This window comes from Streptacidiphilus fuscans (assembly GCF_015690355.1).
In the GTDB taxonomy this organism is placed as follows: Bacteria; Actinomycetota; Actinomycetes; order Streptomycetales; family Streptomycetaceae; genus Streptacidiphilus; species Streptacidiphilus fuscans.
Genome location: NZ_JADPRT010000011.1, coordinates 153,961 through 210,661 on the forward strand (window position 1 = coordinate 153,961; position 56,701 = coordinate 210,661).

The window sequence follows — 56,701 nt, forward strand, 5'->3', positions numbered from 1 at the left end:
TGCGGACAGGCCAAGGACTTCCGTGCCCGGCTCTGGACCCCACGCAAGCGCGAACCAACGGCGAAAACGCCACGCCGCGGACGGGCCTGTGCCACGCTCGCCCCTCGCGCAGTTCCCCGCGCCCCTGTTGTGGCTGGCCGCCTGCCTTGGCTCCCCGCGCCCCTGTTCCGTTTGCAACGTCCCTCTTCTCAAAGTTCTCCGTCTCCGGCGAAATAATCCCTGACTGCTCAGATGTTTCCATGGACGGAAGCGCGGAACCCCGCGCCCCGGACAGGGAAGAGGCATCATGGCCAAGATCGCCGTCATCGGAGCCAAGGGCACCATCGGTACCCGCATCGTCACCGAGGCGCTGCGCCGCGGGCACCAGGTGACCGCCGTCGTGCGGGACCCCGCGAGCTACTCCGCGCCCGCAGGCGTGGAGGTCGTCGCCGGGGATGTGCTGGACCCCGCGTCGGTGGCGAAGGTTGCCGCCGGGCAGGACGTGCTCGTCAGCGCCGTCGGGGGTGGGGACGGGCCGGGGCATCTGGCCACCATCGAGCCCGCCGCGCGCTCCCTCGTCGAGGGCCTGCGCAGCCTCGGCGCGGCAGCCCCGCGCCTGCTCGCGGTCGGCGGCGCCGGCAGCCTGGAGACCGCGCCCGGCGTGAAGGTCTGGGACGCCCCGGGCCTGCCGGACTGGCTGCTGCAGATCATGCACGCCCACGGCGACGCGCAGGCGTACTACAACGGCGTCGACGACGTCGTGTGGACCGTGCTGAGCCCCGCCGGGACGATCGAGCCGGGCGAGCGCAGCGGCGCGTACCGGACGGGTCTGGAGCAGCTCGTGGTGGACGGCGACGGCACGTCCTACATCACCTGCGAGGACTACGCCGTCGCGCTGCTCGACGAGATCGAGAAGCCGGCCCACCTCGGTCGCCGCTTCACGGTCGCCCGCTGACGGTAACGTGTGGAAGATCCCCTGGGGAAGGAGCCGCGCGATGACCGCGATCAGCATAGGAACCGCCGCCGAGGCCGTCGCCGACGAGCGCGTGCAGGCGTTCGGTGTGCTGCTGACGGCGACCGCGCGGCTGGAGCGCCTGCTGGGCGCGGCGATGGAGCGGGAGAGCGGCATCTCGCACCCGATGTTCGAGGTGCTGCTCCGGCTCGCCGCCGCGCCCGACGGCGCGACGATGGGGGATCTCTCCCGCGACGCCGTGCTGACTAGCGGCGGGGCCACCCGGCTTGTCGACCGGATGGTCGAGGCCGGCCTGGTCCGCCGTGAGCGCTCCCGCGCGGACCGCCGGATCCAGGTGGTCACCATCACCGAGCTCGGCGCGGAGAAGCTCGCCGACGCCGCCCAGCGGCACGCGGAGGCGATAGACGAGCACGTCTTCCAGGTGCTCAGCCCCGCCCAACTCGCCGCCACCGTCTCCGGCTTGGACGAACTCGGCCGCCACGCGCTCGACGCGCTGCCGCCGCTCGGCTAGCCACCGTGCTGCCTCACGCCTCACGCCGCAGGCCTCACGCGTCACGCGGCAGGCCGCGGCGGAGGCGGGCCCAGCATGGTCGAGAGCAGGCGGTCCAGGGAGTTGGCGAACATCGCGTCCGGCTCCAGGGGCGCGGTGCCCGCGCTGTCGGCCAGGGTCGCGGCGAGGTGGGGGTACTGGCCGGTGGCCACCTGGGCGGTGAGGTAGGCGACCAACTCGGCCTGCCACTGGGCGGACTGACCGCCGGTCACATTGTGCTCCCACTCGGCGAACTGGCAGACGTGGCCGTTGAGCAGCGCGAAGAACTCCATCCTGGTCCCGCCGGGGAGCGCCGAGGCCACGGGTGACGTCGCGAGTGCCGCGAGGAAGAAGTCGGTGCAGCGCAGCGCGTTGGGGCCCATCGAGGGGCGGGTCAGGCAGAGCCCGGCCAGCCACGGATGCCGTCGCATCGCGGCCAACTCCTCGTGGGCCAGCAGGCGCAGGTCCGCCCACGGGTCGCCGCCGGGCGCGTCCGGGAGGGCGAACTCCCCGGTGGCCGCGTCGAGCATCAGGTCGAAGAGGTGTTCCTTCTTCGGCACGTAGTTGTAGAGCGACATCGTGCCTGCACCCAGTGCCGCCGCCACCTTGCGCATGGAGACCGCGTCCAGCCCTTCCGCGTCGGCGAGTTCGATCGCCGCCGCGGCGATCGCGGCGCGGCTGTGCGCGGGCTCCGGGCCGCGTCCGGTGCGCTCCGGGCGCAGCCAGATCATCCCGGGCACGGCCTTGGCATCCGGCTTGGCATCGGCCTTGGGTTCTGCCGCAGGTGGCATCAGTGGATCACCTTTCCTCCGTCCGCAGTTTAGCGATCCCGATTTCTCTCTACGTACATCGTACGTAGTTGTAGTACGGTGAGCGCAGCGCGCTTCTACGTACGGTGTACTTAGAGAGGGGTTCGCATGAGCCTGCCCGCCGTCGAAGTGACGGACCTGCACAAGCGTTTCGGCACGACCCAGGCCCTGGACGGCCTGGAGCTGAGCGTTCCGCCCGGAACCGTCTGCGGCCTGCTCGGGCCGAACGGGGCCGGCAAGACCACCGCGGTCCGGGTGCTGGCCACCCTCGCCGCGCCCGACTCGGGACACGCGCGCGTCGTCGGCTACGACGTGGTCCGCCAGGCGGACGAGGTGCGGAGCCGGATCGGCTTCGCCGGTCAGCACGCGGCCGTCGAGGAGGGGCTGACCGGCCGCGACAACCTGCACCTGGTCGGCCGCCTGCACCACCTCGGCGCACGCGGCGCCCGGCAGCGCGCCGAGGAACTGCTGGACCGGTTCGACCTCGCCGAGGCGGCCGACCGCCTCGTCCGCACCTACTCCGGCGGCATGCGGCGACGGCTCGACCTGATCGCGTCGCTGGTGATCCGCCCGTCCGTGCTCTTCCTCGACGAGCCGACCACCGGGCTCGACCCGCGCAGTCGCAACGACATCTGGGCCATCGTCAGGGAGCTGGTCGACGACGGCACCACCGTGCTGCTGACCACGCAGTACCTGGACGAGGCCGACCAGCTCGCCGACGACGTCGTGGTCGTCGACCGCGGCCGGGTCATCGCCTCGGGCACCCCTGAGCAGCTCAAGTCCTCCATCGGCACCCGCGTCGAGGTCACCCTGGCCGACCCCGGCCAACTGACCGACGCGGCCCGGGTGGTGGCGGCCCTGGCGGGCGGGGAGCCCGCGCTGGACCTCGACACCCGCAGCGTCAGCGCGGTCAGCGAGCCCGGCCGCCGGATCCTGCTGCCGCAGCTGGTCCGCGAGTTGGACGCGGCGGGTGTCGCCGCTCAGGACGTCGCGCTCGGCCACCCCTCGCTCGACGACGCCTTCCTCGCCCTCACCGGCAGCCGCCGGACCGCTGCACCCGCCGCTGACACACCCGACGCCGACGCCTCCAAGGAGACGGTGACCACATGACCGCCCTCGCCCCCGCCGCGCCGCTCTCCTCCCGCTCCGGAGGCCACCCACTGGCCGACGCGCGGACCCTGACGCTGCGTGTCCTTCTCTACTACCGCCGCTCGCCGGGCCTGATCGCGGCCTCGCTGCTGGCGCCGCTCGCGATGCTGCTGGTCTTCGGCTACATCTTCGGCAGCGCCATCTCGCTGCCCGGCGGCGGCAAGTACCGCGACTACCTGATGCCGGGCATGTTCATCCTGGTCGCGGTCAACGGCATCATGCCCGCCATGAACGGCGCCGCGCGCGACGTCGGGCGCGGCGTCACCGACCGGCTGCGGTCCATGCCGATCTCGCGTTCCGCCGCGCTGCTCGGCCAGACGCTGGCCGACGTGGTGGTGAGCAGCGTCGTGCTGACCATGATGGTCGGCGTCGGGCTGGCCCTCGGCTGGCGGGCCCACAACGGCATCGGCGACGCCCTGGGCGCGATGGGGCTGCTGCTGCTCTTCCGGTTCACCACCAACTGGATCGGCATCTACCTGGGCCTGCTGGTCGGCCGCGAGGACATGGCGAGCCAGCTGTCGGTGCTGGTGTTCCCGCTCAGCATGGTCACCAACGTCTTCGTCACCACCGGCGGCATGCCGGGCTGGCTGCGCTTCCTCGCCGACTGGAACCCGATCAGCGCGGTCGCGGCGGCGGCCCGCCGGCTCTTCGGCAACGCCGTCCCGCTGCAACCGGGCGACCCGTGGCCGCTCCGGCACCCGATCCCGGCCACGCTGGCCTGGGCGGCCGTGCTGCTGGCGGTGTTCTTCCCGCTGGCGGTGCGGAAGTTCAACAGCCACGGCCGATGACCAGGCGGTCCGCACAGGCGGTCAGCACAGGAAGTCGGCACAGGAGTCGACACAGCCAGTCAGCACAGCACGAAGCAGCCCTTGGCCTCCAGGGCGGCCATGAGTCGGGCGTCGGGTTCGACGGGGTTCCAGCGCAGGTCCAGCCTCTCCAGCGCGGGAAGGTCGGCGATCCAGTCCGGCAGCGCGGCGATCCGGTTCGACCGCAGGTCGAGCTGGCGCAGCCGGGGGAGCCCGGCCAGCGCCTCGGGCACGTCGGTGAGGGCGTTGTCGCGCAGCTCCAGCTGCCGCAGCTCGCCCAGGCCGCCGAACGACGCCGGAAGGCCCGTCAGGGCGTTGCCGCGCAGCCACAGTTCCCGAAGCCTGCCGAGCCCGCCCAGCGCCGCGGGCAGGGCGCTCAGCCCGCACCGCTGGGCCCGCAGCTCGACCAGCGCGGTCAGGCCGCCCAGCGCGTCGGGGAGGGCCGCAAGCGGGTTCTCGCCGACGTTGAGGTAGCGCAGCGCGGTGAGACGTCCCAGCGTCTCCGGCAGCGCGGTCAACCGGTTGTCGTGCAGGTAGAGGCAGTCGCGCAGCCCGGTCAGCTCGCCCAGCTCGTCGGGCAGCGCCGTCAGCCGGTTGTGCCCGAGGTCCAGCATCCGCAGCCGCCGCAGCCCGCCGATCCGCGGGGAGAGCTCCGTCAGGTCGTTGTCGGCCAGGACGAGCACCGCCAGGTCGGTCTCCGCCCAGACCGTCTCCGGCACCGTGCCCAGCCGCTGCTGCCACAGGTTCAGCGTGGTCGTCTCTGACACGTAGCCCTCCCGGGGGTGGTGGAAAACGCAGAGGTGCCCGGCCGCCGAGCGGCCGGACACCTCTGCGTCGAAACTGCGTGACGCCGACCTCAGTGCGTCGCGCTGCGGGCCTCCGCGCGCTTGGCGCGGACGTCGCCGACCTTGCGGCGGATGACCATCATCGGGGCCATCAGGGCGAGGGCGACCTGCAGCGAGGCGCCGATCTGCAGCAGCGTGCCGCCGCCCGGCAGGCCGGTGGCCCAGGCGGCGAGGCAGCCCATCGCGACCGCGATCCAGCAGAGCGTGGCCGTGGCCAGCTTGCCCTGCGGCTTGGGGTACTCGACCTGGCTGACCATCAGCGCCGCGACCGCGACGATCCCGATCGCGCCGAGCACGAACGGCGGGTTCAGCAGCACGATCGAGATGACCGTCAGCGCGCCCATCGGCGACGGCATGCCCTGGAAGACCCCGGGCCGCGCCTCCGTGCAGGAGAACCGGGCCAGCCGCAGCACCACGGCCAGCAGCACCACGATGGCGATGCCCGCGCCGATCCGCTGGTGCGCGCCGCCCGCGGTCATGCCCCAGACGACCACGAAGTAGGCCGGGGCGATGCCGAAGCTGATCAGGTCGGCCAGGTTGTCCAACTCCGCGCCCAGCGCGGAGCTGCGCAGCTTGCGCGCCACCAGGCCGTCGAACAGGTCGCACATCGAGCCGATCAGCAGCAGCGTCACCGCCGTCGCCGCGCTGCGCCGGTCGCCGCTGGTGGCGACGCCGGTCAGGTGCGGGATCAGCACGCCGGTGGTGGTGCAGTAGATCGCGAGGAAGCCGCAGACCGCGTTCCCCAGCGTGAACAGGTCAGCCGTGGAGAGGTGTTGCGGCGAGAACTCGCGCCGCAGCAGCTCGCGGTCGCGCGCCCAGCGCAGCCGCCGGACGGCGCGCTCGTGCTCGGTCTCGCCGTCGTTCAGGTCCTCGTCCAACTCGTCGTCCAGCAACTCGTCGTCCAGATCATCCAACGCGCCCAGCCCGTCGTCGTCGTGGTCCGCGTAGGCCTCGGGTTCAGTCACGGTCAAGACGGGTCACCCCTGCTGTCGTGCGCTGCCCCACCTCGACACCGGGCTCGACTCCGGCGGGCAGGTAGGTGTCGACGCGGGAGCCGAAGCGGATCAGCCCGACCCGCTCGCCCTGCTCGACCTTGGTACCACTCGTGACGTACGGGACGATGCGACGGGCGACCGCGCCCGCGATCTGCACCATCTCGATGTCGCCCATTTCGGTGTCGAAGTGCCAGACGACCCGCTCGTTGCGGTCGCTGTCCTTGTTGAACGCCGGGACGTAGCCGCCGGGCACGTGCTCGACCGAACGCACCACGCCGGGCAGTGGCGCACGGTTGACGTGCACGTTGAGCGGGCTCATGAAGATCGCCACGCGCGTCCGACCGTCCGGCCAGGCGTCGATGCTCTGCACCACGCCGTCCGCGGGCGAGATGACCCGGCCCTCGCCGATCTCGCGCTCGGGGTCGCGGAAGAACCAGAGCATCCCCGCGCTGAGCGCGGTGGCCGGCACCGCCGCCAGCGCCCATCTGCCGTTGCGCCGGGTGAGGGCGGAGCACGCGGCAGCGGTCAGCACGGTGGGTACCAGCCAGGGTGACGCGCCACGGGCCAGCGTCACGCGCGGACGGGCCGGGCTCGCGTCGGTCGGTTGGGACGGACGAAGGGGCATCGAAGACCTTTGTGGCGACCGAAAGGGTCGCAGCAGTCGAGGGGTTCGGGGACGACAGTGCCGTGTGCGACATTGCCGTTGACGACAGGTGCCGGTAGCCGACAGTTATCTATCCGAAGGGATGCTATCGGCAGAGCGTGGTGCCGTAGCAAGCTCCGGGAGCCCGGGTGGGCTGTTCCCGCGTGTCTCTCTGTCTCTCCCGCCAAGGTAAGCCGCCGGAGCAGGGCTGGCCAAGGGCTGTGGGCGAACGGTGACGAAACCCTCAGGCTGGGATTCGGCCAGGATTCGGCTGGAACGCGCACAGGAACAGGGGCGTGAACCAAGGATTCACGCCCCTGTGTGTCGGGTGCTGTCGCCCGCGTCGGCTACTCGGCGAGCCGGTACTCCTCCAGCAGACGACGACCCACGATCATCTTCTGGATCTCCGCAGTTCCTTCACCGATCAGCAGCATCGGGGCCTCGCGGTAGAGGCGCTCGATCTCGTACTCCTTGGAGAAGCCGTAGCCGCCGTGGATCCGGAAGGAGTCCTCGACGACCTCCTTGCAGTACTCGGAGGACAGGTACTTGGCCATGCCGGCCTCGAGGTCGTTGCGCTGGCCGGAGTCCTTCTTGCGCGCGGCCATCACCATCATCTGGTGCGCGGCCTCGACCTTGGTGGCCATCTCGGCCAGCTTGAACTGGATCGCCTGGTGCTCGGCGATCTTCTTGCCGAAGGTCTGCCGCTGCTGCGCGTAGCGGATGCCCAGCTCGAAGGCGCGCTGCGCGACACCGCAGCCACGGGCCGCGACGTTGACGCGGCCGACCTCGACGCCGTCCATCATCTGGTAGAAGCCGCGGCCGGGGACGCCGCCCAGGATCCGGTCGGCGGGCAGCTTGACGTCCTCAAGCACCAGCTCGGTGGTGTCGACGCCCTTGTAGCCCATCTTCTCGATCTTGCCCGGGACGGTGAGGCCGGGGACCGTCTCGTTCGGGCCGAAGCCCGGGGTCTTCTCGATCAGGAAGGTGGTCAGGTTCTTGTACGGCGAGTCGTGGCCCTCGTCCGTCTTGACCAGGCAGGCGATCACGGACGAGGTGCCGCCGTTGGTCAGCCACATCTTCTGGCCGTTGAGGACGTAGAACTCGCCGCCCTCGTCCTTGACCGCCTTGGTCGAGATGGCGGCCACGTCGGAGCCGAGGCCGGGCTCGGACATCGAGAAGGCGCCGCGGATCTCGCCGGTGGCCATCCGGGGCAGGAAGTAGTCCTTCTGCTCCTGGGTGCCGTGGGCGTTGATCATGTAGGCGACGATGAAGTGGGTGTTGATGATGCCCGACACCGACATCCAGCCGCGGGCGATCTCCTCCACGGTCAGGGCGTAGGTGAGCAGCGACTCGCCGAGGCCGCCGTACTCCTCCGGGATCATCAGGCCGAAGATCCCCATCTCCTTGAGGCCCTCGACGATCTCGGAGGGGTACTCGTCGCGGTGCTCCAGCTCCGTGGCGACCGGAATGATCTCCTTGTCGACGAAGTTGCGGACCGTCGCGAGGATCTCCTGCTGGATCTCGTTGAGACCTTCGGTCTGGGCGAGGCGTCCCATGGGTCGTGTCCTTCTCTTCTGTCCGGGCGCTCCACGGGCGTGGCATACACCATGGAGCGCCCGAGCACTGTGGGGGAGAGCGGTCTGAAGGTCTTACGGCTGCTCGCGCAGCTCGGGGCGTCCGGGCTGGTCGCCGCCGCGCTCCTCGAGGTACTTCTCGGTGGGGACCATGACCTTGCGGCGGAACACGCAGACCAGCGTCCCGTCCTGGTTGTAGCCCTTGGTCTCGACGTGGACGATGCCGCGGTCGGGCTTCGAGGTCATCCTCTTGTCGAGGACCTCGGTCTGGCCGTAGATCGTGTCGCCGTGGAACGTCGGTGCGACGTGCTTGAGCGACTCGATCTCCAGGTTGGCCAGGGCCTTGCCGGAGACGTCTTCCACACTCATGCCGAGCAGCAGCGAGTAGATGTAGTTGCCGACCACGACGTTCTTGCCCTGCACGGTGGTGGTCGCGTAGTTCGCGTCCATGTGCAGCGGGTGGTGGTTCATGGTGAGCAGGCAGAAGAGGTGGTCGTCGTACTCGGTGACCGTCTTGCCGGGCCAGTGCTTGTAGATGGCACCGACCTCGAACTCCTCGTAGGTGCGTCCGAACTGCATCTAGATCACTGCTCCGGGATCTCGAACTTGGTGGTGCGCTGCATGCCGGCGGCGCGGCCCTTGCCGGAGATGACCAGGGCCATCTTGCGGCTGGCCTCGTCGATCATCTCGTCGCCGAGCATCGCGGAGCCCTTCTTGCCGCCCGCCTCGGAGGTGCACCAGTCGTACGCGTCCAGGATCAGCTCGGCGTGGTCGTAGTCCTCCTGGGAGGGGGAGTAGACCTCGTTGGCCGCGTCGACCTGGCCGGGGTGCAGCACCCACTTGCCGTCGAAGCCCAGCGCGGCGCTGCGCCCTGCGACCTCGCGGTAGCCGTCGACGTTCTTGATCTGCAGGTACGGGCCGTCGATGGCCTGCAGGTCGTTGGCGCGGGCGGCCATCAGGATGCGCATCAGGATGTAGTGGTACGCGTCCGCCGGGTAGCCGGGCGGCTGCTCGCCGACGACCAGGGACTTCATGTTGATGGAGGCCATGAAGTCGGCCGGGCCGAAGATGATGGTCTCCAGACGCGGGCTCGCCTCGGCGATCGCGTCGACGTTGATCAGGCCCTTGGCGTTCTCGATCTGCGCCTCGATGCCGATCCTGCCGACCTCGAAGCCCATGGTCTTCTCGATCTGCGTCAGCAGCAGGTCCAGCGCCACGATCTGCTGGGCGTCCTGGACCTTGGGCAGCATGATGCAGTCCAGGTTCTGGCCGGCGCCCTCGACGACGGTGACGACGTCACGGTAGGTCCAGTGCGTGGTCCAGTCGTTCACCCGGACCACGCGGGTCTTGCCGGTCCAGTCGCCCTTGTTGAGGAAGTCGACGATGGTGTGGCGGGCGCCCTCCTTGGCCAGCGGCGCGCAGGCGTCCTCCAGGTCGAGGAAGACCTGGTCGGCCGGGAGGCCCTGGGCCTTCTCCAGGAAGCGCGGGTTCGAGCCCGGGACGGCGAGGCAGGAGCGGCGCGGACGCAGCCGGTTGACGTTCGTCATGAGGTGAGGGTCTCTTCCTTCAAGTCCGAGGTCGGAGCGGTCTGGGCGAAGATCGGGTCGAGGCCGTGGGCCCGACGGATCTCGTCGACGATACGGCCGATGATCGTGGTGATCCCGAAGTCTTTCGGAGTGAACACCGCCGCCACGCCCTGGGCAAGCAGCGCCTGCTCGTCGGCGGCCGGGATGATCCCGCCGACCACCACGGGCACGTCGGTGACGCCGGCGCGGGCAAGGCGGCGCAGCACGTCGGGGACGAGCTCGGCGTGCGCGCCGGAGAGGATCGACAGGCCGACGCAGTGGACGTCCTCGGCGACGGCCGCGGCGGTGATCTGCTCCGGCGTCAGCCGGATGCCCTGGTAGACCACCTCGAACCCGGCGTCGCGGGCCCGGACGGCGATCTGCTCGGCGCCGTTGGAGTGGCCGTCCAGACCGGGCTTGCCGACCAGCAGCCGCAGCTTGCCGCTGCCCAGCTCCTCGGCGGTGCGGGCCACGGCCTGACGGACGGTCAGAAGCTCGCTGCCGGAGTCCGGGTCGATCGCGCCGGTGATCGGCGCACCGCCGACGCCGGTGGGCGCGCGGTACTCGCCGAAGACGTCGCGCAGCGCCTGCGCCCACTCGCCGGTGGTGACGCCGGCCCGGACGCACGCCAGGGTGGCGGTCATCAGGTTGGCGTCGGTGGCGGCCTGGGCCTTGAGCTCGGTCAGCGCCGCCTGCGCGGCGGCCTCGTCGCGGCCCGCGATCCAGCCCGCGAAGGCCTCGGCCACGGAACGCTCGGCGTCGCCGTCCACGACCATGATCGCGGTGTCCAGGTCGGCGGTCAGCGGGCTGGGCTCGGTGGTCTCGTAGCAGTTGACCCCGACGACCTTGTCCTCGCCCGACTCGATCCGGGCGCGGCGCTCGGCGTGCGAGGCGACGAGCGCGGCCTTGAGGTAGCCGGACTCGACCGCGGCGACGGCCCCGCCCATCTCCTGCACCTTGGCGATCTCCGCCTCGGCGCCCTCGACCAGCTCCGCCACCTTGCCCTCGACGACGACGCTGCCGGTGAACAGGTCCTCGTACTCCAGCAGGTCCGACTCGAAGGCCAGCACCTGCTGGATCCGCAGCGACCACTGCTGGTCCCAGGGCCGGGGCAGACCCAGCGCCTCGTTCCAGGCGGGCAGCTGCACGGCGCGCGCGCGGGCGTCCTTGGAGAGCGTGACGGCGAGCATCTCCAGCACGATGCGCTGGACGTTGTTCTCCGGCTGCGCCTCGGTCAGGCCGAGCGAGTTGACCTGGACGCCGTAGCGGAACCGGCGCTGCTTGGGGTCGGTGACGCCGTAGCGTTCCAGCGTCACCTTCTCCCACAGCTGCGAGAAGGCGCGCAGCTTGCACATCTCCTCGACGAAGCGGACGCCCGCGTTGACGAAGAAGGAGATCCGGGCGACGACCTCACCCATCTGCTCCGGCTTGACCTGGCCGCTGTCACGGACCGCGTCGAGCACCGCGATCGCCGTGCACATCGCGAACGCCAGCTCCTGCACCGGCGTGGCCCCGGCCTCCTGCAGGTGGTAGCTGCAGATGTTGATCGGGTTCCACTTGGGGATGTTGGCGACCGTGTAGGCGATCATGTCGGTGGTCAGCCGGATCGACGGACCGGGCGGGAAGACGTGCGTCCCGCGCGACAGGTACTCCTTGACGATGTCGTTCTGCGTCGTCCCGGTCAGCTTGGCGATGTCCGCGCCCTGCTCCTCGGCGACCACCTGGTACATCGCCAGCAGCCACATGGCCGTGGCGTTGATGGTCATCGAGGTGTTGGTGCGCTCCAGCGGGATGCCCTCGAAGAGGGTCCGCATGTCGCCCAGGTGGCTGACCGGCACCCCGACCCGGCCGACCTCGCCGCGGGCGAGGACGTGGTCGGGGTTGTAGCCGGTCTGCGTCGGCAGGTCGAAGGCGACGGACAGGCCCGTCTGACCCTTCGCCAGGTTCTTCCGGTACAGCTCGTTCGACGCGGCCGCGGAGGAGTGCCCCGCGTAGGTCCGCATCAGCCAGGGCCGGTCCCGATGAGTCGTCATGTCGCCTACTCAGCCTCTGCCTTGGTCGCTGTTACTCGCCGCGGAACCGGTTGATCGCGTCGATGTGCTTGGCGCGCAGCTCGTGGTCCGTGACGCCGAGGCCCTCCTCGGGCGCCAGGCAGAGCACGCCGACCTTGCCCTGGTGCTTGTTCTGGTGCACGTCCAGCGAGGCCTGGCCGGTCTCGGCCAGGGTGTACGTCTTCGACAGCGTCGGGTGGATCTTGCCCTTGGCGATCAGGCGGTTGGCCTCCCACGCCTCGCGGTAGTTGGCGAAGTGCGAGCCGACGATGCGCTTGAGCGACATCCACAGGTAGCGGTTGTCGTACTGGTGCATGTAGCCGGAGGTCGAGGCGCAGGTGACCACGGTGCCGCCCTTGCGGGTCACGTACACCGAGGCGCCGAAGGTCTCGCGGCCCGGGTGCTCGAAGACGATGTCGACGTCCTCACCGCCCGTCAGCTCGCGGATCTTGCCGCCGAAGCGCTTCCACTCGCGCGGGTCCTGGTTGTGCTCGTCCTTCCAGAACTTGTAGCCCTCGGCGCTGCGGTCGATGATCGCCTCGGCGCCCATCGCCTCGCAGATCTTCGCCTTGGCCTCGCTGGAGACCACGCAGATCGGGTTGGCGCCGCCGGCCAGCGCGTACTGGGTGGCGTAGGAGCCGAGGCCGCCGCTGGCGCCCCAGATCAGCACGTTGTCGCCCTGCTTCATGCCGGCGCCGTTGCGGGAGACCAGCTGGCGGTAGGCGGTCGAGTTGACCAGGCCGGGGGACGCCGCCTCCTCCCAGGTGAGGTGCTTCGGCTTCGGCATCAGCTGGTTCGACTTGACCAGCGCGATCTCGGCGAGGCCGCCGTAGTTGGTCTCGAAGCCCCAGATGCGCTGCTCAGGGTCCAGCATCGTGTCGTTGTGGCCGTCGGCGCTCTCCAGCTCGACGCTGAGACAGTGGGCGACCACCTGGTCGCCGGGCTTCCAGGCGTGCACGCCCGGCCCGGTGCGCAGCACGACACCGGCCAGGTCGGAACCCAGGACGTGGAACGGCTGGTCGTGGCGGGCGGCTTCGGGGCTGAGGCGGCCATAGCGCTCCAGGAAGGAGAAGGTGGAGACCGGCTCGAAGATCGAGCTCCACACGGTGTTGTAGTTGACCGCGCTGGCCATGACCGCGACCAGCGCCTCGCCCGGGCCGAGCTCGGGAAGGGTGATCTCGTCCAGGTGCAGGGACTTGCGCGGGTCCTTGTCGCGGCTCTCCTGGCCCGCGAACATCTCCTGCTCGTCCTTGTGGAGCGTGATCGCGCGGTACGACTCGGGGAGCTTCAGCGCTGCGTATTCGGCGGCGCTCGTCTCCTCGTTGAGGATCGCGTCGAGGATTTCCTTCATGGCTGGCCTCCGGCGGCGTACCTGCGAGGGGATGCAGGGTGCGTCTGGGGAACGGGGTCTGGGTGGTGCGTGGAGGTCGCCGGGAGCGGACACCGGCTGGTCCAGGGGCGGGCTTCAGTCGCTGAGCTGAGGTGGTCGGCAGTTCAGTTGGAGCTGGCTGTCGTGAGTCGTGCTTCGAGCTTGCGGCCTGCGCAGGGGTGGCGCGCGGGCGGTGGTCACAGCGCGCCGGGTGGGGAGCCGCGGCGCCGCGACCAGTGGGTAACAACGTACTGGCACCCTGTGCCACTCGTAAAGACACTGCGTGCCAACATTTGCATCGAGTGTCACGTGAGTGTCGTCACGTTGCAACAGGAACACGGCGCACGCAAAGAGCCCCGCGCCGAGTGCGGCGCGGGGCTCTTCACATGCCTTGGCTTCGAAGCCGTTTACTGGCTCTGGCCTGCGATTTCTTCTGGACTCACTGGTCGGTCGACTGGGTGAGCGCGGTGCGGATGCTCGCCACCACCTCGTCCAGCGGAGCGTCCGTGCGGGTGACCGTGATGACGATCTCGCCGGACCCGGTGCTGGGGGTGCTGACGGAGCCAGTGGCACTGGGTGCCATCGAAGGTGTCGTCCGCTTGGTGCTGAGATCGCCCCAGAAGGTCCGCCGGATCGCCTCGAAGGCGTGGTCCAACTGAGGTTCCACCTCGCCCCGCCCGCCGGCCCGCAGCCAGCGCCGCAGCACGTGGTTGTGGGCGGCGACCACGGCCGCCGCCGAGACCTCGGCCAGCATCGCGTCGTCGCCCTGGTCCGTGTCGAACCGGCCCAGCAGATACCGGGTGAAGAGCCGCTCGTAGCGGGCGACCACGGCGATCTCCCGCTCGCGCAGCGTCGGCACCTGGCGGATCAGCCGGTAGCGGGCCACCGAGACCGAGGGGGTCGCCGCGTACATCCGCAGCACCTCCTTGATGCCCCGGCAGACCACGTCCAGCGGATGCTCCGTCGGGTCCGCGCTGGCGAGCAGGTCGGCCACCTGGACCAGGGTGTCGTCGTGGTCCGGGAAGATCGCCTCCTCCTTGGACCGGAAGTACCGGAAGAAGGTGCGCCGGGCCACGCCCGCCGCGGCGGCGATCTGGTCGACCGTCGTCTCCTCGTAGCCCTGGCTCGCGAACAGCTCCATGGCCGCGGCGGCCAGCTCCTGGCGCATCAGCTGACGCTGGGCGGTCGCCGCCCGGCGTACCGGGCTGCCGCTGTTGGCCTGGACGGACCCGCCGCTGCGGTTCGGGTCCGAAGCCTGCGGTCCCGCCTGCACCAGCTGCTGCTCTTCCGTGGTCATGACCGGAAGGCTACCTGCCCTCATCGACGTGCGTGGTCGCGGAAGCCGCGGCCGGTCTTGCGGCCGAGGCAGCCCGCCGTCACCAGGTGCTCGAGCAGCGGCGCGGGCGCCAGGCCCGGCTCGCGGAACTCGGTGTGCAGCACCTTCTCGATCGTCAGCGAGACGTCCAGGCCGACCACGTCCAGCAGTTCGAACGGGCCCATCGGGTAGCCGCAGCCCAGCTTCATCGCGGTGTCGACGTCGTCGACGGAGGCGTAGTGCTCCTCGATCATCCGCACCGCGTCGTTCAGGTACGGGAAGAGCAGCGCGTTGACGATGAACCCGGCCCGGTCGCCGCACTCCACCGGGTGCTTGCGCACCTTGGCGCAGAGGTCGAGCACGGTCGCGGTGACGTCCTCGCCGGTCAGCACCGTGGAGACGACCTCGACCAGCTTCATGGCCGGGGCGGGGTTGAAGAAGTGCATGCCGATCACGTCCTGCGGACGGCTGGTGGCCGTCGCGCACTGGATCACCGGCAGCGAGGAGGTGGTGGTCGCCAGCACCGCGCCCGGCTTGCAGATCTTGTCGAGCGTGGCGAAGAGCTCGCGCTTGACGGTCAGGTCCTCGGCGACGGCCTCCATGGCCAGGTCGACGCTGTGCAGGTCCTCGTAGCTGCCCGTCGCGGTGACCCGGGCCAGCGCGGCGTCGCGGTCCTCCTCGGCGAGGCGGCCCTTGCTGACCATGCGGTCCAGCGACTTCTGGATCGCGGCCTTGGCCTTGTCCGCCTTCTCCTGGCTGCGGGCGACGAGGGTGACCTCGTAGCCGGACTTGGCGAAGACCTCGGCGATGCCCGTCGCCATGGTGCCCGAACCGCAGACGCCGACGCTGCGCACCTCGCGTCCGGCGACGCGCACCGTGGCGCCGGCGTTCTCCTCGGCGACGATCTGCGAGCTGCCGGGGGCGGCGTAGGTGTAGAAACCGCGACCGGACTTGCGGCCCAGCAGCCCGGCGGCGGACAGCTGGCCCAGGATCGGCGCGGGCGCGTGCAGGCGGTCGTGCGACTGCGCGTACATGGCCTCGAGGACGGTGCGCGCGGTGTCGATGCCGATCAGGTCCAGCAGCGCCAGCGGGCCCATCGGCAGGCCGCAGCCGAAGCGCATCGCCGCGTCGATGTCCTCGCGGCTGGCGTAGCGCGACTCGAACATCGCGGCGGCCTGGTTGAGGTAGGCGAAGAGCAGACCGTTGACGATGAACCCGGCCCGGTCCCCGGCGGCCACCGGCGACTTGCCCAGCGAACGTGCGAACTCGGCGGCGTCATCGGCGACCTGAGCGCTCGTCAGGACCGTGCGGACCACCTCGACCAGCTGCATCACCGGCGCGGGGTTGAAGAAGTGCAGGCCGAGCACGCGCTCGGGGCGGGCGGTGGCGGCGGCGATCCGGGTGACCGAGAGCGCGGTCGTACCGGTGGCGAGCACGGTCTCCGGCGGGCAGATCTTGTCCAGCTGCGCGAACAGGTCCCGCTTCAGCTCCAGCTGCTCGGGCACCTCCTCGATCACCAGCTGCGCCTCGGCGGCCGCGGTCAGGTCGTCCGTGACCCGGATCCGGGCCAGCAGCGCGGTCCGCTCCTCCTCGGTGAGGTGCTCGCGGCGCACGTGATGGGCGGTGGCCTCCTCGATCCGCACCCGCGCGGCGTGCGCCTCGGCGGGGGAGGCCTCGATCCCGATCACCTGCCGCCCGCTACGGGCGACGATCTCGGCGATCCCGGCACCCATGGTGCCGAGGCCGACGACGGCGACGGCGGGGAAGACGGGGGTGTGGAGAGGGGTGTTCTCAGTCATGGCGTGACTCCTGGGAAGCAGGGAGTACGCCGCAGTCGTTCCGCTCCGACGCGGCGGCTGAAGAAAGGTGAAGGCAGTGAAGGTGGTGAAGACGAGGAGGAACACCCACGGCGCGACTGAAGGACCGTGGTGAACACCATCGTGAGGCGTCAAAGCCGAGGGCGCAGGCTCAGCGTGATGTGACACCCGAAAGCTCCGTCGCGGCGGCTCCCAACGCCGACGGAGGTGGTGCGGCAACGATACCCCGGTTACCCCGGGGTAGGAAGGGCCTGCTCCAGGATCGGGACCTTCAGACGCGCAGGGTCGGGACGTCGTACAGCGGGATCAACGTGTCGCGGGTGATGATCGTCATCCCCTCGGACTGCGCCTGCGCGATCAGCAGCCGATCGAACGGGTCGCGGTGGTGCGTCGGCAGTCGCCCTGCCCGGACGGCGTGCACGGCAGTGATCGGCAGTGCCGTGAACTGGCTGTCCCGGACCCGTTCGGCGAGGTCCTCGGGGCCGTGCAGTTTGCCGAGCCCTTGCTTGATGGCGATCTCCCACGGCGTCACGGCGCTCAGGTGGATGTCCGGCTCGGTGTCGAGGAGTTCCTTCACTCCCGCGGACAGCTCGGCCGAGTCCTGGAGCCACCAGAGCAGGACGTGGGTGTCGAGCAGCAGGCTCATCCGATCATGCCCAGGGCGTCGGCGATGTCCTCGGGCAGGTCGTCGAAGTCTTCGGCGATCCGGATCTGGTCCCGCAGCGATCCACGCCCGGTCCGCCGCAACTTGGGCCGCAACGGCACGATTTTCGCGACCGGCTCGCCCGCCTTGCTGATGACGACCTCCTCGCCGGCTGCCACCTGAGCCAGTATCCGCGAGAAGTGCGTCTTGGCCTCGTGCACGTTGTACTGGTGGGCTGCTTCCATGGCCGCCGCTTCCCTCCGAGCCAGTGGACTAAGGCTGGACTAAGGGTAGCGGCGATGCCGATCGGCGACCAGCCTGGCGCAGTCCTCCTGCCGTGGCCGGGGAGGGGCTTGGCGGGAATCGTCCGGGTTCGGACCGAGGGCGTGAAAGCCCGCGCTGAACAGGGGTGATGGGCTCGACGGGGATCCGGTACTGTCCGGGCCGATTGGGGGTTCCATGTCCGAGATACCGCCGCCGGTACCGCCTGTTCCACCCGTACCGCCCGTCCCGCCTGCGTCGCCCGAGCCGCCTCGGTTCGACAAGCCCGAGGCGCCCGAGGTGCCGACACCTGCGCCTGCGCCGATCACGCCCGAGGACGTCCCGCCACCGCAGCAGCAAGCGCCGCAGCCGGTCCAGGGCCCGCTGGTGTACCCGTGGGGGTACCAGGTGCCGGGCATGGAGCCGGAGCCGATGTCGGGCTGGAGCGGGATGGCGATCGCCGCCTTCGTGCTCGGGGTGCTCGGCGTCTTTCCGCTCGGCATGATCTTCGGGGTCGTCGCCCTCGCGGGCATCGGCCGCGCCCGGAAGCGGGGCAAGGGGTTGGCCATCGCCGGGGTGATCCTGTCCAGCGTGTGGACCGTGGCAGTCGGCGGCCTGGTTCTGTTGATGGTCGTCTTCGCGTCGAGCGTGTCGGTTTCCGGTGGCTCGTCGTCCGGCTCGGCGGTCGCCCCGCCGGGTGCCGGCATTCCCATCGACCAGCTCCCGATGGGCACCTGTTTCGACGTGCCCGAGGGCACCGGCGGATCGACGGACGTCGTGAACGTCGTGTCGTGCAGTGGGCAGCACGACCGGCAGCTCTTCGCGCGCGACTCCGTGTCCGGTCCGTATCCGGGGCCGGACGCGGACCAGTTCCAAAGCACGCTCGACTGCGACCGGCTCGCATACGCCGATCTGGTCGACCCGGTGGGTCTGGAGGCTCAGAACGCCCTCATCTGGTCCTACTACCCCGACGAGTCCCAGTGGGGGGACGGGGGAACGCCCGAGATCTCGTGCGCCATCGCCGGGTTCGGCGGCAGCAGTCCGCTCACCGGTGACCTGGAGCCGGACAAGTCCCACTTCACCGCGCAGCAGCTCGCCTTCCTGGACCTGGTCCGTCCCACCGCCGTGCTCCGTGCCGAAGTGAACGACATCGACCCCCTCGACTGGGCCCAGGGGCGTGCCGTCGCTGCCCAACTGGCGGCCGCGGACCGGGCCGAGACGCAGTTGGTCACCGGTCCGAGCGCGACTCGCACCGTCTTCACCGGACGGTTCCAGCAGCAGGCGGCCCTCGAACTGGCCCAGGACGACCGGGTGGAGGTGTCCGACGCCCAGGTCCTGGCGCGCTCGGCCTCGCCGCAGGACTGGACGGCGGCGCTCAAGCTGCTGCAGGACGACGGCGTCCCGAGCGACGTGCTGACCATCCGCGTCAACATCGGGCTGGGCGAGTAGGCGCGGTTCGGCACGCACTCGCGCTCCTCGGCATTCCCGCCATTTCACTTGCACTGTGTTCAAGTCGCTCGTAGGCTCCACTTGAACACAGTGCAAGTCGTGTGTTGCCAGCAGCGATCGAGGAGTCAGTCATGTCCGACCAGAACCTGCACGAGTTCGTCGCCGCCGCTGCCGAGCGCTTCGGGATCCCGGGCGCCGGAGTGGGCGTCTTCGTGGACGGCCGCACGGTCCACGCCGGCCACGGCGTCACCAGCGTCGAGAACCCGCAGCCTGTCGACGAGCACACCGTCTTCGCCCTCGGCTCCGTCTCCAAGACCTTCACCGCGACCGCCGTGATGAAGCTCGTGGAGCAGGGCCGGATCGAGCTGGACTCGCCCGTCCGGCGCTACGTCCCCGAGCTGGTCCTCGCCGACGAGGACCTCGCCGCGGCGATCACCGTGCGCCAACTGCTCAACCACACCGCAGGCTTGGGCGTCCGGTTGGTCATCGAGACGGGGGACGGGGACGACGCCCTCACCCGCTACGTGGCCCGGATGGACGAGCTGGAGGTGATCGGCGAGCCCGGCGCCCGCGCCTCCTACAGCCAGGCCGGTTACAACCTGCTCGGCCGGGTCGTCGAGACCGTCACCGGAAGCACCTTCGAGCAGGCCGTCGGCGAACTGCTGCTGGAACCGCTGGGATTGGACGAGTCCTGCTACTTCGAGGGCCAGCTGATGACCCGCCGGATCGCCCGCGGCCACAACGCCGACGAGGACGGCACGCCCGTCGTCGCCCGCCAGTGGAAGGACACCCGCGCCAACAACCCGGGCGGCGGCATCGCCGCCACCGTCGCCGACCAGCTCCGCTGGGCCCGGTTCCACCTCGGTGACGGCCGCGCGGAGGACGGCACCCGGGTCATGGACGCCGAGACGCTGCGGCAGATGCAGACCGCGACCGCCCCGCTGCGCGGCACCTCGCTCGGCGACGCGTTCGGGCTGTGCTGGTTCCTGCGCGACGTGGACGGAGTCCGGGTCGTCGGCCACGGGGGTTCTGGCAACGGGCAGTTCGCCGACCTGCAGCTGGTGCCGGAGCGGAACTTCGCGGTGTCGGTCATGTCCAACGGCGGACCGGGCGGGGTCGCCTTCAACCAGGAGGTGGTCCGTTTCGCCCTCGAACACTTCCTGGGCGTCAAGGACCGCGACCCCGAGCCGGTCCCGTACGCCCACGCCCAGGTGGCACTGGCGGCCGGGGAGTACGAGATCGACTTCATGACGCTCACGATCCGCGCGGAGGAGGACGCGGACGCGCCGACGCTGGAGGTCGTGATCAAGCCGGAGATCCGGGCGGCCTCGGAGAAGGAGCTTCCGGCCGACTACCCGCCCTTCCCGTTCGGTCTGCTGCCCGGCTCGGGCGACGACTACATCGTCACCGGAGGTGCGATGAAGGGCCATCGCGGCTTCTTCAGCCGGGACGACGCCGGTCGGATCACCGGCGTCGACCTGGCCGGACGCCTCTTCGGCCGCGTCACCGCGGACGAGTCACGCTGAGCGGTCCGCCTGCCAGGCCTGGAGGCGGTGCCATGCCTCCAGGCCGTCCGGGACGACGTCCCAGCCGGGGAGCTCGGCAGCCAGCTGATCCGGTGTCAGGAACGCGTGCCAGGCCACCTCCTCCACCTGCGGGGCGACCTCGACCGGGGTACGCGCGCGGTAGACGGCGGAGAACCAGCTGTGGTCCGCGCTCTCGTAGAGGAAGGTGAACAGGTGCTCCGGCTCGATCCCGGTGACCCCGAGCTCCTCCTCGGCCTCACGCTTGGCCGCCGCGTCGTAGGACTCGCCCGCGTCCACCACGCCGCCCACGAAGACGTCGTACAGGGACGGGAAGACGATCTTCTGCGGCGTGCGCCGGTGGACGAAGATCCGGCCGTCGTCGTCCGTGGCGAGGATGAAGACGCAGCGGTGGCGCAGCCTGCGGTCCATCACCTCGCGGCGGGTGGCCTGACCGACGACGTTGTCGTCGGCGTCGACCACGTCGAGGACCTCGTCCTCGTTCAGAGGCCGGATGTCCTGCGGAGTCTGGTTCTCGGTCACGCCAGGGATCATGCCAGCAGCGCGCCGCCGATCTCGCGTGCGACCTCGCGAAGGTGCGCGTGCAGAGCCCGGTAGGGCGACTCCGCCGCGCCGGGCAGCCACGCCTTCCGCACCTTCGCCACCGCCGTGTAGTTGGTGTCGCAGACGTTCGCCAGCGGCGACTCCACCGCCTGGCTGAGGAACTGGTACGCGTCCATCGAGGAGAAGCCGTAGTCCCGTACCAGCCACTGCACCAGGTCGAGTTGGGCGATCCGGAAGGCGTCCTCCAGCGGGCGGGCCGAGCCGGTGGAGATCAGGTGGGTGTCGGACTCGATCCGCGGCCAGGGAGTCGCCACACCCTTCAGCAGTTCCACGATCACGACCGTGTTCATCGCGCACTCGACCGCCACGCCGCAGGTCTCGCCCTCGCCCTGACGGGCATGCCCGTCGCCGAGGCTCAGCAGCGCGCCGTCGACGTTGACGCCGAGGTAGCAGGTGACGCCCGCGCGCATCTCGGGGGTGTCGAGGTTGCCGCCGTGGGCGTCGGGCACGAGCGCCGAGCGGACCTCCAGGTTGGCCGGGGCCACGCCGACGGTGCCGTGCATGGGGTCCATCGGCAGGTCGAGGACCAGGTCGCTGTCGTGCGCGGTGAACCGGCAGAGGCGCGCGGCGCGGTCCAACTCCCAGATCCAGACCCGTTCCGGCAGCGGGTCCTGGAGCGTGGCGGTGGTGTGGGTGGAGGTCAGCGCGCCGAACAGCGGGACCGTCGTGGACGCCGCCCAGTCGCGGGACGGCTCGACGGAGACGAAGTGCACCGCGACCGTGTCGCCGGGCTCGGCGCCCTCGACCCAGAACGGCCCGGTCTGCGGGTTGAGGAAGGGGAACTCGCACACCTCGGACACCAGCGTTCGCTCGGAGGTCACCCGTCCGGCGAAGCAGTCCTCGGTCGTCAGGTCCAGCACCGTCCCGGGCGCGATCCGCGCGACCGGCGCCGCGCCGCCGAAGGTCCAGGCGTACTCGTCGGGTTTGGGACGCACCGTCAGGACCCGGCGCTCACTGCTTCCGCTCATCGCACCATCCGTCATGCCAGACACGATGGCAGTGCCGCGCGGCGGTCGACCAGAGGGCGGACCCGATCGGACGATGTGGTTGGCTTGGCGCGCGGCACTCGTGCCTGCATTCCCCGCAGTCCCAAGCACCAGAACACCCCCTCAGGAGCACGTCATGGGTCAGGTCTACGCCGTCACCGAGCGCGTGGTGGACGCGTCGCCGGAGCAGGTCTTCGACGCCGTCGCCGACTACGAGAAGGTCCGGCCCACGCTGCTGCCGCAGCAGTACAGCGAGTACCAGGTCCGCGAGGGCGGCCAGGGCGCCGGCACGGTCGTGCACTGGAAGCTCCAGGCGACCGAGAAGCGCGTGCGCGACTGCCTCTTCACCGTCACCGAGCCGTCCCCCGGCCGCCTGGTCGAGACCGACGGCAACTCCTCCATGGTCATCACCTGGACGGTCACCCCGGCGGGCGAGGGCAAGTCGAAGGTCGTCGTCGAGACCACCTGGCAGGGCGCGGGCGGCATCGGCGGCTTCTTCGAGCGCACCTTCGCCCCCAAGGGCCTGAACCGGATCCACGACGAGGTGCTGAACCGCCTCGCCGCGGCCGTCTGACCGGTTGCCATCGGTCCGCTCGCTCCTGCGGGTGAATCTGACGCCGGATCGGTGAGCGGACATGTCGACTTGACGTCACATTCGCGCAGGTGACACCGGATCGGCACGGTTGATGTGATGATCGTGCCGGTTCGGGCAATGGGTGCAGGCTGCAAGGATTCGGGCATGTCCGTGATCGAAGCGGCACCCGAACGAGTCGGAACCGCACCGGAATTCGCGCCTGCCGACAAGGTGCCGGGCGCACCGCCGACGCCCGTCCCGGCCGTCCCTGCCGTACGTGTCCGGCTGGTCTTCGTCGGGCTGATGCTCGCCCTGCTGCTGGCCGCGCTCGACCAGACCATCGTCGCCACCGCGCTGCCGCGGATCGTCGGCGACCTGCACGGGCTCAGCAAGATGTCCTGGGTGGTCACCGCCTACCTGCTGGCGTCCACCGTCGGCCTGCCGGTCTACGGCAGGCTCGGCGACCTCGTCGGCCGCAAGCCGGTCTTCCAGTTCGCCATCGTGGTCTTCCTGGTCGGCTCCGCGCTCTCCGGCTCCGCGCACAGCATGACCGACCTGATCGTCTCCCGCGCGGTCCAGGGCATCGGCGGCGGCGGGCTGATGATCGGCGTCCAGGCGATCATCGCCGACGTGGTCGGTCCGCGGGAGCGGGGCCGCTACATGGGCCTGATCGGCGCGGTCTTCGGGCTCTCCTCGGTCGCCGGGCCGCTGCTCGGCGGCTGGTTCACCGACGGGCCCGGCTGGCGCTGGTGCTTCTGGGTCAACCTCCCACTGGGCCTGGTGGCGCTGCTCGTGGTCACCCTGGTGCTGCCGCGTGCCCTCGGGCACGGTGCGCCGCGCGGCCGATACCGCGAACTCGACTGGCTCGGCGCGCTGTTGCTCGCCGCCGTCGGCACCTGCCTGGTGCTGGCCACCAGTTGGGGCGGCAGCACCTACGCCTGGAGCTCGCCGACGATCCTGGGGCTGATCGGCGGCTCCGTGCTGGGCCTGGCGCTGTTCGCGCCCGTCGAGCTGTGGGTGGAGCGGCGTGGCGGCGCGCCCGTCATCCCGTTGCGGCTGTTCCGGGACAACGTCTTCACCGTCTCCGGCCTGATCAGCGTGGTCGTCGGCGTCGCGCTCTTCGGCGCGGCCAGCTACCTGCCCAGTTTCCTGCAGATGGTGGACGACGCCAGCGCCACCGACTCGGGGCTGAAGATGCTGCCGATGATGGGCGGCATCGTGGTGGCCTCGATCGCCTCGGGGCAGCTGATCAGCCGGTACGGGCGCTACAAGGTCTATCCGCTGGTCGGCGGTGCGCTCTCCACGGTCGGCATGGTGCTGCTCGGCCGGCTCACCGCGCACAGCTCCTTCGCGGTGCAGAGCCTGGCCATGGCCGTGCTGGGCCTGGGCGTCGGCCTGGTGCTGGCGGTGCTGGTCCTCGCGGTGCAGAACTCGGTCGAGCCGAGGGACGTGGGCGCGGCCACCTCCGCCAACAACTACCTGCGGCAGATCGGCGGTTCGATCGGCGCTGCGGTCTTCGGCACGATCTTCGCGTCCCGCTTCGACCACCAGTTGGCGCAGCGCGGACTGCCGCGCAACGACTCGATCACCCCGGCCTTCGTCCACGCCCTGCCCGCGCCGCTGCGCAGCGGCTACGTGGACGCCTTCGCGGCGGCGATGCCGCGCGTCTTCCTCTACCTGGCGCCGGTGCTGGCGCTGGGCTTCGTCCTTGCCTTCCTGCTGAAGGAGAAACCGTTGGTCACCCACGCCGCACCGGAGGACTTCGGCTCGGAGAGCCTCACGTCCGAGGCGCTTCCGCAGCAGGGCGCCGCGACGCCGCTGACCGGCACCCCCGTCACCGGCGCGGTGGTGCAGCCCGACCGGGTCGGCGTCGCGCGCGCCGTGCTGACCCTGGTGGACATGGACGGTCGGCAGGTCACCCGCACCAGCAGCGGCGGCGACGGCCGCTGGGTGCTGGCCGCTCCGCGCAACGGCAACTACGTGCTGATCGCCGCGGCCCCCGGCCACCAGCCGCAGGCCGTGACGGTGAGCGTCGGCGGCCGCCCCGTCGAGGTCGACGTCGTCCTCGGCGGCACGGGCCGCCTGAGCGGCGCGATCCGCAGCGCGGAGGGCGCGCCCGTCGCGGAGGCGTCGGTCACGCTGACCGACCCGCACGGTGAGGTCGTGGCCAGCGCGCACGCGGACGCCGACGGCGCGTACGCGTTCCGCGACCTGGTCTCGGGCGTCTACACCCTGACCGTCAGCGCCCGGGCGTACCGGCCGGCCGCCCTCGCGGTCGACGTCGCGCCGAGCGGTGAGACCCGCCAGGACGTCACCCTCGCGGGCAGCGGGACGCTGCGCGGCACCGTCCGTACGACGCTGGGTCGGCCGGTGGCCGACGCCCGGGTCACCCTGATGGACGCCTCCGGCGCGGTGGTCGCTGCCGCGACGACGGGCGAGGACGGGCTGTTCCGCTTCACCGACCTGGAACCGGGCGAGTACACGGTCATCGCGGCGGGGTACCCGCCGGTGGCGACGGCGCTCCGCCTCGAGGATGGGCACACGGAACGAGACCTGCACCTGTCGCACCGCTTGGACGACTAGCTCTTGCACAGGGGTCAGTTGCACTATCAGGGGCGCGAGGCTCTGCTGATGTGCGGCTCCGCCGCGTGGGCGCGACAAGCCACGCCGTACGCTCCCGCAGGCAGTTGCACTATCAGGGGCGCGGGGAACTGCGCGACAAGCCACCCACGCAGCTGGCAGGCCGAACGCGCAGGGCCATCCGCTCATCGGTGGTTTCTCGCGCAGTTCCCCGCGCCCTTGAGGTCAGTGCAACGTCCCCACTGCTCATCCTGACCCCGATGGCCTAACCATCCGTGAAGATCCTGTGACGGTCCCCGGCGGTCCAACGCCTCCGTGGTCACTGAAGTGACGCCTGCTCACCCAACCAGGTACAAGAATCCACCGTCCGGGTGAGCGTCGGAGAAAACCCTCTGCCCACCGGCATATGTTGCGCGACGTGCCCAGTTGTGAACCCTTGAGGATCCTTCACGTATCGCAACCCGTCGACGGCGGCGTCGCCCAGGTCGTGGCCGACCTGGTGCGGGGTCAGGTCGCGGACGGGCACGACGTCGTGGTCGCGTGCCCGTGCCCGGAGGGTGGGCGGCTGGGGCGGGAGGCCGTCGCCGCGGGCGCGACGCTCGTGCCGTGGAGCGCGGAGCGCGGTCCGGGGGCGGGGCTGCCGCACGAGATCGCCGCGCTGCGCCGGGTCGTCGCCGAGGCGCGGCCGGACCTGGTCCATCTGCACAGCTCCAAGGCCGGGCTCGCCGGCCGACTGGCGATCCGTGGGCGGATCGCCACCGTGTTCCAGCCGCACGCCTGGTCGTTCGAGGCGGTGTCGGGGCCGACGGCGCGGATGACGGAGCGTTGGGAGCGCTGGGCGACCCGCTGGAGCGACCGGCTGGTCTGCGTCAGCGCCGAGGAGCGGGCCCGGGGCCAGGCCGTGGGGCTGGGCGGACGGTGGGCGCTGGTGCCCAACGGCATCGACCTCGACCGGTACGACCCCAAGAGGCTGCCCTCCCGGCAGCGGGCCCGGCGCGCCCTGGGGCTCTCGCAGCACGGGCCGCTGGCGGTCTGCGTCGGGCGGCTCTGCCGACAGAAGGGGCAGGACCTGCTGCTCCGGGCGTGGGGCGAGGTGCTGGCCGAGCTGCCGCACGCGCGGCTCGCGCTGGTGGGGGACGGGCCGGACCGGGGCGCGCTGGAGGACCGCGCGGCGACGCTGCCGGTGCCGGAGAGCGTCGTCTTCGCCGGGCGGGTGGACGATCCGCGTCCCTGGTACATGGCGGGTGACGTGATGGTGCTGCCGTCGCGGTGGGAGGGGATGGCGCTGGCTCCGCTGGAGGCGATGGCCTGCGGCCGTCCGGTGGTGCTCTCGGACGTGGCGGGTGCGCGCGAATGTCTGGGCGAACAGCAATTCCCTGTTCCCGTCGGTGACACCCGGACGCTCGCCACCTCGCTCACCCGGCTGCTCTCCGACCAGTCGCTCTGCGCGGAGCTCGGGCGTCGGTCCCGGACGCGTACGACGGAGCGTCATGACCTGCGTGCCACAAGGATGTTGATGGCACAGACGTACGACGCCGTGCTCCAGTCCCGTCGCGTTCCGGCACCCGCCGGGCCGGTCGGAGCGGCGGCGGCCACCGCCGGTCGGCGGATCGGAAAGTCTGACTAATCGTCAACGGTGTGAAGACTGCCCGCCACTGTGAGTATTCCAGCCGAAATTCTGTAATGTCCTATTTGCCTGCTTCATTCCTTTCTCCGTGAGACGGCATGGGTGCCGTTCGCGGCGGCAGGTGCTACCTCCGTCAGGGGAGTACGTGCGCGGATGACCACCATCGACAACGAGGAACTGCCCACGGGCATGGGGGCCGTCAGCCTGGCCACCGCCCGTCGGCAGGGACCGGGCGTCTCCTCCGCGACCAGCCCCCCGGCCGTCCGGGGTGGCACCGGGATCCCTGCCGCGCTGCTCGCCGTCGACGTCGTGGCCGCCCTGGGGGCGCTGGCGGTCGTGCTGCCGGGCGACGCCGCGGTCACGCTGCGGGCCGCCTGCGGGCTGCTGCCCGCGCTGGTGCTGATGTACTCCTCCGGCGGGCAGTACCGGCTCCGGCTGGCCCCCTCGGTGCTGGACGAGCTGCCGGGACTGGCCGGGCGGGCGACCATCGCCCTCTCCTTCGCGCTGACCCTCGAACGCTGCCTGCAGAACTTCCTGCTGCCGTTCGCCCTGCCGACCTCCATTCCGGCCGACGCCCGGGTGCTGGGCGCGCTGCTCCTCTGCCACCTGGCGCTCGACTCGGTCGGCCGCGCCCTGGTCTACCGCGTGGTGCGCACGCACCGCCGCCGCGCGCCCCGGCCGACGCTGATCGCCGGGGCCGGGCACGTCGGCCAGCGGATCGCGGCGGCGTTGCTGGAGCACCCCGAGTACGGGCTGCGTCCGGTCGGCTTCATCGACCCGGATCCGATCTTCCTGCCCGCCGACTCCGCCACGCCGGTCCTCGGCGGCCCGGACGCGCTGGTGCACGAGCTGCCCCGGCGCGGCATCCGCGACGTGATCCTCACCAGCGGCGGCATGGACGACGAGCGGTCCGCGCAGATGCTGCGGACCAGCACCGACTTCGGCTGCGACGTCTGGTTCGTGCCGGGCTTCCCCGACTACGGCGCGTTCGAGCACGGCGGGCGGCGCACGGCCGTCGGGGACCACCTCTGGGGGTTCCCCTGTCTGCGGCTCGGCAGCAGCCCGATGCACCGGCCCAGTTGGGCGCTGAAGCGGGCCGCCGACCTCTGCTTCGCGGGGGTCGGTCTCTTGCTGGTCTCCCCGGTGCTGCTGGCCTGCGCGATCGCGGTGCGGGCCGAGGGCGGGCCGGGGGTGATCTTCCGTCAGGAACGCGTCGGGCTGGACGGGCGGACCTTCACCCTGCTCAAGTTCCGCACCATGCGGCCGGCGGACGAGCACGAGTCCTCGACCCGCTGGAACATCGCCCACGACGACCGGCTCGGCCCCGTCGGGCGGTTCCTGCGCCGCACCTCGCTCGACGAACTGCCACAGCTGTGGAACGTGGTGCGCGGCGAGATGAGCCTGGTCGGCCCGCGTCCCGAGCGGCCCTACTTCGTCATGCGGTTCGCCCAGGCCTACCCCCGCTACCGCGAGCGGCACCGCGTCCCCGTCGGGCTGACCGGGTTCGCCCAGGTCAACGGGTTGCGTGGGGACACCTCCATCGAGGACCGGACCCGGTTCGACAACTACTACATCGACAGCTGGAGCCTGTGGCAGGACGTCAAGATCCTGCTCCGCACGGTGCTCGCGGTGCTGCGGACGGACGGGAGCTGAGAGTGCACCTGGACGAGAGGGTGCCGGGTCTCACGGGGCGGGGCTTCGGTCTGTGGGGGAGTGCCTTCCGGGGGCTCACCCTGCCGGGGTTCGCCCTCCGGTGGGGGGCCCTGCGACCGGCCCATCTGGTCGCGCTGACCGTGGTGCTGGTCTGCGTACCGCTGGGCAACCAGGACGTGACGGCGTCGGTCCATGTGACCCCGGCGGACGTGGGCTCGCTGGCGCTGGTCGCGATCACGCTGCCGTGGGCGCTGTTGCGGCGCACCCGGTTCGTGCCGGTCCGCGCGGCGGTGCTGAGCGCGGCGGCGCTGGTCGGCGTCGGGGTGGCCACGGCCGCCTCGCAGGACCCGCACACCAGCCTCTCCGGCTTCGTGCGGTTCGTCCAGATCTTCGTGGTGGTCCCGGCGGCCGTGCTCTACGCCGTCCGCGACCGGCGTGACCTGCGACTGGTCTTCGGCGCGTTCACGGCGGCGGCGGTGCTGGAGGGCACGGTCGGCGTCGTGCAGTACGTGACGGGCACCGGCGCCTCCTACGCGGGCGGCGACCAGCGGGCGGTCGGTACCTTCGGGGCGCAGGACGTGATGGCGATGTCCGTGGTGGTCAGCTTCGGGCTGCTCGCCGCGCTCGGACTGGCCCTGGACGCGCGCCGGGAGCAACGGACCGCGGCGATGCGCTGGTGGTCGCTGACCGCGGTGCTGCTCAGCCTTCCGCTGGCACTGTCGTTCAGCCGTGGCAGCTGGATCGCCACCGGCGTCGCGGTCACCGCGGTGCTGCTGCTCACCGACGTCCGGCTGCTGCTGCGCTGCGTGGTGGTGGCGACGGCGGCGGGCGTGGTGCTGCTGGGCGGGCTGGCCGCGGGCGGCGTGGTGAAGATGGGCGGAGCCGACGGCGGCCAGGCCTCGGTGACGGCCCGTCTGGCCAGCATCGGCTCGGTCACCGGGGCCGCCGACCACTCGGTGACCGACCGCTACGACCTGTGGACCACCGCCGGACGGATCTGGCGGGCGCACCCGGTCACCGGCGTCGGGCCGAAGGAGTTCCCGGCCTTCCGCGACGCCTCCGCGCCGCTGCGGCTCTCGTCCGGCTCCGACACCGCGGGCGCGGGCGCGGGCTACTCGCGTGAGCCGCTGCTGTCGCCGCACAACATGTACCTGCTGGTACTGAGCGAGCAGGGCCTTGTCGGGCTGACCTGCTTCGGCGCGCTGCTGCTCGGCACCGCGCTCGGCTGCTGGCGCAATCCGGCCGTACTCGGGCTGCTGGTCTGGCAGTTGGTCGACTTCCTGTACGCCGACATCGGCGGTACCACCACCGTGCTGATCTCCGTGCTGCTGGGCCTCTGCGCCGGTGTGGGCACGCGTCCCGGACCGCTGGCGATCCCCTCGCCGCGCTCCGCCCAGTCCCGAAGGGAGGCGTCGGCCCGATGACCACGGCCACCCAAGCGCCGCCGCCCGCACCGGCACCCGACGCGGCGCCGCCCGCGCCGGCACGCGGTTTCGTCGCCCGGGCGTTCGGCGTCACGGCGCTGTTCAGCGCGCTCGGCTCGATCCTCGGGCTGCTGCGCGACCTGCTGCTGGCCCGCTTCTACGGGGCGGGCTCGGCCACGGACGCGTTCCTGGTCGCCTGGACCGTGCCGGAGACGGCCGCGCCGCTGCTGATCGAGGACGGGATGGCGTTCCTGACCGTCCCGGCCTTCAGCGCCGCGCTGGCCGCCCGCGGCAAGGAGGGCGAGCAGGCGCCCTCCGCCGAAGCCGCCGCCGGGGCCGCCGGGGCCGCCGCACAGGTCGCCGCCGAAGCCGCCGCCGAGGCCCAGCAGGTGGACCAGGTACGGGCGTTGGTCGCGGCGACGCTGCCGCCGCTGGCGCTCGCGCTGGCGCTGCTCTCCGCCGTGACCGCGATCGGCGCGCCGGTGCTGGTGCGGCTGCTCGCGCCAGGGCTGGCCGATCCGCAGCTGGCCGTCGTCTGCACCCGGCTGACCGCCGTCACCGTGCTGCCGTTCGGCCTCACCGGCTACCTCAGCGCCGGGCTGCGCTCGCACCACCGGTTCATCGGGCCGGGCGCGGTCTACATCGCGTACAACTCCGGGATCCTCGGCGTGATGCTGCTGCTCCACGGCAGCCTCGGGGTGCGGGCCGCGGCGGGCGGCGTGGCGCTCGGCAGCCTGCTGATGACGGCGTTGTTGCTGCCCCCGTTCGCCCGCCACGTCAGCCGGTTGACGTGGCGTCGGCCGCGCGGCGCGGCGGGCGCGGCCGGGGTGGCGTCCGGCGGACCGGTGCTGAACCCGATGGCGCTGCTGCCGATCGTGCTGTTCACCCTGACCCGGCAGTCGCAGATCTTCGTCGAGCGGTTCATCGGCTCCACGCTGCCGCCGGGCACCATCTCGGAGCTCAACTACGCCGAGAAGGTCGCCCAGAACGTCATGATCATCGGGATCCTGGTCTGCACGGTCACCTTCCCGATGATCGCCAGGGCGCTGGCCGAGGGCGACATCCAGCGCGCGCGCAAGCGTGTCGAGACCGACCTGGCCGTGGTCGGCGCGGTGGTGCTGGCCGGGACGGTGGTGCTGGTGGCCTGCGCACCGCAGGTGGTCGGCGTTCTGTTCGAACGCGGCGCGTTCACCCCGCAGGACGCGGCGGCGACGGCGTCGCTGATGCGCGTCTACAGCCTCGGGCTGCTGGCGCAGGGCCTGGTCGGCGCGCTGATCCGCCCGTTCCTCGCCGCCCGCCCGGCCGTCGGCTTCGGCCCGGGCACGGGCATCATCGGCGAGGACGGCGAACAGGTGGGCACCGCACGGCCGTTGGACCGCACCGACTGGTACCCGATCTGCGCGATGGCCCTCGGGCTGCTCGTCAACATCGTGGTCGCCGTCGCGGCGACCCCCTTCGTCGGCGCCCTCGGCCTGGCCGCGGGCAACGCCGCGGGGATCAGCCTCACCGCCGTACTGCTGCTGCACGCGCTGCGCACCCGCGGCATCCCGGTGCGGACGCACACCGTGCTGGGCGGCCAGCTACGGCTGGTCCTGGCCGCCGCCGGGGCCACCGCCCCGGCCTGGCTGGCCGCCAACATCCCCGGCGTGGACGCGTTCGGGAACCTGCCGCCGCTGTTGCTGGGGGCGGTCACGGGCTTGCTTTTCTTCCTCGCTCTGGCGGGCGCGCTGCGCGCTCCCGGCGTGAGCGACGTGCTGGCCGGACTGCGCGGACGGCTGGCCTCGCGGCCGACCGTCGTGCGCCCGCGCGGCGCAGAGATCGAACACGCGACGGGAGAGTCTGATGGTTGCTGATCCGCTGCAGGACGAACGGCCGTTGGAGCGGCAGAGGGGGAACGTGGTCCAGGCTGAGCGCGCCGGGGGCGCGGAACACGCGGCGGACGAATCGGCGCAGGAACCGGCGAAAAGCACAGCGGAGCGCACGGCGGAGGGCACGAAGGGCTTCACCGGCAGGCCGCCGTGGACGCTGATGTACCACTCGGTCGACTCCGACGAGCAGGACCCCTACCTGCTGACCGTCTCCCCGGAACGTTTCGCCCGTCAGATGGACTGGCTGAACCGGCGCAAGCTGCGCGGCGTCGCGATGAGCGAGCTGCTCCGCGCCCACGCCGACGGCGACGCCGCCGGGCTGGTCGGGCTGACCTTCGACGACGGCTACGCGGACTTCCCACGCGAGGTGGTGCCGGTGCTGCGCCGCCACGGCTTCACCGCGACCGCCTACGTCGTCGCCGGGCGGATGGGCGGCCACAACGCCTGGGACGCCGACGCCCCGCGCAAGCCGCTGGTGACGATCGCCCAGGTCCGCGCGATGGCCTCGGCCGGCGTGGAGATCGGCTCGCACTCGCTCAGCCACCGCCGGATGCCGGGCCTGCCCGCCGAGGAGCTGGCCCTGGAGACCCGCCGTAGCAAGGAGCTGCTGGAGTCGGTGGTGGAGGCCCCCGTCGCCGGGTTCTGCTACCCGTACGGCCTGTTCGACGACGCCGCGATGGGAGCGGTCCGCGAGGCCGGGTACGGCTACGGCGTCGGCATCTGCCACCACTCCGGGACCAGCCGCTGGGCGCTGCCGCGCTGCTACGTCGGCCAGCGGGACGGCGGTCTGCGCCTGCGCGCCAAGCGGGTCCGGCACACGGTGCGGGGCCTCGGATGGTGACGCCGCACCAGCTCGGCACGGAGCGCCCGCTCCGGGTCCTCCATGTGATCACCGGCCTGCGCGCGGGCGGAGCCGAGCAGCAACTTCGGCTGCTGCTGCGGCACCTGCCCGCCACCGGACCGGGCGCGGTCCACTGCGAGGTGGTCCAGCTCTGCGCGTCCGGCCCGGAGCCCGGCACCGTCGCCGTCGGCCTCCGCGCCGACGGGATCACCGTCCACGAGCTCGGCATGCGCGGCAACCGCGACCTCGCCGCGCTGCCGCGCCTGGTCCGGCTGATCCGCGACGGCCGCTACGACGTCGTCCACTGCCACCTCTACCGGGCCTGCCTCTACGGCCGGTTGGCCGCCCGGCTGGCCGGGGTCCGGGCCGTCGTCGCCACCGAGCACTCGCTCCAGCCCGGCGTGCTGGAGGGACGGCGCACCGGCTTCGGCGTACGCCGTCTCTACCTGGCCGGCGAGCGGCTGGGGACCACCACCATCGCCGTCTCCGAGGCGGTCGCCGACCAGCTCCGCGTCTGGGGCGTCCGTCCGGGCCGGATCCGCATCGTCCCCAACGGGATCGAGCCGGACGCCTACCGCGTCCCCGCCGCGTCACGTGCCACGACCCGCGCCGCGCTCGGCCTGCCCGAGGACGCGTACGTCGTCGGCGGTGTGGGCCGGTTGGTGCCCGGCAAGCGCTTCGACGTCCTGGTCGAGGCGCTGGCGCTGCTGCCCGACGACGTCCGGCTGCTGCTGGTCGGCGCGGGCCCCGCGCGGGCCTCGCTGCTCGGCCTGGCCCGCGCCCGCGGCGTCGCCGACCGGGTGGTCCTCACCGGCGAACGCGACGACGTCCCGGCCCTGTTGGGCGCGATGGACGTGCTCGCCGCGCCGTCCGACGGCGAGACCTTCGGGCTGGCGCTGGTCGAGGCGCTGGCTGCCGGGCTGCCCGTGCTCTGGTCCTCGGGACCGGCCCTCACGGAGCTGCCGGTCATGGACCAACGCGCCCTCACCCGCCAGGGATCGGCCCGCACCGAGCCGAAGCCGCAGGCGTACGCCGCGGCCCTGGACCGCCTGCGCGGCACCCGGGCGGACCACCGCGACCCGCCCCGCGCCGTCGTCACCCGCTACGACATCGCCCGGCTGGCCCCGCGCGTCGCCGCCGTCTACGCCGAGGCCGTCGGGGAGCCCGGCCGCCTGCCCTCGGAACGTCACCCCGCAGAACTCCCTGCCGCACCGCAGGACCGCGAAGCCTCACCCAAGGAGATGACCCGTGCCTGAGAGCGAGAAGCAGACAGGTAAGGCGCACCCCGTGCTCCGGGCCGCGCTGCGCAAGTGGTGGCCGCTGCTGGTGGCCGTCCCCGCCGGAGCGGTCGCGGGCGGCGGCTACGCCCTGGTGGCCACCCCGCAGTACCAGGCGAACGCCTACGTGATGGCGGTCGCCGACCCCGGCACGGACAGCGCGACGGCGGTCAACTTCGCCCAGGCCTACGGCCGGGTCGTCGCCCAGCCCGAGGTCCTCGCCCCGGCCGCCGCCACGACGGGTGCGACGGTCCGTCAACTGACCTCCCAGATCCAGGCACAGACCTCCCCGGACGCGCCGGTGATCGAGATCACCGGCACCGCGACCAGCGCGTACCAGGCGGCTCGCGAGGCCAACGCGGTCGCCCGCTCCATGGTCGCCTTCGGCGACACCACGGCCAAGCAGACCCATATCCGGCTGATGACCTTCGCCACGGCCGCCGAGCCCGCCGGCCCGTCCTCACCCTCGCGCAGCCTGGACGTCGCGGTCGGCGGCGCGGCGGGCGCGCTGCTCGGCAGCCTCGCCCTGCTGGCCCGCACCGGCGGCACCGGCCGCCGCCCGGAGGAGACGGTGGAGGGCGTCGAGGCGGTGGAGACGGCCGAGTCCGACGCCGCGCCCGTCCCCGAACAACAGCGGGAGTCGGCCGGGGCCGGGGCATGACCACGCTCGCCCCCGAGTCGGCGGCCTCGGGGTCCGCTCCGCTGCTGGAGACCGTCGTGCTGCGCGACGAACGCGCGCTGGACGCCCTGGCGGCGGAGTGGGACGAGCTCCAGGACCGCAGTCCCGGCGCCACGCCGTTCCAGTCCCACGCCTGGCTCTCCTCCTGGTGGCACAGCTACGGACGCCCGGGACGGCTCCGGCTGGTGACGGTCCGTCGGGCCGACCGGCTGATCGCCCTGGCCCCGCTCCACCGCGACGGCGCTGCGCTGCGCCCGCTCGGCGGGGAGATCACCGACTTCCACGACGTGCTGCTCGACCGCGAGCACCTGGACGAGGCCGCCGCCGCGCTGGCCGCCGCGCTGGCGGCGGAGCTGCGCGGCCCCTGCGCCCGCCTCGACCTCGGCGAGGTCCGCGCCGACGCGGCGCTCCACCACCTCGCCCCGCACTGGCCGTGCACGCTGCGCCGCCTCCCCGGCTCCCTGGTCCAGCACCTCCCCGGCGTCCCGATGGACGAGCTGCTGACCCGTCTGCCGGGACGCACGGCGCAGCGCACCAAGGTCAAGCTGCGCAAGCTGGCCTCCGCCGGGATCGAGGTCCGCACCGTCCCGCCCTGGGAGGCCCCCGAGGCGGTCGACCGGATGCTCGCCCTGCACGCGCTCCAGTGGCGCGACCGCGGCGCGACCCCCGAGCACATGCGCGACCGCTTCGCCACGCACCTGCGCGCGGCGGCGACGAGCATGGCCGCGACGGACCGGGCGACGCTCCGCGAGTACCGCCTGGACGGCCGCCTGATCGCCTGCGACCTCCAACTCCAGGGCCCGACCCTGACGGCGCTCTACGTCTACGGCGTCCACCCGGAGGCCCGCCAGCGCGTCGACATCGCCGGCATGCTGTTCGGCGAGGCCCTCGCCCACACCGTCGCCGCCGGCCGCCCCGAGCTGAGCCTCTTGCGAGGCAACGAGCCGTACAAACAACGCTGGCGCCCGGACCCCGCGCACAACGAGCGGGTGCTCGTGGGGTCGCGTGCCGTGGTTGCTGCTGTCGCGCTGACCGCGCACGCGAGCGAGCGGGCGAAGAGCTTTGCGCGGGAGCGCATGCCGTGGCTGCGGAAAGTCCGCTCGTGGAGGCGTGTTCTACTGCACAAGGCTGCAGGCGACAACGGAATTCAATGAGGCAAACGAGGTAGTTGCACCACCAGGGGCGCGGGGAACTGCGCGAGCAACCACTGACATGCGGATGGCCCTGCGCGTTCGGGGCTCTACCTGCGTGGGTGGCTTGTCGCGCAGTTCCCCGCGCCCCTGGAGGTGCAACCACCTGCGGCAGCACACGCCCACCTTCTCGCGCCCGCCCCTGGGTAGTGCAACGTCCCTGCCTGCACCAACGATCTCCTAATCTCATTCCATGGCCGTCACCCGTTCCATCCTGCTCTTCGTCCTCGCCGCCTTCGCAGAGATCGGCGGGTGTTGGCTGATCTGGCAGGCCGTCCGGGAGCACCGGACCTGGCTGCTGGCCCTCGGCGGCGTCGTCGCCCTCGGCGCGTACGGGTTCGTCGCCGCCGCGCAGCCGGACGGCGCGTTCGGGCGGGTGCTGGCCGCCTACGGCGGGGTCTTCGTCGCGGGATCGCTCGCGTGGGGCGTGCTGGTGGACGGGTTCCGGCCGACGGTCTGGGACATCACCGGGGCCTGCGTCTGCCTGGTCGGCGCGGGGTTGATCATCTATCAGCCGCGCGCCTGACGTCCTCACCGAGGTCGCCCGCTTACGGTGACGTTCATGCGCTCGCCGACCCTCCGACCGCGGCTTCTGCTCCTCTCGCTGGTGGCCCTGCTGCTCGGCGGGTTGGCGGCCCTCGGCGCGACCGCGCGCTCCCTGCGGCCCGCGCCGTTCGGGGACGCCGTCGCCGACTCGTCCAACCCGCACGCGCGCGGGGTCACGGCGGACGCGCTGCGGGTCACGTCCTCCGGCGCCGTGCAGGCCTACGACCGGCGTACCGGTCAGGCCGCGTGGAGCTACCGCAGGCCGGGAAGCACGCCGATCCGCCTGGTCCCGCTGACCGGAGACGACGGCGACAGCAACGACGGGACGACCGTGGCCGTCTGGGACGACGGAATGCTCACCGGCCTCCAACCCGGCGCAGCCGCCGTGCGCTGGCACCGGTTCGTGCCCGGGGTCACAGCCGGCGGCCCACTGCTGGTCGTGCCCCTCGGCAGCGAGCCCCAGCAGGGCGTGCCGCTGCCTCCGCCGACGACGCCCACCGGAGCGTCGTTCCTGGTGCTGACCTCCCAGCTGGTGATGACCTACAACACCGGCGACGGGACGATCCGCACCTCGACCCTGCCGCCCCAGGGCTGCCGCTACCGGCTGACCGGCCCGGCCGCGCCCGCGCAGGTGGGGGACTGGCTGGTGGTGCGCCGCGACTGCGCGGACGGCGGGGTCACGCTGGAGGGCTACGACCTCGACGGACGGCGCTGGGGCCGTCCCTACGACGCCGTGGCGACGAGCGGGGTTGGCGGCAGCGCTCTCCAGGTCACGGCGCTGCCGTGGCTGCGGTCCTTCACCGTCGACCTGGTCACGGGTCGAGCGGCTCAGGAATGCATTTGCGCGGCCCGTTAGAATTACTTGAAATCTGCAGCAGGGGTCCGTCCGGACGGTCCCGCAGCCAGTTACCGTCCCGCACCCCCGGGCCCAGCTACGGAGCCGCTTCGCCATGATCGCCGCCAACGACATCGAACTGCGCGCGGGCGCGCGCATCCTGATCGAGTCGGCGACGTTCCGCGTCGCGGCCGGTGACCGGATCGGGCTCGTGGGCCGAAACGGCGCCGGAAAGACCACGCTGACCAAGGTCCTCGCCGGTGAGGGCCAGCCCGCGGGCGGCACGGTCACCCGGAGCGGCGAGGTCGGCTACCTCCCGCAGGACCCCCGCACCGGCGACCTCGACGTCCTCGCCCGTGACCGCGTGCTCTCCGCGCGCGGCCTCGACGAGGTGCTGCGCAAGATGCGCCTCAACGAGGACAAGATGGCCAACGGCAAGGGCGCGACCCGCGACCAGGCCATGAAGAAGTACTCGCGGCTGGAGACCGAGTTCCTCACCAAGGGCGGCTACGCCGCCGAGGCCGAGGCCGCCACCATCGCCGCCAGCCTGGGCCTGCCGGACCGGATCCTCGGCCAGCCCCTGCACACCCTCTCCGGCGGTCAGCGCCGCCGCGTCGAGCTGGCCCGGATCCTCTTCTCGGACTCCGACATCCTGCTGCTGGACGAGCCGACCAACCACCTCGACGCCGACTCGATCATCTGGCTGCGCGACTACCTGAAGGTCTACAAGGGCGGGTTCATCGTCATCTCCCACGACGTGAACCTGGTCGACGAGGTCGTCAACAAGGTCTTCTACCTGGACGCCAACCGCACCTGCATCGACGTCTACAACATGGGCTGGAAGCTCTACCAGCAGCAGCGCGAGGCCGACGAGAAGCGCCGCAAGCGCGAGCGCGCCAACGCCGAGAAGAAGGCCGCGCAGCTGAACTCGCAGGCCGACAAGATGCGCGCCAAGGCCACCAAGACCGTCGCCGCCCAGAACATGGCCCGCCGCGCCGAGCGACTGCTCTCCGGTCTGGAGGCGGTGCGCCAGAACGACCGCGTCGCCAAGCTGCGCTTCCCGGACCCCGCCCCCTGCGGCAAGACGCCGCTGACGGCCGAGGGGTTGTCCAAGTCCTACGGGTCGCTGGAGATCTTCACCGACGTCGACCTGGCCATCGACAAGGGCTCGCGCGTCGTCGTCCTCGGCCTCAACGGCGCGGGCAAGACCACGCTGCTGCGGATGCTGGCGGGCGTGGAGGCTCCCGACACCGGTTCCGTCGTCCCCGGCCACGGCCTGAAGATCGGCTACTACGCCCAGGAGCACGAGACCCTGGACCCGGACCGGACGATCCTGGAGAACATGCGCTCGGCCGCGCCCGACATGGACCTGGTCGAGGTCCGCAAGATCCTCGGCTCGTTCCTCTTCACCGGCGACGACGTGGAGAAGCCGGCCGGCGTCCTCTCCGGCGGCGAGAAGACCCGTCTGGCGCTGGCCACCCTGGTCGTCTCCAGCGCCAACGTGCTGCTGCTCGACGAGCCCACCAACAACCTCGACCCGGCCAGCCGCGAGGAGATCCTCGGCGCGCTGCACTCCTTCACCGGCGCGGTCGTCCTGGTCACCCACGACGAGGGCGCCGTCGAGGCGCTTCAGCCGGAGCGCATCATCATGCTTCCGGACGGTGTGGAGGACCTCTGGAACGAGGGATACGCCGATCTCGTGTCGCTGGCGTGAATTATCAGTAGCAAAACCCTGTATCGGAACTGTTCGACTAGTCGGGGGATCATGCATCTGGACCAGAAGAGTTCATATCGCCTTCTGGTCCTTCCCTCTCCCGGGTCTGCTGTGATTCCTGGGAATCCGGATTCCGCCGCACTGCTCAATTACCGCTGCTGATCAGCATTTTCGCGGAATCGGGTGAGTCAGATCGGGGGCGTGCAGCCCAGTAGTGCACGCTCCCCGAGTGCGCGCCAGCACCACTTCGGCATGGGAATCCATGTATCGACCTTGTCGAATGGGTGGCCATCGGGCCTGCCATGGGTGATCATGGGATTCCGACAGAGCACTGCTACGAGGAGGCACGGGTGGCCGAGACTCTGAAAAAGGGCAGCCGGGTGACTGGTGCCGCACGGGAGAAGCTCGCGACCGAGCTGAAGAAGAAGTACGACTCCGGTGCGAGTATCCGCGCGTTGGCGGAGGAGACGGGTCGTTCGTACGGCTTCGTCCACCGCATGCTCAGCGAGTCCGGGGTGTCCCTGCGCGGCCGTGGCGGCGCCACCCGCGGCAAGGCCAAAGCCGCGGCGGCGTCCGGTTCCTGACGCTTCGCGTCGTCCCTATCTGCACTTCGACGAAACGGCGGTCCGGGTATCCTCCCCCCGGCCGCCGTTCGTCACGTAAAGGCGCCCCCTGAGTGAGGCTGGGCAGCGCGGTACGCCAGAGGTTACTCTTCGGTAGCAATGCTTCTGCTACTGCCGGAGGGACCCTGTGAGCGATCAAGCAGCCGAGTGGGCGGAGGCGGGCGTCCGCCTGGAGCTGGCGGGTGAGCTCGCCACGGTCACGCTGTGCCGCCCCGAGCGCCGCAACGCGCAGTCGCCCGCGATGTGGCGCGCGCTGGCCGCGATCGGCCGGGAGCTGCCCGGCACCGTCCGCGTGGCACTGCTCCGCGCCGAGGGCCTCTCCTTCTCCGCCGGTCTCAACCGGCAGGCCTTCACCCCCGAGGGCATCCCCGGCGAGCGGTCCTTCATCGACCTGGCCAAGAGCGACGACGCCGACGAGGTCATCGCCGAGTACCAGGAGGGCTTCCTCTGGTGGCGCCGCCCCGACCTGGTCAGCATCGCCGCGGTCCAGGGCCACGCCGTCGGCGCGGGCTTCCAGCTGGCGCTCGCCTGTGACCTCCGCGTGGTCGCGGAGGACGTCCAGTTCGCGATGAAGGAGACCGCGCTGGGCCTGGTCCCCGACCTCACCGGCACCAAGCCGCTGGTCGACCTGGTCGGTCCGGCCCGCGCCCTGGAGATCTGCGGCACGGGCCGCTGGGTCGGCGCGGAGGAGGCGGCCCGCACCGGGCTCGCCAACCTCGTCGTCCCCGCCGAGGAGCTGGACGCTGCCGCGTCGGAGCTGGCCACCGCGCTGTTGGCTGCGCCGCGGAGTGCGCTGATCGAGACGAAGGCGCTGCTGCAGGGCGTGGGCGGACGCACCCTCGACGAGCAGCGCGCGGCGGAGCGGGCAGCCCAGCTCCGCCGCCTCCGCGACCTGGCGGGCGTGGGGGAGTGACGTTCCCCGGGTGAGGTAGTTGGACTTCCTCCAGGGGCGGGGGACTTCTGCGCGAAGAGTCAGTTGCACTATCCAGGGGCGGGGGGGGGGGGGGCCGGGCCCCCCCCCCCGCGCCCCTAGAAGTGTCTGCAACTACCTCACTTGCCTCGTCTGACTCAAATGCCGTGCAGCGCCCCGCCGTCCACGGGAATCATCACGCCAGTGAGGTAGCTCGCCGCAGGCGAGAGCGCGAATGCCGCGACCTTGCCGAACTCCTCCGGCCGCCCGTACCGCCGCAGCGGGATCCCCGCCTCCGCGTGGGCCCGCGCCGCCGCCGGGTCCGCGGCCAAGTTGTCGAGGTGGGCCACCCGCTCCGTCTCGATCCGAGCCGGGAGCAGGCCGAAGACCCGGATGCCCTCCGGGCCCAGCTCCGTGGCGAGCGTCTTCGCGGCCATCGCCAGACCCGGCCGGAGGCCGTTGGAGACGGCCAGGCCGGGGATCGGCTCGCGGACCGACGCCGACAGGACGAAGCCGATCGCGCCGCCGTCGCCCAGGACGTCCGCCGCCGCGCGGGCGATCCGGAGCGCGCCGAGGAAGACCGACTCGAACGCGTCCCGCCACGCCGACTCCGGCGAGGTCAGCACGGAGCCGGCCGCCGGGCCGCCGACGCTGATCAGGACGCCGTCGAGGCGGCCGAACCGCTCCAGCGCCGCGCCGATCAGGCGGGTCGCGGTGTCCGGGTCGCCGTTGTCGGCGACCACGCCCTCGGCGACCTCCGCTCCACCCAGCGCCTCGACCGCGTCCGCGAGCGATTCCTTGGTGCGGCCGGTGACGACGACCTTCGCGCCGTCGGCGACCAGCTCACGCGCCGTGGCGAAGCCCAGGCCGCGCGTCGCCGCCGTCACCAGGTAGACGCGGCCACCGAGTCCCAGATCCATCTCTTCCTACTCCTCTTCCGCTGCGGCCAGCGCGAACGCCGTGTTGACCAGGGCGACATGGGTGAACGCCTGGGGTGTGTTGCCGAGCTGACGACGGGTCAGCGGATCCCACTCCTCCGAGATCAGGCCGAGGTCGTTGGCCAGACCGGAGACCCGGTCGAACAGGGCCCGCGCCTGGTCCACCCGGCCGATCGCCAGCAGCGCGTCGGCCAGCCAGTACGAGCAGGCCAGGAACGCGCCCTCGGTGCCCGCGAGGCCGTCCACCGCGTCCGTCTGGTCGGCGCCCTCGGGCGTCGAGTAGCGGCGGACGAAGCCGTCGTGGTCCAGCTCACGCTGGATCGCCTCGACCGTCGCCACCACCCGGGTGTCGTACGGGGGCAGGAAGCCGGTCTTGACCACGAAGAGGGTGGCCGCGTCCAGCTCCTTGCCGCCGTAGTACTGGGTGAAGACGCCCCGCTTCGGGTCGACGCCGCGGGCGGAGACGTCGTCGTGGATCAGGTCGCGCAGCTCGCGCCAGCGCTCGGTGGGGCCGGGCAGACCGGTCTCGTCGGCGAGCTTGACCGCGCGGTCGAAGGCGACCCAGCACATGATCTTGGAGTGGACGAACTGGCGACGCGGCCCGCGCACCTCCCACAGGCCCTCGTCCGGGTCGGACCAGTGCTCCTCCAGGTACTCGAGCAGCTTGCGCAGCAGGCCCCAGACATGGCGCTCTATCGTGATCCCGCGCTGGTGGGCCAGGTAGAGGGTGTCCACCACCTCGCCGTAGACGTCGAGTTGGAGCTGGTCCACGGCCGCGTTGCCGAACCGGACCGGGTGCGAGCCCTCGTAGCCGGGCAGCCAGTCCGCGACCGTCTCCGGGAGCCGCCGCTCGCCGCCGACCCCGTACATCGTCTGCAGGTCGGCCGGGTCGCCCGCGATCGCGCGCAGCAGCCAGTTGTGCCAGGCCTCCGCCTCACGCCGGTAGCCGGCGTTCAGCAGTGCGGAGAGGGTCATCGTGGAGTCGCGCAGCCAGCAGAAGCGGTAGTCCCAGTTGCGCGCGCCGCCGATCTGCTCGGGCAGTCCCGCCGTCGCGGCGGCGACGATGCCGCCCGTCGGCTCGTAGGTGAGCGCCTTGAGCGTGATCAGCGAGCGCTTGACGGCCGCGTGGTCCCGGTCGGCCATCTTCGCCGAGCACCGGTCCGACCAGGCCTCCCAGTCGGCGAGCGTGCTCTTCAGCTCCGCCTCCGCGTCCGGGCGGCGGGGCTGGCGCTGGTGCGAGGGCGCGTAGCTGAGCACGAACGGCACCCGGTCGCCCGCGCGGACGGTGAACGTCGAGACGGTGGCGAAGTCCTTGCCGACCGTGCGCACGCCGTCGCCGCAGTGCAGCCAGACCGCGTCGGGACCGGCGACCGCGACCCGGTGGTGGTTGGTGCGGCGCATCCACGGGATGATCCGGGCGTAGTCGAAGCGCAGCCGCACCTCGCCGGTCATGTGCACCTCGCCGCTGACGCCCTCGACGATCCGGATCACGTCGGGGGTCTTGTCGCGCTGCGGCATGAAGTCGATCACCCGGACCGTGCCGGTGGCCGTGGTCCACTCGGTCTGCAGCACCAGGCTGTCGCCGACGTAGGAGCGGCGGGGCGCGTGGCCGTCGGAGGTCGGGGCGATCCGCCAGTGGCCGTGCTCGTCGCCGCCCAGCAGTGCGGCGAAGCAGCTGGGCGAGTCGAACCGCGGCAGGCAGAGCCAGTCGATGGAACCGTCCCTGCCCACCAGCGCGGCGGTCTGCAGGTCTCCGATGAGCGCGTAGTCCTCGATGCGTCCGGGCATGGAGCCATCCTGCCCGGTGGGGCAGCCGAAGTCAGGCCTTTCGGGCCAGCCTCACGTCGCGTCGGAAGAGGAAGAACCAGGCGATCGGGATCATCAGCGCGAAGAGCCACCACTGGATCGCGTAGGGCAGGTGCACGCCCTTGCCGACCACGGCCAGCGAGTTGGAGTTGCTGTCGTTCGGGCTCGGTACCAGCTCGGTCTGCGCGGAGGACGACATGGCGGGGGAGGACCCGGTCATCTCCAGATAGCCGGCCAGTACCGGCTGGCTGAAGTTCTTGGCCTGCTCGTGACTGTTGATCAGCATGTACTGCCGGTACGGCAGTCCGCCCGGGTCGCGGATGCCGGTCAGCGCGGTCGTCTCGTCGGGCCGCAGGCGGCCGGTGACGGTGATCTCGCCCGTCGGCGTGCTCGGCATCGGGGGCAGCTGGGCGCCGGTGGCGTTGCCGGGGGCGATCCAGCCGCGGTTGACCAGGACGACCTTGCCGTCGTCGGTGACCAGCGGGGTGACCAGGTAGAAGCCGGGCTGGTCGCCGGAAGCGTCGGTCCGGTTCCGGATCACGACCTCCTTGGCGGCGTCGAAGTGCCCCGTCGCGCTGACGGTGCGATACATCTCACTCAACGGGATCGTCGCGCCGGGCTTCGACAGCGTCTCCATCGTGACGGCGGGCGCGGCCAGGTTCGCGTTGATCGTCGCGTTGCTGCGGCTGGTCTGCTGGTACCGGTGGTACTGCCACTGGCCCAGCCATGCCATGGCCGGGATGAGGGCGAGGAACACCAGGGTCAGGATCAGCCAGCGCCGGGTGAGAAAGATGCGGAGCACCCCTTGACGTTACCTCCGCCCGCTGTCAGTCCCCGCGCTGGGGTGCCACCCGCTGGAGGAGCTGGAGGAAGGCGGCCTCGTCGACCACCGGCGTGCCGACCTCGCGGGCCTTGCGCGCCTTGCCCGTCCAGCCGTCCGGGTCGTTGGTGACCAGCAGGCTGGTCCGGCTGCTGACGGAGGTCGCGACGTGCAGCCCGGCCTCGGTCAGCCGGTCCTCGAGCACCTCGCGGTCGGTCGCGGTGTCGCCGGTGATCGCCACCCGCATGCCCTGCACCAGCGGTCCGTCCGGCTGCCAACGGCCCGGGTTCGGGTACGGGCAGGCCGGACGCCGCTTGGCGGGCCGGTACCCGCCCCGGGAGCCCTGACGCCGGACCGTCTGCGAGGGCACCGGGGCGGTCGCGCCCGTGCTCATGCTCGGCCCGAGAGGTCCGAGGTCGCTTATCGGCACGCACGGGACCAGCGGCAGCCGCAGCCCCGCGTCCGCGGCCAGCCGCAGACTGGGCCGGAACACCTCCGCCAGCACCCGCGCGTCGTCCAGCGCGTGGTGGGCCTGCCGGGTCTCCACACCGAAGTGCGCCGCCAGCGTGCCCAGTTTGTGGTTCGGCAGCGGCAGCCGCAGGTCCCGGGAGAGCACGATGGTGCACAGCCGCTGCTCGATCGGCGCGCGCCCGTCGATCCGGGCGTACTCACGGGAGATCATCGACCAGTCGAACAGGGCGTTGTGGGCCACCAGGACCCGGCCCGTAAGCCGGCGGGACAGCTCGTCGGCGATGCCGGGGAACGTCGGCGAACCCTCCAGCACGTCGGAGGTCAGGCCGTGGATCCACACCGGGCCGGGATCGCGCTCGGGGTTGACGGTGGTGTACCAGTGGTCCTGCACGCCGCCGCGCGCGTCCAGTTGGTACACGCCGACGGAGATCACCCGGTCGGTCCGCCCGAGTCCGGTGGTCTCGACGTCGACCACCGCCCAGCCGGCGTCGGGGTACTCCGCGGGCCAGACGGCCTCTGTGTCGTTCCCTGCAAGCATGGTGGACCACAATACGGTGAGAGCCTGACAGCACCGACCACTGCCGGGTACTGCACGTCCACGAGAGAGAAGCACATGCGCGCCACAGTCATCCACGGACCCAACGACATCCGCGTGGAGGAGGTCCCCGACCCGGTGGTGCGCAAGTCCACCGACGCGGTGGTGCGGACCGTCCTCGCCTGCATCTGCGGCAGCGACCTGTGGGCCTACCGCGGCGTCGCCGCGCGCGAGCCGGGACAGCGGATCGGGCACGAGTTCCTGGGCGTGGTCGAGGCCGTCGGCGCTGACGTCCGCGACGTGAAGCCGGGCGACCTGGTCGTCGCGCCGTTCGTCTGGTCCGACGGCGTCTGCGAGTTCTGCGCCGAGGGCCTGCACACCTCCTGCCCGCACGGCGGCTTCTGGGGCGAGCCCGGCTCCGACGGCGGCCAGGGCGAGGCGGTCCGCGTCCCGTTCGCCGACGGCACGCTGGTCAAGCTCCCGGCTGACGCCCAGTCGGATCCCCGGCTGCTGACCGCGATGCTGGCGCTGTCCGACGTCATGTCCACCGGCCACCACGCCGCGCTCGCGGCGGGCGTCCGCCCGGGCGCGACGGTCGCCGTCGTCGGCGACGGCGCGGTCGGCCTCTGCGGCGTCCTCGCCGCGAAGCGCCTCGGCGCGGACCGGATCATCGCCATGGGCCGCCACGAGGCCCGCACGGCCATCGCCCGCACCTTCGGCGCGACGGACATCGTCGCGGAGCGGGGCGACGACGCGGTCGCGGCGGTCCAGGAGCTGACGGGCGGCGTCGGCGCCCACGCGGTCCTCGAGGCCGTCGGCACGGAGCAGTCCATGCGCACCGCCATCTCCATCGCCCGCGACGGCGGCGCGGTCGGCTACGTCGGCGTCCCGCACGGCGGCAGCGCGGGCGTGGACATCAGCCAGATGTTCAACCGCAACGTCGCGCTGCGGGGCGGGGTGGCCCCGGCCCGCGCATACATCCCGGAGCTGCTCGCCGACGTGCTCGACGGCACGATCGACCCGTCCCCGGTGTTCGACGCGGAGGTCGGCCTGGCCGGCGTGCCGGACGGTTACAAGTCGATGGACGAGCGCACGGCGCTGAAGGTGAAGATCACCTTCTGATTTCGTTCAGGCAGGTAGTTGCAACTCCTAGGGGCGCGGGGCTCAACTGATATGCGGCTCCGCCGCGTGGGCGCGACAAGCCACCGGCATGCGGATGGTCCTCAATGAGCAGGGCCATCCGCGCAGGGTGGTTGCTCGCGCAGTTCCTCGCGCCCCTGTGGGTAGTCACCTACCGGAAGGCATCCTGTCCGGTGAGCGTCTTGCCGATGACGAGCTGGTGCATCTCGACCGTGCCTTCGTAAGTGAGCACCGACTCAAGGTTGTTGGCGTGCCGCATGATCGGGTACTCGTAGCTGATCCCGTTCGCGCCCAGAATGGTCCGCGCCGTGCGCGCGATCTGGATCGCCTCGCGGACGTTGTTGAGCTTGCCGTAGCTGACCTGCTCGGGACGCAGCGTGCCTGCGTCCATGCGGTTGCCGAGGTGCAGGGCGAGCAGCAGGCCCTTGTTCAGCTCCAACGACATGTCCGCCAGCTTCGCCTGGGTGAGCTGGAATGCGCCCAGCGGCTTGCCGAACTGCTCGCGGGTGATGCTGTACTCGCGTGCCGTCTCCAGGCAGCTGCGCGCGGCGCCCAGCGCGCCCCAGACGATGCCGTAGCGGGCCTGGTTCAGGCAGGACAGCGGGCCCTTCAGGCCCCGGACCTCCGGGAAGACCGCGTCCTGTGGCAGCCGCACGTTGTCCAGCACCAGCTCGCTGGTGACCGACGCCCGCAGCGAGCCCTTGTGCTTGATCTCCGGTGCCGAGAACCCCGGCGTGTCCGTCGGCACGACGAACCCGCGGATGCCGTCCTCGGTCTGCGCCCAGACCACCGCGACCCCGGCCACCGCGCCGTTGGTGATCCACATCTTGCGTCCGTTGAGGACCCAGTCCGAGCCGTCGCGCTTCGCCGCCGTCCGCATCGACGCGGGGTCGGAGCCGTGGTCCGGCTCGGTCAGGCCGAAGCAGCCGATGACCTCGCCCGAGGCCATCCGCGGCAGCCACGCCTGCTTCTGCTCCTCGGAGCCCCAGCGGTGGATCGCGTACATGGCCAGCGAGCCCTGGACGGAGACCAGCGAGCGCAGCCCGGAGTCCGCCGCCTCCAGCTCCAGGCAGGCGAGGCCGTACTGCACGGCGCTCGCGCCCGCGCAGCCGTAGCCGTGCAGGTGCATGCCGAGCGCGCCGATCGAGCCGAGCTCGCGGGCGAGTTCGCGGATCGTGGGCAGCTCGCCCGCTTCGTACCAGTCGGCGATGTGCGGCAGGACCCGGTCCGCGCACCACTCGCGGACGGTGTCGCGGACCGCGAGGTCCTCCGCGCTGAGCAGGTCGTCGAAACCGAGCGGGTCACGGGGGTCCAGAGCAGGGCTCATGCTGATTCCTCGGTGGTGGCGGTGGTGGAGAGCGGTTCGGAACGCGGGGCGGTGAGCCAGGCGCGTACGGCGTCATTGTGCTCGCCGAGACGCGGCGGGGCGACGGGTTGACGGACCGGTGTCGCGGTCAGGGTGAGCGGGCTGCGGACCTGCGGGACGCGGCCCTCGCCGACGCCCGCGACCGGCGCGAGGCCCAGCGCGTCGGCGAGCGCGAACGCGCCGGCCAGGTCGTTGACCGGGCCGCACGGGATTCCGGCGGCGGTGAGCAGCGTCTGCCACTCGGCCGCGCCGTGCGCGGTCAGCGCGGCCTCCAGGGCCGAGACCAGTGCCGCACGGTTGCGGACCCGCTCCGCGTTGGTCGCGAAGCGCGGGTCCTCGGCCAGGCCGGGCGCGCCGAGCGTCTTGGCGAAGGCGCGGAACTGGCCGTCGTTGCCGCAGGCGACCGCGAGGAGTTCGCCGTTCGCGCAGTGCAGCGTCTCGTAGGGGGCGATGCTCGGGTGCTGGTTGCCCATCCGGCCGGGCGCGCGGCCGGTGGCGAGGAAGCCGGACGCCTGGTTGGCCAGCGAACCGAGCAGGCTGGAGAGGAGGTTGACCTCCACGTGCTGGCCCTGGCCGGTCCGGTCCCGGTGCCGCAGCGCGGCCAGGATCGCGGCGACCGCGTCCTTCGAGGTCAGCACGTCGACGAGGGCGACGCCGACCTTGTGCGGATCGCCGTCGGCCGTGCCGGTGATGCTCATCAGGCCGCCGACGGCCTGGACCACGAAGTCGTAGCCGGGGAGCGCGCTGCCGGTGCCGAACCCGGTGATCGAGCAGTAGACCAGCCCCGGGTTGGCGGCCAGCGCGGACGCCTGGTCGAGCCCGTAGCGGGCCAGCGATCCGGGCTTGAAGTTCTCGATCAGGATGTCGGCGCGGGCGGCCAGCTCCCGGGCGAGCGCGGCGTCGTCCGGGTCGCCGAGGTCCAGGGTGATGCCGCGCTTGGTGCGGTTGGCGGTGTCGAAGTAGGCGGCGGTGCCGTCGACGAACGGCGGTCCCCAGGCACGGGTGTCGTCCCCGGCTCCGGGGCGCTCGACCTTGACCACGGTCGCGCCCAGGTCGGCGAGGGTGGCCGCGGCGAGCGGACCGGCCAGTACGCGGCTGAAGTCGGCCACGAGCACGCCGTCGAGCGGTGCGGGTGCTGTCGGCGTTGTCATACCGCCATGCTTGCAAGATCGAAACGGACCGAGGAATAGGCCCGGGTGGTGAGAAGCGTTACCTGGACACGCCTACGCGTCCATAGCCACGGCCGGGCGCCGAACCGGCCCCGTGGCAGCCCGGCCGAGCCGTGGACGGTCGTCCGGCGTGTCGGTGCGGGGCACTACGCTGGCGGTAGGGCTGAGAGAAAGGTGTGTGGCATCGTGACCGCAGTCGAAACCGGTCTGCTCGACACCTTCGGGCGTCGCGCGGTTGACCTGCGTGTCTCGTTGACCGACCGCTGCAACCTGCGCTGCACCTACTGCATGCCCGAGGAGGGCCTGCAGTGGCTCGCCAAGGACACGCTGCTGACGGACGAGGAGATCGTCCGCCTGGTCGGCATCGCCGTCGGCGAGCTGGGCGTGCGCGAGGTCCGCTTCACCGGCGGCGAGCCCCTGCTGCGTCCCGGGATCGTCGGCATAGTCGCCGCGTGCGCGCAGCTGACGCCACGCCCCGAGCTGTCGCTCACGACCAACGGCATCGCCCTGGCCCGCACCGCGCAGGCGCTGCGTGACGCCGGGCTCGACCGGGTCAACGTCTCCGTCGACACCCTCGACCCGGCCACCTTCAAGACGCTCACCCGCCGCGACCGCCTCGACGACGTCCACGCGGGCCTGGCCGCGGCGGAGGCGGTGGGCCTGCGCCCGGTCAAGCTCAACGCCGTGCTGATGCGCGGCGTCAACGACCACGAGGCGGCCGACCTGCTCGCCTACGCGGTCGAGCACGGCTACGAGCTGCGCTTCATCGAGCAGATGCCGCTGGACGCCCAGCACGGCTGGGGCCGCTCGAAGATGATCACGGCGGAGGAGATCCTGGAGCGCCTGTCGGCCCGCTTCACGCTGACCCCCGAGCCGGACGAGCGGCGCGGCGCGGCCCCGGCCGAGCGCTGGCTGGTCGACGGCGGTCCAGTGCGGGTCGGTGTGATCGCCAGCGTCACCCGCCCGTTCTGCCGGGCATGCGACCGCACGCGGCTCACCGCCGACGGTCAGATCCGCAACTGCCTCTTCGCGACGGAAGAAACGGATCTGCGGGGCGCGCTGCGCGCGGGCGCGGGGGACGTGGAGGTCGCGGAGCTGTGGCGCAAGGCGATGTGGGGCAAGAAGGCCGGCGCCGGCATCGACGATCCCACCTTCCACCAGCCGGACCGACCGATGTCTGCCATCGGGGGCTGAGAGCAGAGGGACCACCCTGTGTGGATGGCCCTGCTCGTTCGGTGCTCTACCTGGCAGGGTGGCTTGTGCGCCCACGCGGCGGAGCCGCAGCTCAGCTCAGCCCCGCGCCCCTGACGGTGCAAGTCACTCTTGAGTCCACTCATCCAGCGGGACAACGTCCTTGAGAAACCCGCGCATGTCCAGAAACTGCGTCAGGTACTCGCGGTGCTCATCGCACGCCAGCCACGTCTTCCTGCGGTCGGGCGTGTGCAGCTTGGGGTTGTTCCAGGCCAGGACCCAGACCGCGGCGGCGCGGCAGCCCTTGGCGGAGCAGATGGGGGCGTCGGTGGTGCTCATGCGCCACACCCTAATGGCGATGCCGGGCAGCCACGGGGGGAGCCGCCCGGCATCGGTCCGTCGCTCCGACGGGGGACGCGGAGCGCGTGAGCAGTATGGCATGTAACTCCCGGCTCCGGACCAGGGATCAGGCCAATCCGCTTGAGCAGGGCTCGACCCCGCACGTGGCCCGCTCCGTCACGAGCCCTCGCCGTCGGCGGGGGCCGACGTGCCCGCGCCGAGCATGGGCGGGGGCTGGTAGCCCACGAACGTCTCCGGCATCGACGGCGGGCCCTCGCGGCCCGCGTTGGCGAAGAGGACGGCGAAGTAGGGGATGACGGTCCCGCCGACGAGGGCGATGATCGCCGCTATCCGTGACTCGGACCAGAGCACGACCGCGAGGATGACGCAGACCGTGCGGACGGCCATCGAGATCATGTACTTGCGCTGGCGTCCCTTGACGTCCTCGGTCAGGCTCGACCGCGCACCCGTGATGCGGACCGTTTTCGACTTACCCACCCTGACTCACCTGCCCACGCCCGGCCGACCCCTCTCGCGGCCCTTCCCGTCCACCGTACGCTTCGGGCACCCCGCCGAGGAGAGGGGGGTGCCCGAAACGTCGCGTGTCGGTGCAGCCGTCGGTCAGGACGCCTGGCTCACCGAGCTCATGTGGAAGTCGGCGACCCGCACCGGCGGCATCGCCGCCCGCGTGAACCAGTCGCTCCACTCGCGCGGCAGGCACTGCTCCGTGCGGCCGACCTCGGTGATCCGGCCGAGCAGGTCCACCGGCGACTCGTTGAAGCGGAAGTTGTTCACCGCGCCGGTCACCTCGCCGTTCTCGACGAGGTAGACGCCGTCCCGGGTGAGGCCGGTCAACAGCAGCGTGGCCGGGTCCACCTCGCGGATGTACCAGAGGCAGGTCAGCAGCAGGCCGCGCTCGGTGCGGGCGATCATCTCGTCCAGCGTCGCGCCGTTCCGCGGCTCGGGGCCCTCGAAGACGAGGTTGTCGATCGCGGGGCGGACCGGAAGGCCCGTCAGACCGGCCGAGTGGCGGGTGGTGATCAGGTTGGCCAGCTCGCCGTCGCGGATCCAGTCGGTGGCCGTCAGCGGCAGGCCGTTGTCGAACGCCGAGGTGTCGCCGCCCGAGGCGTGCGCCACCACGAACGGCGCCGCCTCCAGTCCGGGGTAGGCCGGGTCGCTGCGCAGCGTCAGCGGCAGCTGCGTCAGCCGCTCGCCCAGCCGCGTCTTCCCGCCCGGCCTGGAGAAGACGGTGCGGCCCTCGTGGGCGTCCCGGCCGCCCGCCGACCAGGTCATGTAGATCATCAGGTCGGCCAGCGCGGACGGCGGCAGCAAGGTCTCGTACCGGCCCGCCGGTAGGTCGACGCTCCGCTCGGCCCAGCCGAGCCGCTGCGTCAGCTGCTGCTCCAGGGCGGCCACGTCCACGTCGCGGAAGTCGTGGGTCGCCGCGCCGGTCCAGGCGGAGGCGGAGAGGTCGGCGGTCTTGGCGTTGAGCTCCAGGGTGCCGCTCGGCTGGTCGTGGCGGAGCCGGATGCCGGTGGAGGTGCCCAGGTACGTCGAGGTGACGGTGTGGTGGGCGAAGCCGTAGAGCAGTCGGCCGCTCTTGCGCGAGAGCGCGAACGCCTCGCCGAGCGCGGGCGCGAACTCCGCGAAGACGTCGATGGACGTCTCGGCCGGCGCATCGGTGAAGTCGGCCGACGCGGGACCGGCCGGAGTGAGCAGCGGCTGCGCGTCCTCGGCCGGCCCGCCCGCCCGCGCGGCCTCCTCGGCGGCGCGGACCAGCGACTCCAGCTCGCCGACGGTGACCGCCTCGCGGGACACGACGCCTGCGGCGGTGCCCTCCTTGCCGTCGACGGTGGCGATCACGGTGACCGTCCGACCCCGGGTGACGCCGTTGGTGGTCAGGCTGTTCCCGGCCCACCGCAGGTTGGCGGTGGACTCCTCGTCCGCGATGACCACGCAGCCGTCCGCCCGGGACAGCTCCAGCGCCCGCTCGACCAGCTCGTGCGGCTTGACGGCGTCCGTCCGGACGGTGTTCTGACTGGTCATCAGCGCCTGGCCTCCTGCTGTGCGTCGGTCGTCATGGGTCAACGGTAGGGGGCAGGGGCGTCGTCGACACAGCTTCCGGCACGATCGGAGATCGGCGCACAGCATCCAGATAGGCGGAGACGGCGTCGAGGCTCCGGGTCAGGCACGTGACGCGTGCGGCCATCCGGTCGTGCTCCGCCTCCAGCGCGGCGATCGTGTCCGGGGTGGCGTTCGTGACGTAGATGTCCCCGGTGGCCAGGCAGGGCAGGATCTGTTTGATGACTCGGGTCGAGAGGCCGGAGTCCAACAGGCCGCGAATCTGCAGGACGCGGTCGACGCATCGCTCGTCGTAGTCGCGGTACCCGTTCGCCGAGCGCTCCGCGTCGAGCAGGCCCTGCTCCTCGTAGTACCGGAGCAGGCGGCGCTGTGTCCCGGTCCTCTCGGACAGCTCCCCGATGCGCATCAGCCACCCTCGCTTGACCTTCACACTGATGTGAGGGATTCAGCATATCGGCATGTCACCCACGTGCACCGATCTGCTGACCGAAGCCGCTGTTCCGAAGCGTGCCGAACGCCTGCGCTGGTCCCCGTTGATCGCCCTTGCCGCGGCCGCCTTTTTGGTGATCGTGACGGAGGCCTTGCCTGCGGGAGTCCTGCCGGAGATGGCGCGCAGCCTGCATGTCGGCGAATCGGCGATGGGCCAGTCGCTGACCGTCTACGCCCTGGCCACCGGGCTGTCCGCGATCCCCGTGGCCAGAGCGACGGCCTCCTGGGATCGCAAGAGGCTGCTGTTGACGGCCGTGGTGACGTTCACCCTGGCCGACGCGGTCACGACGGTGTCGTCGAGCTATCTGCTGACCATGGCGTCCCGTCTGCTCGCCGGTGTTGCCGCGGCCGTGGTCTGGGCCGAACTCGTGGGCTTCGCCAGCAGGTTGGCCCCGCCGCGGCTGCACGGCCGAGCGACCGCCGTCGCCATGGCCGGGGTGCCGCTGGCCCTGTGCCTGGGCATCCCGATGGGGACCCTGCTGGGCGGCCTCGCGGGTTGGCGGACGACCTTCGCGGCGGTGACGGTGCTCTCGGTCGCCCTGGTCGCGTGGCTGGCGGTGTCCACGCCCGGCGCTCCGGGACGTGGCCCAGGGGAGCCGGGAGGGCGGGGCATCGGGGCCCTGCGCGTTCCCGGCGTGGTGGCTGTGCTGGTCGTCACCGCGACGTATGTGCTGGCCCACAACGTGCTCTACACGTACATCGCCGCATTCCTCGACAGCCGGGGCATGGGTGGGGCCAGGGACACGGCGCTGCTGGTCCTGGGTGCGAGCTCGGTGGTCGGCATCGGCGTCACCGGCGCCCTGATCGACCGTGCGCTGCGGCAGCTCACGATCGCCAGCGTGGCACTGTTCCTCCTGGCCGCGGTGCTGCTGGCGCTGCCCGGGCGCGACCCGTTCGTCGTCTACGGAGCGACCGCCCTCTGGGGTGTGGGCTGGGGCTGCGTCTCCACCCTGCTGCCGACCGCCGTCGCCGACGCGGGAGGCGATCGTGCCCAGCCGCTCCTCGTCACCACCTGGAACACCGCCATGGGACTCGGCGGGGCAGCCGGCGGCGTGCTGCTCGGCGCGGCGGGGCCGTCGGCCTTCCCCTGGTGCGTCCTCGCGCTCCTCACTCCGGCCCTGACCGTCACGGTCGCCGCCAGGAGGCACGCCTTCCCGGTGAAGCGCTGAAGGTCTCGGGCCAATGGTGGTCGCCCGGCAGGCGCTGCCTGCTACCGCAGGCCCGCCGCCGACGACAGGTGTCGGCCCAGGTGCTCGGCGGTCGGGGTGGCCGCGTCGCGGGCGACGGTCTCCGGGGTGCCTTCGGCCACGATGTGGCCGCCGGCGTCGCCGGCGCCCGGGCCGAGGTCGACGACCCAGTCCGCGGCGGCGACGGTGCGGAGGTCGTGTTCGACCACGACGACGGTGTTGCCCGTGTCCACCAGGCGCTGCAACTGGCCGACGAGCAGGTCGATGTCTGCCGGGTGCAGACCGCTGGTGGGTTCGTCCAGGAGGTACAGGCTGTGCCCGCGCGGTGCGCGCTGGAGTTCGCTCACCAGCTTGATGCGCTGCGCCTCTCCGCCCGACAGCGTGGTGGCGCCCTGGCCCAGCGTCAGGTAGCCCAGACCGATGTCGGCGAGCAGCCGCAGGATGCGGACGGCGGCCGGCACGTCGTGGAGGAAGTCCAGCGCCTCCTCGACGCTCATCGCGAGCACGTCGGCGATGGTCCGGTCGCGGTAACGCACCATCAGCGTCCCGGGGTTGTAGCGCGCGCCCGCGCAGACCGGGCACGGGGAGGTCTCCGTGGGCAGGAAGAGGAGCTCGATGCTGACGACCCCGTCGCCCAGGCAGTGCGGGCAGCGTCCCTGCGGCACGTTGAAGGAGAACCGGCTGGCGGTGTAGCCGAGTTCGCGGGCGCTGGGCTGGGCGGCGAACAGCTTGCGGACGCTGTCGAACAGGCCCGTGTAGGTGGCCAGGTTGGAGCGCGGGGTGCGCCCGATGGGCTTCTGGTCCACGACCACCAGCCGGTCGACGTGCTCCAGCCCTTCACTGGACCGCACCGTCACCCGGTCCTCGGCGAGGTCCCAGACCGGAACCCCGGCCTCCTCCTCGTCGGCGGCCTCCACCGACGAGGGGTTCCGGGCCAGGTCCTCCTCCGTCTCCTCGCCGTGCAGGTGGTCGCGGACGGTGTCCGCGAGGGCGCGCCGGACGAGGGTCGACTTGCCCGACCCGGAGACACCGGTGACCGCCGTCAGCGTGCCGAGCGGGAAACTCGCGTCCAGGTCACGGAGGTTGTGGCCGGTCACACCGAACAGCCGCAGCCAGCGCTGCGGCTGCCGGGGCTTCTCCGGCCCGGGCACGGCGGGCGCGGTCGACGCGAGGTAGCGGGCGGTCACCGACTCGCGCGCCTCGTCCAGGCGCTGCGCGGGCCCGTTGTGGAGGACGCGCCCGCCGTGGCGGCCCGCGCCCGGCCCCATGTCGACGATCCAGTCGGCCGACGCGAGTACCTGCGCGTTGTGCTCCACCACGAAGACGCTGTTCCCGGCACGCCGCAGCCGCCGCAGGGCGGTCAGCAGCAGCTCCGTGTCGGCGGCGTGCAGGCCCGCCGAGGGCTCGTCCAGGACGTACAGCACCCCGAACAGGCCGCTGCGGAGCTGGGTGGCCAGGTGCAGCCGCTGGAGTTCGCCGCTGGAGAGGGTGGACGTCGCGCGTCCCGTCGCGAGATAGCCCAGGCCCAGGTCGACGAGCGTGCCCAACTGCTCCTGCAGACCGCCGATCAGCGCGTGCGCGGCCTGCCGCCGCTCGGCGGGCAGCGCCAGGGTGTCGGGGTGGTCGCGCGCGGCCGTAAGGAAGGCCGAGAGCTGCGTCAGCGGCATCGAGGTGGCGACCGAGATGTCCTGCCCGGCGATCGTCACCGCCAGCGCCTCCGGGTTGAGCCGCTTTCCGTGGCAGGTCGGGCAGACCTCGTCCGTCATGAACGAGGCGGCCTTCGCCCGCAGATGCGCCGCCTTGGAGGTGGCGAAGGTGTGCAGCACCCACCTGCGCGGGCTCATGTAGGTGCCCTGGTAGGAGCGTTGGACCCGGTGCGCCTCGCGGATCGGGTGCACCGTGACCGTGGGCTGCTCGTCGGTGGTCAGCAGCCACTCGCGGCGGGCGGCGGGCAGGGTACGGAACGGCACGTCGACGTCCACGCCGAGTTCGGCGAGGATGTCGCGGTAGTTCTTGCCCTGCCAGGCGCCGGGCCAGGCCGCGACGGCGCCTTCCCGGATGCTCAGCGAGTCGTCGCCGACGAGCTTGCTCTCGTCGACGGTGTGCAGACGCCCCAGGCCCGAGCAGGTCCGGCACGCGCCGACCGCCGTGTTCGGCGAGAAGCTGTCCGAGTCCAGCGGCGCGGCGTCCCGGGGGAACGTTCCGGCCAGGTCCTCGGGCGTCCGGCCCGCCGGGTAGGTACCGGCGCGGGAGTACAGCATCCGCAGCACGTTGGAGACCCGGCTCACCGTGCCCACCGTCGACCGTGTGCTGCCCCCGCTGTGCTGCTGCCGCAGCGCGACGGCGGGCGGCAGCCCGGTGATCTCGCCGACCCGGGGCGCTGCGCCCTGGTCGATCAGCCTGCGCGCGTACGGCGCGACGGACTCGAGGTAGCGCTGCTGGGCCTCGGCGTAGATGGTGGCGAAGGCCAGCGACGACTTCCCTGACCCCGACACCCCGGTGAAGGCCACCACCCGGTCCCGCGGCACGTCCACGTCGACGTGCCGCAGATTGTGCTCCGCGGCGCCCCGAACCCTGATCAGCCCGTCGTCAGCGGCATCCATGCCTGAAATCTAGCCGCGCCTTCAGGGCGGCGCGCTACGGGCGGCCGGTTGCCGTGCCCCTCGCCACAGAAGGTCGAGGTCGTCGACAGGAGAGCGCACGATGAGCCCTCCGACGGTCAGCTCGTGCCGCTCGTCTGTGCAGCGAGACTGCCTTCCGGGCCAGGGCATTCGACATTTCTCCTTCCGACGGTGGGTGCGAGGCGGGCGTCAGCTTGCCGGGCCGTCGTCCGGGTCGGGGGAGTAGGGCGGGATGGTCCAGCGAAGGACGGTCCTGCCGGCGAGGGATTCGAGGGTGGCCGGGTAGACCTGTCCGTATGCG

General features: G+C 71.7%; 51 protein-coding genes (1 of these 51 cut by a window edge). 24 read left to right on the plus strand and 27 right to left on the minus strand.

Features of this window, described 5'->3' with window-relative positions; translation table 11 throughout:
* The first annotated feature begins 286 nt into the window (after nt 1-286).
* Nucleotides 287-934, plus strand: a complete 648-nt coding sequence (locus I2501_RS25115) for an NAD(P)-dependent oxidoreductase (protein ID WP_196196461.1) — start codon at nt 287-289, stop codon at nt 932-934.
* 40 nt (nt 935-974) lie between these two features.
* Complete coding sequence (locus I2501_RS25120; protein ID WP_196196462.1) at nt 975-1,463, plus strand: MarR family winged helix-turn-helix transcriptional regulator; 489 nt, start codon at nt 975-977, stop codon at nt 1,461-1,463.
* A 41-nt stretch (nt 1,464-1,504) separates the two neighbouring features.
* Here I2501_RS25120 and I2501_RS25125 read toward each other — a convergent pair whose 3' ends face one another.
* Nucleotides 1,505-2,272, minus strand: a complete 768-nt coding sequence (locus I2501_RS25125) for a TetR/AcrR family transcriptional regulator (protein ID WP_236047156.1) — start codon at nt 2,270-2,272, stop codon at nt 1,505-1,507.
* A gap of 126 nt (nt 2,273-2,398) precedes the next feature.
* Between I2501_RS25125 and I2501_RS25130 the strand changes: the two genes are divergently transcribed.
* Together I2501_RS25130 and I2501_RS25135 are read left to right on the plus strand one after the other, a co-directional pair.
* On the plus strand, nt 2,399-3,400 hold the full coding sequence (locus tag I2501_RS25130) for an ATP-binding cassette domain-containing protein (protein WP_196196463.1): 1,002 nt from the start codon (nt 2,399-2,401) through the stop codon (nt 3,398-3,400).
* Nucleotides 3,397-4,227: an ABC transporter permease gene (locus tag I2501_RS25135; RefSeq protein WP_196196464.1), complete on the plus strand. Its 831-nt coding sequence runs from the start codon at nt 3,397-3,399 to the stop codon at nt 4,225-4,227. Before I2501_RS25130 ends, I2501_RS25135 begins: the two co-directional genes overlap by 4 nt.
* A 59-nt stretch (nt 4,228-4,286) precedes the next feature.
* Here the strand turns inward: I2501_RS25135 and I2501_RS25140 are convergent, their stop codons facing one another.
* The 12 genes from I2501_RS25140 to I2501_RS25195 form a co-directional block, all read right to left on the minus strand.
* Nucleotides 4,287-5,012, minus strand: coding sequence for a leucine-rich repeat domain-containing protein (locus I2501_RS25140; RefSeq protein ID WP_328806608.1), 726 nt, complete (start codon nt 5,010-5,012; stop codon nt 4,287-4,289).
* A gap of 89 nt (nt 5,013-5,101) precedes the next feature.
* Nucleotides 5,102-5,914 carry a CDP-diacylglycerol--serine O-phosphatidyltransferase gene (pssA, locus tag I2501_RS25145; protein ID WP_196196603.1) on the minus strand — a complete coding sequence of 271 codons (813 nt, stop codon included), beginning with the start codon at nt 5,912-5,914 and terminating at the stop codon, nt 5,102-5,104.
* Between the two features lie 133 nt (nt 5,915-6,047).
* Nucleotides 6,048-6,710 carry a phosphatidylserine decarboxylase gene (locus I2501_RS25150; RefSeq protein WP_196196465.1) on the minus strand — a complete coding sequence of 221 codons (663 nt, stop codon included), beginning with the start codon at nt 6,708-6,710 and terminating at the stop codon, nt 6,048-6,050.
* Nucleotides 6,711-7,075: 365 nt separating this feature from the next.
* The gene (locus tag I2501_RS25155) at nt 7,076-8,284 is read right to left on the minus strand and encodes an acyl-CoA dehydrogenase family protein (RefSeq protein WP_196196466.1); all 1,209 of its coding nucleotides are present in this window, start codon (nt 8,282-8,284) and stop codon (nt 7,076-7,078) included.
* Between the two features lie 93 nt (nt 8,285-8,377).
* Nucleotides 8,378-8,881 (minus strand): MaoC family dehydratase, encoded by a 504-nt coding sequence (locus I2501_RS25160; RefSeq protein WP_196196467.1) that lies wholly within the window; start codon nt 8,879-8,881, stop codon nt 8,378-8,380.
* Nucleotides 8,882-8,886: 5 nt separating this feature from the next.
* Nucleotides 8,887-9,849, minus strand: a complete 963-nt coding sequence (locus tag I2501_RS25165; protein ID WP_196196468.1) for an HpcH/HpaI aldolase/citrate lyase family protein — start codon at nt 9,847-9,849, stop codon at nt 8,887-8,889.
* Nucleotides 9,846-11,900 (minus strand): protein meaA, encoded by a 2,055-nt coding sequence (locus tag I2501_RS25170; protein ID WP_196196469.1) that lies wholly within the window; start codon nt 11,898-11,900, stop codon nt 9,846-9,848. Before I2501_RS25170 ends, I2501_RS25165 begins: the two co-directional genes overlap by 4 nt.
* 31 nt (nt 11,901-11,931) lie before the next feature.
* Nucleotides 11,932-13,269: a crotonyl-CoA carboxylase/reductase gene (gene ccrA / locus I2501_RS25175; RefSeq protein WP_196196470.1), complete on the minus strand. Its 1,338-nt coding sequence runs from the start codon at nt 13,267-13,269 to the stop codon at nt 11,932-11,934.
* 457 nt (nt 13,270-13,726) lie between these two features.
* Entirely contained in the window at nt 13,727-14,584 is an 858-nt protein-coding gene (locus I2501_RS25180) for a TetR family transcriptional regulator (protein WP_196196471.1), read from the minus strand.
* Nucleotides 14,585-14,604: 20 nt separating this feature from the next.
* Entirely contained in the window at nt 14,605-16,401 is a 1,797-nt protein-coding gene (locus I2501_RS25185; RefSeq protein WP_196196472.1) for a 3-hydroxyacyl-CoA dehydrogenase family protein, read from the minus strand.
* A 289-nt stretch (nt 16,402-16,690) separates the two neighbouring features.
* A complete protein-coding gene (locus I2501_RS25190) occupies nt 16,691-17,065 on the minus strand; it encodes a type II toxin-antitoxin system VapC family toxin (protein ID WP_196196473.1) in 375 nt (124 codons plus the stop codon).
* Nucleotides 17,062-17,307 (minus strand): type II toxin-antitoxin system Phd/YefM family antitoxin, encoded by a 246-nt coding sequence (locus I2501_RS25195; RefSeq protein ID WP_196196474.1) that lies wholly within the window; start codon nt 17,305-17,307, stop codon nt 17,062-17,064. The genes I2501_RS25190 and I2501_RS25195 overlap by 4 nt, the downstream gene beginning before the upstream one ends.
* Nucleotides 17,308-17,623: 316 nt before the next feature.
* Here I2501_RS25195 and I2501_RS25200 point away from each other — a divergent pair, with 316 nt between their 5' ends.
* Nucleotides 17,624-18,772: a DUF4190 domain-containing protein gene (locus tag I2501_RS25200; protein WP_196196475.1), complete on the plus strand. Its 1,149-nt coding sequence runs from the start codon at nt 17,624-17,626 to the stop codon at nt 18,770-18,772.
* A gap of 131 nt (nt 18,773-18,903) precedes the next feature.
* Nucleotides 18,904-20,298 carry a serine hydrolase domain-containing protein gene (locus I2501_RS25205; protein ID WP_196196476.1) on the plus strand — a complete coding sequence of 465 codons (1,395 nt, stop codon included), beginning with the start codon at nt 18,904-18,906 and terminating at the stop codon, nt 20,296-20,298.
* Here the strand turns inward: I2501_RS25205 and I2501_RS25210 are convergent.
* Both I2501_RS25210 and I2501_RS25215 read right to left on the minus strand, forming a co-directional pair.
* Nucleotides 20,290-20,850, minus strand: a complete 561-nt coding sequence (locus tag I2501_RS25210) for an NUDIX domain-containing protein (protein WP_196196477.1) — start codon at nt 20,848-20,850, stop codon at nt 20,290-20,292. The two genes, I2501_RS25205 and I2501_RS25210, sit on opposite strands and share 9 nt — an antisense overlap.
* A complete protein-coding gene (locus I2501_RS25215; protein WP_196196478.1) occupies nt 20,847-21,887 on the minus strand; it encodes an acetamidase/formamidase family protein in 1,041 nt (346 codons plus the stop codon). Before I2501_RS25215 ends, I2501_RS25210 begins: the two co-directional genes overlap by 4 nt.
* Nucleotides 21,888-22,041: 154 nt before the next feature.
* On the opposite strand from I2501_RS25215, the gene I2501_RS25220 reads away from it, so the two are divergent.
* The 15 genes from I2501_RS25220 to I2501_RS25290 all read left to right on the plus strand — a co-directional run bounded on the left by I2501_RS25220 (nt 22,042) and on the right by I2501_RS25290 (nt 40,249).
* A complete protein-coding gene (locus I2501_RS25220) occupies nt 22,042-22,479 on the plus strand; it encodes an SRPBCC family protein (RefSeq protein ID WP_196196479.1) in 438 nt (145 codons plus the stop codon).
* A gap of 165 nt (nt 22,480-22,644) precedes the next feature.
* Nucleotides 22,645-25,062 carry an MFS transporter gene (locus tag I2501_RS25225; RefSeq protein ID WP_196196480.1) on the plus strand — a complete coding sequence of 806 codons (2,418 nt, stop codon included), beginning with the start codon at nt 22,645-22,647 and terminating at the stop codon, nt 25,060-25,062.
* Between the two features lie 433 nt (nt 25,063-25,495).
* The gene (locus I2501_RS25230) at nt 25,496-26,686 is read left to right on the plus strand and encodes a glycosyltransferase (protein WP_408022784.1); all 1,191 of its coding nucleotides are present in this window, start codon (nt 25,496-25,498) and stop codon (nt 26,684-26,686) included.
* Between the two features lie 153 nt (nt 26,687-26,839).
* Nucleotides 26,840-28,339 (plus strand): sugar transferase, encoded by a 1,500-nt coding sequence (locus I2501_RS25235; RefSeq protein WP_196196482.1) that lies wholly within the window; start codon nt 26,840-26,842, stop codon nt 28,337-28,339.
* 2 nt (nt 28,340-28,341) lie between these two features.
* A complete protein-coding gene (locus I2501_RS25240) occupies nt 28,342-29,763 on the plus strand; it encodes an O-antigen ligase family protein (RefSeq protein WP_328806610.1) in 1,422 nt (473 codons plus the stop codon).
* Complete coding sequence (murJ, locus tag I2501_RS25245; protein ID WP_196196483.1) at nt 29,760-31,616, plus strand: murein biosynthesis integral membrane protein MurJ; 1,857 nt, start codon at nt 29,760-29,762, stop codon at nt 31,614-31,616. Before I2501_RS25240 ends, murJ begins: the two co-directional genes overlap by 4 nt.
* Nucleotides 31,606-32,472 carry a polysaccharide deacetylase family protein gene (locus I2501_RS25250; protein WP_236047158.1) on the plus strand — a complete coding sequence of 289 codons (867 nt, stop codon included), beginning with the start codon at nt 31,606-31,608 and terminating at the stop codon, nt 32,470-32,472. The genes murJ and I2501_RS25250 overlap by 11 nt, the downstream gene beginning before the upstream one ends.
* Entirely contained in the window at nt 32,466-33,728 is a 1,263-nt protein-coding gene (locus I2501_RS25255) for a glycosyltransferase (RefSeq protein WP_196196484.1), read from the plus strand. Before I2501_RS25250 ends, I2501_RS25255 begins: the two co-directional genes overlap by 7 nt.
* Complete coding sequence (locus I2501_RS25260) at nt 33,721-34,410, plus strand: YveK family protein (protein ID WP_196196485.1); 690 nt, start codon at nt 33,721-33,723, stop codon at nt 34,408-34,410. The genes I2501_RS25255 and I2501_RS25260 overlap by 8 nt, the downstream gene beginning before the upstream one ends.
* Nucleotides 34,407-35,582 (plus strand): GNAT family N-acetyltransferase, encoded by a 1,176-nt coding sequence (locus I2501_RS25265; RefSeq protein ID WP_196196486.1) that lies wholly within the window; start codon nt 34,407-34,409, stop codon nt 35,580-35,582. Before I2501_RS25260 ends, I2501_RS25265 begins: the two co-directional genes overlap by 4 nt.
* Nucleotides 35,583-35,811: 229 nt before the next feature.
* Nucleotides 35,812-36,144, plus strand: coding sequence for a YnfA family protein (locus I2501_RS25270; RefSeq protein WP_196196487.1), 333 nt, complete (start codon nt 35,812-35,814; stop codon nt 36,142-36,144).
* 36 nt (nt 36,145-36,180) lie between these two features.
* Complete coding sequence (locus I2501_RS25275; RefSeq protein WP_196196488.1) at nt 36,181-37,020, plus strand: hypothetical protein; 840 nt, start codon at nt 36,181-36,183, stop codon at nt 37,018-37,020.
* Between the two features lie 94 nt (nt 37,021-37,114).
* Nucleotides 37,115-38,713 carry an ABC-F family ATP-binding cassette domain-containing protein gene (locus I2501_RS25280; RefSeq protein ID WP_196196489.1) on the plus strand — a complete coding sequence of 533 codons (1,599 nt, stop codon included), beginning with the start codon at nt 37,115-37,117 and terminating at the stop codon, nt 38,711-38,713.
* A gap of 350 nt (nt 38,714-39,063) precedes the next feature.
* On the plus strand, nt 39,064-39,297 hold the full coding sequence (locus I2501_RS25285; RefSeq protein ID WP_196196490.1) for a helix-turn-helix domain-containing protein: 234 nt from the start codon (nt 39,064-39,066) through the stop codon (nt 39,295-39,297).
* Between the two features lie 166 nt (nt 39,298-39,463).
* Complete coding sequence (locus I2501_RS25290) at nt 39,464-40,249, plus strand: enoyl-CoA hydratase/isomerase family protein (protein ID WP_196196491.1); 786 nt, start codon at nt 39,464-39,466, stop codon at nt 40,247-40,249.
* Nucleotides 40,250-40,404: 155 nt separating this feature from the next.
* On the opposite strand, the gene I2501_RS25295 is transcribed toward I2501_RS25290, so the two are convergent.
* The 4 genes from I2501_RS25295 to I2501_RS25310 are packed head-to-tail and all read right to left on the minus strand — an operon-like array spanning nt 40,405 to nt 44,819.
* Nucleotides 40,405-41,166 (minus strand): SDR family oxidoreductase, encoded by a 762-nt coding sequence (locus I2501_RS25295; RefSeq protein WP_196196492.1) that lies wholly within the window; start codon nt 41,164-41,166, stop codon nt 40,405-40,407.
* Nucleotides 41,167-41,172: 6 nt separating this feature from the next.
* Nucleotides 41,173-42,972 (minus strand): glycoside hydrolase family 15 protein, encoded by a 1,800-nt coding sequence (locus tag I2501_RS25300; protein ID WP_196196493.1) that lies wholly within the window; start codon nt 42,970-42,972, stop codon nt 41,173-41,175.
* Between the two features lie 31 nt (nt 42,973-43,003).
* On the minus strand, nt 43,004-43,792 hold the full coding sequence (locus I2501_RS25305; RefSeq protein WP_196196494.1) for an SURF1 family cytochrome oxidase biogenesis protein: 789 nt from the start codon (nt 43,790-43,792) through the stop codon (nt 43,004-43,006).
* Between the two features lie 25 nt (nt 43,793-43,817).
* The gene (locus tag I2501_RS25310) at nt 43,818-44,819 is read right to left on the minus strand and encodes a DEDDh family exonuclease (protein ID WP_196196495.1); all 1,002 of its coding nucleotides are present in this window, start codon (nt 44,817-44,819) and stop codon (nt 43,818-43,820) included.
* 75 nt (nt 44,820-44,894) lie between these two features.
* Between I2501_RS25310 and I2501_RS25315 the strand changes: the two genes are divergently transcribed.
* Nucleotides 44,895-45,938 carry a zinc-dependent alcohol dehydrogenase family protein gene (locus I2501_RS25315; protein WP_196196496.1) on the plus strand — a complete coding sequence of 348 codons (1,044 nt, stop codon included), beginning with the start codon at nt 44,895-44,897 and terminating at the stop codon, nt 45,936-45,938.
* 169 nt (nt 45,939-46,107) lie between these two features.
* Here I2501_RS25315 and I2501_RS25320 read toward each other — a convergent pair whose 3' ends face one another.
* Both I2501_RS25320 and I2501_RS25325 read right to left on the minus strand, forming a co-directional pair.
* Nucleotides 46,108-47,283 (minus strand): acyl-CoA dehydrogenase family protein, encoded by a 1,176-nt coding sequence (locus I2501_RS25320; RefSeq protein WP_196196497.1) that lies wholly within the window; start codon nt 47,281-47,283, stop codon nt 46,108-46,110.
* The gene (locus I2501_RS25325; protein ID WP_196196498.1) at nt 47,280-48,473 is read right to left on the minus strand and encodes a CaiB/BaiF CoA transferase family protein; all 1,194 of its coding nucleotides are present in this window, start codon (nt 48,471-48,473) and stop codon (nt 47,280-47,282) included. The genes I2501_RS25320 and I2501_RS25325 overlap by 4 nt, the downstream gene beginning before the upstream one ends.
* Nucleotides 48,474-48,677: 204 nt before the next feature.
* Between I2501_RS25325 and moaA the strand changes: the two genes are divergently transcribed.
* The gene (gene moaA, locus I2501_RS25330; RefSeq protein WP_328806612.1) at nt 48,678-49,685 is read left to right on the plus strand and encodes a GTP 3',8-cyclase MoaA; all 1,008 of its coding nucleotides are present in this window, start codon (nt 48,678-48,680) and stop codon (nt 49,683-49,685) included.
* Between the two features lie 123 nt (nt 49,686-49,808).
* Here moaA and I2501_RS25335 read toward each other — a convergent pair whose 3' ends face one another.
* From I2501_RS25335 to I2501_RS25350, 4 genes are all read right to left on the minus strand, one after another.
* Nucleotides 49,809-50,021, minus strand: coding sequence for a hypothetical protein (locus I2501_RS25335; protein WP_196196500.1), 213 nt, complete (start codon nt 50,019-50,021; stop codon nt 49,809-49,811).
* A 177-nt stretch (nt 50,022-50,198) separates the two neighbouring features.
* Nucleotides 50,199-50,519 (minus strand): DUF3099 domain-containing protein, encoded by a 321-nt coding sequence (locus I2501_RS25340; RefSeq protein WP_196196501.1) that lies wholly within the window; start codon nt 50,517-50,519, stop codon nt 50,199-50,201.
* Nucleotides 50,520-50,642: 123 nt separating this feature from the next.
* On the minus strand, nt 50,643-52,067 hold the full coding sequence (locus I2501_RS25345) for a metallopeptidase TldD-related protein (RefSeq protein WP_196196502.1): 1,425 nt from the start codon (nt 52,065-52,067) through the stop codon (nt 50,643-50,645).
* A 31-nt stretch (nt 52,068-52,098) separates the two neighbouring features.
* Complete coding sequence (locus I2501_RS25350; RefSeq protein WP_196196503.1) at nt 52,099-52,509, minus strand: MerR family transcriptional regulator; 411 nt, start codon at nt 52,507-52,509, stop codon at nt 52,099-52,101.
* Between the two features lie 52 nt (nt 52,510-52,561).
* Here I2501_RS25350 and I2501_RS25355 point away from each other — a divergent pair, with 52 nt between their 5' ends.
* Nucleotides 52,562-53,761 (plus strand): MFS transporter, encoded by a 1,200-nt coding sequence (locus I2501_RS25355; RefSeq protein WP_196196504.1) that lies wholly within the window; start codon nt 52,562-52,564, stop codon nt 53,759-53,761.
* Nucleotides 53,762-53,802: 41 nt separating this feature from the next.
* On the opposite strand, the gene I2501_RS25360 is transcribed toward I2501_RS25355, so the two are convergent.
* Together I2501_RS25360 and I2501_RS25365 are read right to left on the minus strand one after the other, a co-directional pair.
* On the minus strand, nt 53,803-56,382 hold the full coding sequence (locus I2501_RS25360; RefSeq protein ID WP_196196505.1) for an excinuclease ABC subunit UvrA: 2,580 nt from the start codon (nt 56,380-56,382) through the stop codon (nt 53,803-53,805).
* A 207-nt stretch (nt 56,383-56,589) separates the two neighbouring features.
* A protein-coding gene (locus tag I2501_RS25365; RefSeq protein ID WP_196196506.1) for a hypothetical protein crosses the window boundary here: on the minus strand, nt 56,590-56,701 show its 3' portion. It continues 782 nt past the right edge of the window; 112 of the gene's 894 nt are visible here — the last part of the coding sequence; its start codon lies beyond the right edge, outside the window; the stop codon is at nt 56,590-56,592.

Coding starts and splice junctions, on each gene's coding strand:
- I2501_RS25345 (WP_196196502.1), bottom strand. CDS start 52,067: ATGACCAGTCAGAACACCGTCCGGACGGACGCCGTCAAGCCGCACGAG.
- I2501_RS25300 (WP_196196493.1), bottom strand. CDS start 42,972: ATGCCCGGACGCATCGAGGACTACGCGCTCATCGGAGACCTGCAGACC.
- I2501_RS25220 (WP_196196479.1), top strand. CDS start 22,042: ATGGGTCAGGTCTACGCCGTCACCGAGCGCGTGGTGGACGCGTCGCCG.
- I2501_RS25135 (WP_196196464.1), top strand. CDS start 3,397: ATGACCGCCCTCGCCCCCGCCGCGCCGCTCTCCTCCCGCTCCGGAGGC.
- I2501_RS25160 (WP_196196467.1), bottom strand. CDS start 8,881: ATGCAGTTCGGACGCACCTACGAGGAGTTCGAGGTCGGTGCCATCTAC.
- I2501_RS25155 (WP_196196466.1), bottom strand. CDS start 8,284: ATGGGACGCCTCGCCCAGACCGAAGGTCTCAACGAGATCCAGCAGGAG.
- I2501_RS25250 (WP_236047158.1), top strand. CDS start 31,606: ATGGTTGCTGATCCGCTGCAGGACGAACGGCCGTTGGAGCGGCAGAGG.
- I2501_RS25210 (WP_196196477.1), bottom strand. CDS start 20,850: ATGATCCCTGGCGTGACCGAGAACCAGACTCCGCAGGACATCCGGCCT.
- I2501_RS25355 (WP_196196504.1), top strand. CDS start 52,562: ATGTCACCCACGTGCACCGATCTGCTGACCGAAGCCGCTGTTCCGAAG.
- I2501_RS25320 (WP_196196497.1), bottom strand. CDS start 47,283: ATGAGCCCTGCTCTGGACCCCCGTGACCCGCTCGGTTTCGACGACCTG.
- I2501_RS25170 (WP_196196469.1), bottom strand. CDS start 11,900: ATGACGACTCATCGGGACCGGCCCTGGCTGATGCGGACCTACGCGGGG.
- I2501_RS25165 (WP_196196468.1), bottom strand. CDS start 9,849: ATGACGAACGTCAACCGGCTGCGTCCGCGCCGCTCCTGCCTCGCCGTC.
- I2501_RS25190 (WP_196196473.1), bottom strand. CDS start 17,065: ATGAGCCTGCTGCTCGACACCCACGTCCTGCTCTGGTGGCTCCAGGAC.
- I2501_RS25315 (WP_196196496.1), top strand. CDS start 44,895: ATGCGCGCCACAGTCATCCACGGACCCAACGACATCCGCGTGGAGGAG.
- I2501_RS25180 (WP_196196471.1), bottom strand. CDS start 14,584: ATGACCACGGAAGAGCAGCAGCTGGTGCAGGCGGGACCGCAGGCTTCG.
- I2501_RS25115 (WP_196196461.1), top strand. CDS start 287: ATGGCCAAGATCGCCGTCATCGGAGCCAAGGGCACCATCGGTACCCGC.
- I2501_RS25310 (WP_196196495.1), bottom strand. CDS start 44,819: ATGCTTGCAGGGAACGACACAGAGGCCGTCTGGCCCGCGGAGTACCCC.
- I2501_RS25195 (WP_196196474.1), bottom strand. CDS start 17,307: ATGGAAGCAGCCCACCAGTACAACGTGCACGAGGCCAAGACGCACTTC.
- I2501_RS25265 (WP_196196486.1), top strand. CDS start 34,407: ATGACCACGCTCGCCCCCGAGTCGGCGGCCTCGGGGTCCGCTCCGCTG.
- I2501_RS25275 (WP_196196488.1), top strand. CDS start 36,181: ATGCGCTCGCCGACCCTCCGACCGCGGCTTCTGCTCCTCTCGCTGGTG.
- I2501_RS25270 (WP_196196487.1), top strand. CDS start 35,812: ATGGCCGTCACCCGTTCCATCCTGCTCTTCGTCCTCGCCGCCTTCGCA.
- I2501_RS25150 (WP_196196465.1), bottom strand. CDS start 6,710: ATGCCCCTTCGTCCGTCCCAACCGACCGACGCGAGCCCGGCCCGTCCG.
- I2501_RS25350 (WP_196196503.1), bottom strand. CDS start 52,509: ATGCGCATCGGGGAGCTGTCCGAGAGGACCGGGACACAGCGCCGCCTG.
- I2501_RS25335 (WP_196196500.1), bottom strand. CDS start 50,021: ATGAGCACCACCGACGCCCCCATCTGCTCCGCCAAGGGCTGCCGCGCC.
- I2501_RS25185 (WP_196196472.1), bottom strand. CDS start 16,401: ATGACTGAGAACACCCCTCTCCACACCCCCGTCTTCCCCGCCGTCGCC.
- I2501_RS25360 (WP_196196505.1), bottom strand. CDS start 56,382: ATGGATGCCGCTGACGACGGGCTGATCAGGGTTCGGGGCGCCGCGGAG.
- I2501_RS25225 (WP_196196480.1), top strand. CDS start 22,645: ATGTCCGTGATCGAAGCGGCACCCGAACGAGTCGGAACCGCACCGGAA.
- I2501_RS25215 (WP_196196478.1), bottom strand. CDS start 21,887: ATGAGCGGAAGCAGTGAGCGCCGGGTCCTGACGGTGCGTCCCAAACCC.
- I2501_RS25325 (WP_196196498.1), bottom strand. CDS start 48,473: ATGACAACGCCGACAGCACCCGCACCGCTCGACGGCGTGCTCGTGGCC.
- I2501_RS25125 (WP_236047156.1), bottom strand. CDS start 2,272: ATGCCACCTGCGGCAGAACCCAAGGCCGATGCCAAGCCGGATGCCAAG.
- I2501_RS25280 (WP_196196489.1), top strand. CDS start 37,115: ATGATCGCCGCCAACGACATCGAACTGCGCGCGGGCGCGCGCATCCTG.
- murJ (WP_196196483.1), top strand. CDS start 29,760: ATGACCACGGCCACCCAAGCGCCGCCGCCCGCACCGGCACCCGACGCG.
- I2501_RS25255 (WP_196196484.1), top strand. CDS start 32,466: ATGGTGACGCCGCACCAGCTCGGCACGGAGCGCCCGCTCCGGGTCCTC.
- I2501_RS25205 (WP_196196476.1), top strand. CDS start 18,904: ATGTCCGACCAGAACCTGCACGAGTTCGTCGCCGCCGCTGCCGAGCGC.
- I2501_RS25235 (WP_196196482.1), top strand. CDS start 26,840: ATGACCACCATCGACAACGAGGAACTGCCCACGGGCATGGGGGCCGTC.
- I2501_RS25295 (WP_196196492.1), bottom strand. CDS start 41,166: ATGGATCTGGGACTCGGTGGCCGCGTCTACCTGGTGACGGCGGCGACG.
- ccrA (WP_196196470.1), bottom strand. CDS start 13,269: ATGAAGGAAATCCTCGACGCGATCCTCAACGAGGAGACGAGCGCCGCC.
- I2501_RS25130 (WP_196196463.1), top strand. CDS start 2,399: ATGAGCCTGCCCGCCGTCGAAGTGACGGACCTGCACAAGCGTTTCGGC.
- I2501_RS25120 (WP_196196462.1), top strand. CDS start 975: ATGACCGCGATCAGCATAGGAACCGCCGCCGAGGCCGTCGCCGACGAG.